This is a genomic window from Gemella taiwanensis, from assembly GCF_054054385.1.
In genome coordinates this window covers 1-57,671 of sequence record NZ_JBSMTL010000006.1, presented here as the reverse complement: position 1 = coordinate 57,671, position 57,671 = coordinate 1, and the positions used below count along the sequence as shown (strand labels likewise).

At 32.6% G+C, this 57,671-nt stretch carries 52 protein-coding genes and 1 riboswitch (1 of these 53 running past the window's edge); of the genes, 45 read left to right on the top strand and 7 right to left on the bottom strand.

The genetic code is table 11. The features are described 5' to 3' along the window. From ACWOA3_RS05880 to ACWOA3_RS05840, 9 genes are all read left to right on the top strand, one after another. Window positions 1-126, top strand: the 3' portion of a protein-coding gene (locus ACWOA3_RS05880; RefSeq protein WP_456884643.1) for a ribitol-5-phosphate dehydrogenase. The gene continues 897 nt to the left of window position 1, outside the view; 126 of the gene's 1,023 nt are visible here — the last part of the coding sequence; the start codon falls outside the window, past its left edge; its stop codon occupies window positions 124-126. Window positions 127-543: 417 nt separating this feature from the next. Then, the gene (locus ACWOA3_RS05875) at window positions 544-834 is read left to right on the top strand and encodes an acyltransferase family protein (RefSeq protein ID WP_456884641.1); all 291 of its coding nucleotides are present in this window, start codon (window positions 544-546) and stop codon (window positions 832-834) included. Between the two features lie 142 nt (window positions 835-976). Beyond that, the gene (locus tag ACWOA3_RS05870; RefSeq protein WP_456884694.1) at window positions 977-1,576 is read left to right on the top strand and encodes an acyltransferase family protein; all 600 of its coding nucleotides are present in this window, start codon (window positions 977-979) and stop codon (window positions 1,574-1,576) included. A gap of 145 nt (window positions 1,577-1,721) precedes the next feature. Next, window positions 1,722-2,591, top strand: coding sequence for a phosphotransferase family protein (locus ACWOA3_RS05865; RefSeq protein ID WP_003147757.1), 870 nt, complete (start codon window positions 1,722-1,724; stop codon window positions 2,589-2,591). Continuing rightward, a complete protein-coding gene (locus tag ACWOA3_RS05860) occupies window positions 2,581-3,459 on the top strand; it encodes a DMT family transporter (protein ID WP_003147758.1) in 879 nt (292 codons plus the stop codon). The genes ACWOA3_RS05865 and ACWOA3_RS05860 overlap by 11 nt, the downstream gene beginning before the upstream one ends. 7 nt (window positions 3,460-3,466) lie before the next feature. Further along, complete coding sequence (locus tag ACWOA3_RS05855) at window positions 3,467-4,162, top strand: sugar phosphate nucleotidyltransferase (protein ID WP_456884638.1); 696 nt, start codon at window positions 3,467-3,469, stop codon at window positions 4,160-4,162. Window positions 4,163-4,317: 155 nt separating this feature from the next. Next, window positions 4,318-6,252, top strand: coding sequence for a glucosaminidase domain-containing protein (locus ACWOA3_RS05850; protein WP_456884636.1), 1,935 nt, complete (start codon window positions 4,318-4,320; stop codon window positions 6,250-6,252). Window positions 6,253-6,309: 57 nt separating this feature from the next. Continuing rightward, entirely contained in the window at window positions 6,310-7,317 is a 1,008-nt protein-coding gene (locus tag ACWOA3_RS05845; protein WP_456884634.1) for a glycosyltransferase family 2 protein, read from the top strand. Window positions 7,318-7,487: 170 nt separating this feature from the next. Next, on the top strand, window positions 7,488-8,168 hold the full coding sequence (locus tag ACWOA3_RS05840; protein WP_456884632.1) for a C39 family peptidase: 681 nt from the start codon (window positions 7,488-7,490) through the stop codon (window positions 8,166-8,168). Window positions 8,169-8,232: 64 nt separating this feature from the next. Here the strand turns inward: ACWOA3_RS05840 and galE are convergent, their stop codons facing one another. Continuing rightward, on the bottom strand, window positions 8,233-9,255 hold the full coding sequence (gene galE, locus ACWOA3_RS05835) for a UDP-glucose 4-epimerase GalE (protein ID WP_456884630.1): 1,023 nt from the start codon (window positions 9,253-9,255) through the stop codon (window positions 8,233-8,235). A 199-nt stretch (window positions 9,256-9,454) separates the two neighbouring features. Here galE and ACWOA3_RS05830 point away from each other — a divergent pair, with 199 nt between their 5' ends. From ACWOA3_RS05830 to ACWOA3_RS05805, 6 genes are all read left to right on the top strand, one after another. Further along, window positions 9,455-10,933: an N-acetylmuramoyl-L-alanine amidase gene (locus ACWOA3_RS05830; protein ID WP_456884629.1), complete on the top strand. Its 1,479-nt coding sequence runs from the start codon at window positions 9,455-9,457 to the stop codon at window positions 10,931-10,933. A 122-nt stretch (window positions 10,934-11,055) separates the two neighbouring features. Beyond that, window positions 11,056-12,495: a C39 family peptidase gene (locus ACWOA3_RS05825; RefSeq protein ID WP_456884627.1), complete on the top strand. Its 1,440-nt coding sequence runs from the start codon at window positions 11,056-11,058 to the stop codon at window positions 12,493-12,495. 197 nt (window positions 12,496-12,692) lie between these two features. Further along, on the top strand, window positions 12,693-15,122 hold the full coding sequence (gene leuS, locus ACWOA3_RS05820; protein ID WP_456884625.1) for a leucine--tRNA ligase: 2,430 nt from the start codon (window positions 12,693-12,695) through the stop codon (window positions 15,120-15,122). Window positions 15,123-15,132: 10 nt separating this feature from the next. After that, entirely contained in the window at window positions 15,133-15,360 is a 228-nt protein-coding gene (locus ACWOA3_RS05815) for a KH domain-containing protein (RefSeq protein WP_003147770.1), read from the top strand. A 178-nt stretch (window positions 15,361-15,538) separates the two neighbouring features. Beyond that, the gene (gene pgeF, locus ACWOA3_RS05810; RefSeq protein ID WP_456884624.1) at window positions 15,539-16,240 is read left to right on the top strand and encodes a peptidoglycan editing factor PgeF; all 702 of its coding nucleotides are present in this window, start codon (window positions 15,539-15,541) and stop codon (window positions 16,238-16,240) included. A gap of 26 nt (window positions 16,241-16,266) precedes the next feature. Beyond that, on the top strand, window positions 16,267-16,800 hold the full coding sequence (locus tag ACWOA3_RS05805; protein WP_456884622.1) for a hypothetical protein: 534 nt from the start codon (window positions 16,267-16,269) through the stop codon (window positions 16,798-16,800). A gap of 95 nt (window positions 16,801-16,895) precedes the next feature. Here the strand turns inward: ACWOA3_RS05805 and ACWOA3_RS05800 are convergent, their stop codons facing one another. Beyond that, a complete protein-coding gene (locus tag ACWOA3_RS05800; protein ID WP_456884620.1) occupies window positions 16,896-17,417 on the bottom strand; it encodes a hypothetical protein in 522 nt (173 codons plus the stop codon). Window positions 17,418-18,112: 695 nt separating this feature from the next. Between ACWOA3_RS05800 and ACWOA3_RS05795 the strand changes: the two genes are divergently transcribed. The 3 genes from ACWOA3_RS05795 (at window position 18,113) to ACWOA3_RS05785 (ending at window position 20,994) form a co-directional block, all read left to right on the top strand. Then, window positions 18,113-19,480, top strand: a complete 1,368-nt coding sequence (locus ACWOA3_RS05795) for a S1C family serine protease (protein WP_456884618.1) — start codon at window positions 18,113-18,115, stop codon at window positions 19,478-19,480. A gap of 261 nt (window positions 19,481-19,741) precedes the next feature. Further along, window positions 19,742-20,617 (top strand): UTP--glucose-1-phosphate uridylyltransferase GalU, encoded by an 876-nt coding sequence (galU, locus tag ACWOA3_RS05790; protein WP_442566748.1) that lies wholly within the window; start codon window positions 19,742-19,744, stop codon window positions 20,615-20,617. Between the two features lie 245 nt (window positions 20,618-20,862). After that, a complete protein-coding gene (locus ACWOA3_RS05785; protein WP_456884616.1) occupies window positions 20,863-20,994 on the top strand; it encodes a hypothetical protein in 132 nt (43 codons plus the stop codon). Between the two features lie 203 nt (window positions 20,995-21,197). Here the strand turns inward: ACWOA3_RS05785 and ACWOA3_RS05780 are convergent, their stop codons facing one another. Further along, entirely contained in the window at window positions 21,198-22,604 is a 1,407-nt protein-coding gene (locus ACWOA3_RS05780; protein WP_456884614.1) for a rhodanese-like domain-containing protein, read from the bottom strand. A 393-nt stretch (window positions 22,605-22,997) separates the two neighbouring features. On the opposite strand from ACWOA3_RS05780, the gene prdC reads away from it, so the two are divergent. From prdC to ACWOA3_RS05740, 8 genes are all read left to right on the top strand, one after another. Then, on the top strand, window positions 22,998-24,317 hold the full coding sequence (prdC, locus tag ACWOA3_RS05775) for a proline reductase-associated electron transfer protein PrdC (RefSeq protein ID WP_442566783.1): 1,320 nt from the start codon (window positions 22,998-23,000) through the stop codon (window positions 24,315-24,317). A 20-nt stretch (window positions 24,318-24,337) separates the two neighbouring features. Then, window positions 24,338-26,269, top strand: a complete 1,932-nt coding sequence (gene prdA, locus ACWOA3_RS05770) for a D-proline reductase (dithiol) proprotein PrdA (RefSeq protein ID WP_003147782.1) — start codon at window positions 24,338-24,340, stop codon at window positions 26,267-26,269. Window positions 26,270-26,295: 26 nt separating this feature from the next. After that, window positions 26,296-26,583: a CBO2463/CBO2479 domain-containing protein gene (locus ACWOA3_RS05765; protein ID WP_003147783.1), complete on the top strand. Its 288-nt coding sequence runs from the start codon at window positions 26,296-26,298 to the stop codon at window positions 26,581-26,583. A gap of 18 nt (window positions 26,584-26,601) precedes the next feature. Beyond that, window positions 26,602-27,327 (top strand): D-proline reductase (dithiol) protein PrdB, encoded by a 726-nt coding sequence (gene prdB / locus ACWOA3_RS05760; protein WP_081459798.1) that lies wholly within the window; start codon window positions 26,602-26,604, stop codon window positions 27,325-27,327. A gap of 117 nt (window positions 27,328-27,444) precedes the next feature. Continuing rightward, entirely contained in the window at window positions 27,445-28,182 is a 738-nt protein-coding gene (gene prdD / locus ACWOA3_RS05755; protein WP_003147786.1) for a proline reductase cluster protein PrdD, read from the top strand. Between the two features lie 14 nt (window positions 28,183-28,196). Next, a complete protein-coding gene (locus ACWOA3_RS05750) occupies window positions 28,197-28,670 on the top strand; it encodes a glycine/sarcosine/betaine reductase component B subunit (protein ID WP_456884611.1) in 474 nt (157 codons plus the stop codon). Window positions 28,671-28,700: 30 nt separating this feature from the next. Then, a complete protein-coding gene (locus ACWOA3_RS05745; protein ID WP_316452257.1) occupies window positions 28,701-29,720 on the top strand; it encodes a proline racemase family protein in 1,020 nt (339 codons plus the stop codon). Between the two features lie 13 nt (window positions 29,721-29,733). After that, window positions 29,734-30,615: a sulfite exporter TauE/SafE family protein gene (locus ACWOA3_RS05740; protein WP_003147789.1), complete on the top strand. Its 882-nt coding sequence runs from the start codon at window positions 29,734-29,736 to the stop codon at window positions 30,613-30,615. A 60-nt stretch (window positions 30,616-30,675) separates the two neighbouring features. Here ACWOA3_RS05740 and rarD read toward each other — a convergent pair whose 3' ends face one another. After that, on the bottom strand, window positions 30,676-31,593 hold the full coding sequence (gene rarD, locus ACWOA3_RS05735; RefSeq protein WP_456884608.1) for an EamA family transporter RarD: 918 nt from the start codon (window positions 31,591-31,593) through the stop codon (window positions 30,676-30,678). A 394-nt stretch (window positions 31,594-31,987) separates the two neighbouring features. Further along, window positions 31,988-32,084: riboswitch (glycine riboswitch) on the top strand. 70 nt (window positions 32,085-32,154) lie between these two features. On the opposite strand from rarD, the gene ACWOA3_RS05730 reads away from it, so the two are divergent. From ACWOA3_RS05730 to ACWOA3_RS05690, 9 genes are all read left to right on the top strand, one after another. Then, window positions 32,155-32,523 carry a GrdX family protein gene (locus ACWOA3_RS05730; protein ID WP_456884606.1) on the top strand — a complete coding sequence of 123 codons (369 nt, stop codon included), beginning with the start codon at window positions 32,155-32,157 and terminating at the stop codon, window positions 32,521-32,523. Between the two features lie 24 nt (window positions 32,524-32,547). Continuing rightward, on the top strand, window positions 32,548-33,492 hold the full coding sequence (gene trxB, locus ACWOA3_RS05725; RefSeq protein WP_456884604.1) for a thioredoxin-disulfide reductase: 945 nt from the start codon (window positions 32,548-32,550) through the stop codon (window positions 33,490-33,492). Window positions 33,493-33,528: 36 nt separating this feature from the next. Next, a complete protein-coding gene (trxA, locus tag ACWOA3_RS05720) occupies window positions 33,529-33,846 on the top strand; it encodes a thioredoxin TrxA (protein ID WP_003147793.1) in 318 nt (105 codons plus the stop codon). Window positions 33,847-33,872: 26 nt separating this feature from the next. Beyond that, on the top strand, window positions 33,873-35,159 hold the full coding sequence (locus tag ACWOA3_RS05715) for a glycine/sarcosine/betaine reductase component B subunit (protein WP_003147794.1): 1,287 nt from the start codon (window positions 33,873-33,875) through the stop codon (window positions 35,157-35,159). Window positions 35,160-35,203: 44 nt separating this feature from the next. After that, entirely contained in the window at window positions 35,204-35,665 is a 462-nt protein-coding gene (grdA, locus tag ACWOA3_RS05710) for a glycine/sarcosine/betaine reductase complex selenoprotein A (RefSeq protein WP_081459799.1), read from the top strand. A 36-nt stretch (window positions 35,666-35,701) separates the two neighbouring features. Then, on the top strand, window positions 35,702-37,009 hold the full coding sequence (grdB, locus tag ACWOA3_RS05705; RefSeq protein ID WP_456884601.1) for a glycine reductase complex selenoprotein B: 1,308 nt from the start codon (window positions 35,702-35,704) through the stop codon (window positions 37,007-37,009). A 56-nt stretch (window positions 37,010-37,065) separates the two neighbouring features. Further along, a complete protein-coding gene (gene grdC / locus ACWOA3_RS05700; protein ID WP_456884599.1) occupies window positions 37,066-38,589 on the top strand; it encodes a glycine/sarcosine/betaine reductase complex component C subunit beta in 1,524 nt (507 codons plus the stop codon). Window positions 38,590-38,599: 10 nt separating this feature from the next. Beyond that, on the top strand, window positions 38,600-39,739 hold the full coding sequence (grdD, locus tag ACWOA3_RS05695) for a glycine/sarcosine/betaine reductase complex component C subunit alpha (protein ID WP_456884597.1): 1,140 nt from the start codon (window positions 38,600-38,602) through the stop codon (window positions 39,737-39,739). A gap of 358 nt (window positions 39,740-40,097) precedes the next feature. Continuing rightward, on the top strand, window positions 40,098-41,468 hold the full coding sequence (locus tag ACWOA3_RS05690; protein WP_456884595.1) for an APC family permease: 1,371 nt from the start codon (window positions 40,098-40,100) through the stop codon (window positions 41,466-41,468). Window positions 41,469-41,528: 60 nt separating this feature from the next. Here the strand turns inward: ACWOA3_RS05690 and ACWOA3_RS05685 are convergent, their stop codons facing one another. Continuing rightward, on the bottom strand, window positions 41,529-42,221 hold the full coding sequence (locus tag ACWOA3_RS05685) for a GTP pyrophosphokinase (RefSeq protein ID WP_003147803.1): 693 nt from the start codon (window positions 42,219-42,221) through the stop codon (window positions 41,529-41,531). 406 nt (window positions 42,222-42,627) lie between these two features. Between ACWOA3_RS05685 and nrdD the strand changes: the two genes are divergently transcribed. Both nrdD and ACWOA3_RS05675 read left to right on the top strand, forming a co-directional pair. Beyond that, entirely contained in the window at window positions 42,628-44,811 is a 2,184-nt protein-coding gene (gene nrdD, locus ACWOA3_RS05680; protein ID WP_003147804.1) for an anaerobic ribonucleoside-triphosphate reductase, read from the top strand. 171 nt (window positions 44,812-44,982) lie between these two features. Continuing rightward, complete coding sequence (locus ACWOA3_RS05675) at window positions 44,983-45,729, top strand: hypothetical protein (RefSeq protein ID WP_456884593.1); 747 nt, start codon at window positions 44,983-44,985, stop codon at window positions 45,727-45,729. A gap of 163 nt (window positions 45,730-45,892) precedes the next feature. Here ACWOA3_RS05675 and ACWOA3_RS05670 read toward each other — a convergent pair whose 3' ends face one another. Beyond that, window positions 45,893-46,318, bottom strand: a complete 426-nt coding sequence (locus tag ACWOA3_RS05670; RefSeq protein ID WP_456884592.1) for an HIT family protein — start codon at window positions 46,316-46,318, stop codon at window positions 45,893-45,895. A 13-nt stretch (window positions 46,319-46,331) separates the two neighbouring features. Further along, the gene (locus tag ACWOA3_RS05665) at window positions 46,332-47,156 is read right to left on the bottom strand and encodes a purine-nucleoside phosphorylase (protein WP_003147808.1); all 825 of its coding nucleotides are present in this window, start codon (window positions 47,154-47,156) and stop codon (window positions 46,332-46,334) included. Between the two features lie 343 nt (window positions 47,157-47,499). Here ACWOA3_RS05665 and ACWOA3_RS05660 point away from each other — a divergent pair, with 343 nt between their 5' ends. The 8 genes from ACWOA3_RS05660 to ACWOA3_RS05625 all read left to right on the top strand — a co-directional run. Continuing rightward, the gene (locus ACWOA3_RS05660) at window positions 47,500-48,615 is read left to right on the top strand and encodes a BMP family lipoprotein (protein ID WP_003147809.1); all 1,116 of its coding nucleotides are present in this window, start codon (window positions 47,500-47,502) and stop codon (window positions 48,613-48,615) included. Window positions 48,616-49,245: 630 nt separating this feature from the next. Beyond that, window positions 49,246-50,352, top strand: coding sequence for a BMP family lipoprotein (locus tag ACWOA3_RS05655; RefSeq protein ID WP_456884589.1), 1,107 nt, complete (start codon window positions 49,246-49,248; stop codon window positions 50,350-50,352). A gap of 295 nt (window positions 50,353-50,647) precedes the next feature. After that, on the top strand, window positions 50,648-52,159 hold the full coding sequence (locus ACWOA3_RS05650; RefSeq protein ID WP_456884587.1) for an ABC transporter ATP-binding protein: 1,512 nt from the start codon (window positions 50,648-50,650) through the stop codon (window positions 52,157-52,159). Window positions 52,160-52,171: 12 nt separating this feature from the next. Continuing rightward, the gene (locus tag ACWOA3_RS05645) at window positions 52,172-53,236 is read left to right on the top strand and encodes an ABC transporter permease (RefSeq protein WP_048801994.1); all 1,065 of its coding nucleotides are present in this window, start codon (window positions 52,172-52,174) and stop codon (window positions 53,234-53,236) included. Continuing rightward, window positions 53,237-54,157, top strand: coding sequence for an ABC transporter permease subunit (locus ACWOA3_RS05640; protein ID WP_442566809.1), 921 nt, complete (start codon window positions 53,237-53,239; stop codon window positions 54,155-54,157). Window positions 54,158-54,311: 154 nt separating this feature from the next. Further along, window positions 54,312-54,455: a hypothetical protein gene (locus ACWOA3_RS05635; protein ID WP_456884584.1), complete on the top strand. Its 144-nt coding sequence runs from the start codon at window positions 54,312-54,314 to the stop codon at window positions 54,453-54,455. A 45-nt stretch (window positions 54,456-54,500) separates the two neighbouring features. Beyond that, window positions 54,501-54,839 carry a hypothetical protein gene (locus ACWOA3_RS05630; RefSeq protein WP_003147818.1) on the top strand — a complete coding sequence of 113 codons (339 nt, stop codon included), beginning with the start codon at window positions 54,501-54,503 and terminating at the stop codon, window positions 54,837-54,839. A 646-nt stretch (window positions 54,840-55,485) separates the two neighbouring features. Then, window positions 55,486-57,671 (top strand): Spy0128 family protein (locus ACWOA3_RS05625; RefSeq protein ID WP_456884582.1); only part of this gene is annotated, 2,186 nt, incomplete at its 3' end.

The following is a 57,671-nucleotide window of genomic DNA, read 5'->3' as shown; positions in this document are numbered from 1 at the left end:
TTCGAAAGAAGATTTAAGAATATTATTGAACTTGAGCAACCTGTGAGAAATATTAAAGACATTCATAGGGTGTTCGCAACTGATTTGAATACAGCCTTTAAAACTGTGTTTAAGTGGGAGATATAGAAAAGATTATTTCTGCTATCAATCAACTAAAATAATAGAATAAAATTAATAGGGTGATTCATGAAAACTACTAAGAAAGATTTATGAGTCACCTTTAAATATTGTGATGTTTAAATTAAGTGATATTATTACTTTGAATTATTGAATTTTATGTTACAATGGTAAGTGCTGAAGAATTGAAAGAATATTGGGAATGACCCAAAAGACTAGATTTTTAAAAAAAGTTTACATGAAAACTCATAGACGTAGTGGTTTATTGATATCTAAAATCGCTTTATAAAAGCTTTTTAGATATCTAATAAACTGTGCGGGGGTGACTCTAAAAAAATCGATTTCTACGAAATCACGATTTTTGAGTCACTCCCATATAAATTTTAATTCAAATGATATTTTTAAGATTTTAAAAAGGAGAACATAGTGGATATTTTTATATTATTATTAATTTCATTATTTGTTTATCTTATACCGAAAACAGATGTTTATTATTTAAGTAATAAATCAACGAAATCCCTAAAAGGTCTTTTAGCTTTATTTATAATTTTTCATCATGTCTCTCAAAAAATTACTACTGGTGAAAATTTTTCGAATTTTGAATATATGGGAAGATATATTGTTGCTTTGTTTTTCTTTCTATCTGGTTATGGACTGTATTTTCAGTATAGTAACAATGTAAATAATAAGGAAAACTTTTTAAGAAAAAGATTGTAGAATATTTATACCGTTTACTGTTTTTATAGTTATTTATGTATTTTATAGAGCGACATTAGGAGAAGTTGTTAATGTAGATTTTTTCTTATCTTTTTGGAAAGACCACAGCAATATAATTTATAATGGTTGATTTGTCAATAGTATAATAGTTCTATATGTTATTTTCTATGTTTCTTTTAAAATGAAAGATTCAAAAAGTTCGTTTTATATGCTAACAGTTTTGACATTAGTTTATATTTTTTGGAAAGTGTATCAGAATCACGGGGATTGGGAATATGTTAGTATAATGGCATTCTTATTAGGTGTATTTTGGATGAAAAATAGGATTTCTATAGATAAATTTATTGAGAAAGATTATTTTGTTTTTCTAGTTACATTTAGTATACTGATGTACGCATTTCATCATTATGAAGCTATTATGAAAAATATTGGAATTACAAATAAGTATGTTTATTACGGAATAGTTGGGAATCTGTGTACAATGGTTTTCGTAGTGTATTTTTTATTGTTAACAAATAAATTTAACTTTTCGAATAAATATCTGGATTTTTTAGGAAATATATCATTTGAAATATATATGTTACATGGTTTAGTTATGCATTATCTTGGTAAGTTTTTTATTTCATCGCCAGTTAATGATGTAATCTATACGGTTGTTGTATTATTAGTTAGCATTATTTTTGCGTATCTTATAAAACAATTAATAATTGTTATTGAAAAGAAGCTTATAAAAGCTGTTTAATATATTTTAGAAATTGAGTTTAGGATAGAATGTTTATTTTATCCTAATTTTATTATATTGAAAAAATATAGTAAAAAGACTATGAGTTATCATATTTTATGTTATAATGATAAGTAATATTGTAATGTTGAAAAGAGGTTTTACATTGAAACAATTAATAAAAAGTAAGATAAAAAAATTACTTACTGAATCAGAAGAAATAGTAAAAGTAGAGCAACTAGGAGGTATGACTAATAGTAATTACCTAGTAGAAACAACAAATAATAAATATATAGTTAAATTCTTTGGTAAAGGGACGGATAAGTTAATCAACAGGATTGCGGAGAAAAATAATCTTGCAAATCTTGCGGATTTAGAACTAGATGTTAAAAATTATATTTTTGATATTGAATCTGGAATCAAAGTAAATGAATATATTGAAAATGCGACTACTTTTGATGCGCATTATTTAAAATCAAAAAAAGAGGATGTTGCTAATATTCTTAAAAAAGTGCACAGTTCTGGAAAAATTCTTGAAGGTGAATTTAAAATTTTTGATGAGATTAGAAAATATGAGGACTTGATAGAAGGTAATATTAATTATCCTTATTATGACAAGATAAGGGAGAAAATATTCTCTTTACAGAAACACCTAGAAGAAATTGGTGTGGACAAGAAATCATGTCATATTGATCTTGTTCCTGAGAATTTTATCGAAGATGAAAATGGTCGAGTGTATCTTATTGATTGGGAGTATTCTTCAATGAATGATCCAATGTGGGATTTAGCTGCGTTATTTTTAGAATCTAATTTCAGAAAGGCTGAAGAAGGTGAGTTTTTCAAATATTATTTTAGTGAAAATACTCCTGTTAGCGTAGCGAAGATTATGGTTTATAAAATACTTCAAGACTTCTTATGGAGTCTGTGGACGATTTATAAAGAAGAACAAGGTGCAGACTTTGGAACTTATGGAAAAGACAGATATTTAAGAGCATTAAAAAATTTGAAAGAGTATGTAGAAAGTTATGAAAAATAAAATAGGTGTATCAGCAGGTTTATTATCAGGGTTGTTTTGGGGATTAGGTCTTGCAATAAGTGCGTATATATTTTCATTGTATAATGTTTCGCCTTTTGCAGTCGCGGTAATCCATGATTTTATTAGTATTTTTGTCCTTTTGGCGATTATATTAGTTAAGTATAAACGAATCAATTTTAAAATTTTTACGAATATAAAAAGCATTAGTGTTATTATAGGTGCGCTTCTTGCCGGGCCTATTGGAATGCAATGTAACTTATATGCGGTGAAGTATATAGGAAGTGGTCTTACTTCTTCGATAACAGCTATCTATCCAGCGGTGTCGGTAATACTAGCTGTGATATTTTTAAAAAATAAAGTTTCATCAAAAACTATTATTGGTATAGCGCTAATTATTGTTGGTATTTTTATCCAAAGTTATAAGAGTGAACAGGTTGAATCATTCTACCTTGGATTTATGTTTGCGTTGATTTGTGCTATTGCATGGGGTAGCGAGAGTGTTCTAAGTTCATACGCGATGAAAAATAATTTAAATGAGCTTGAGACGTTATTAATTCGTCAGGTGACATCATTTTTAGCGTATTTAGTAATAATTTTATTTAACGGATTAGGAATTGAAACTAGTCTTGATGTTAAATTCGGAGGACTTATTGTTTTCTTCGTTGTGAGTAATATGGTATCTTATATTTTATATTACATGGCTATTAATAGATTAGAACCAGCGAAAGCAACTGGGCTAAATGTTAGTTATGTTGTTTGGACAATAATATTTTCTATGATTTTTGTAGGATTAGCAGTAAATGTGCAATTAGTAGTAACATCACTTATTATAATATTAGGGGTGTATGTTATCGTGAGAGAGGAGTAACAAAATAGTGAGAGCGATTATATTAGCCGCAGGTTTAGGAACGCGTCTTAGACCTATGACGGATAATACTCCAAAGGCTTTGATAAAAGTTAAAGATAAGCCTCTCGTGGAGTATCAAATAGAGTTTTTAAAAGAAAAAGGAATAGATGAGATAATCGTAGTTGTCGGTTATCTACATGAGCAATTCGATTATTTAAAAGAGAAGTACAATGTAAATCTTGTATTTAATGAAAAATATTCTGAGTACAATAATTTTTATTCGCTATACTTAGTAAAAGAGTACTTGGCAGATAGTTATGTAATCGACGCGGATAACTATTTATTTAAAAATATGTTTAGAGCGGATATAGATCGTTCAACATATTTCAGCGTGTATCGTGAAGATTGTGAAAACGAGTGGTTCTTAATCTATGGAGATGATTATAAAGTTCAAGATATTATTGTAGATAGTAAAGCAGGAAGAATCCTGAGTGGCGTGTCTTTCTGGGATGAGAAAACTGCAGAGAAAATTGTAAGTTTTATCGATAAAGCTTATGAGAGCAATGAATTTATGAACTTATACTGGGATAACATGGTTAAAGATAATATCGAAAAATTAGATGTTTATGTAGAAGAATTAGAACCTAATAGTATCTATGAAATTGATAGTGTTAAAGATTATAAAAAATTAGAAGAAATACTAAAAGAAGAATGTGAGAAATAATCTCCATTCTTTTTTATTATGGAGATTAAGTAATAATATTTCTTGCTATTTTGTAATATATATGTAATAAAAAATAACCGATTTGTAACCTTAAATATACTGGGAATATGGTATAATTATTAGTGCATAAATATGAGTACAGAGGAATATTAAGAATGAGAAGAAATAAACTTAAATTAGGATTAGGAGTGTTAACAGTACTAGCTACACCGATCGCAGTTAATACAGTAGCAAGTAATGACGCTCAAGCAGCACAAGGCTGGGTAAGAAGTGGTAATGCCTGGTATCTTTATAATCAAAATGGAACATTAGTAAGAAACGCATGGGCAGGAAACTACTGGCTAGGAGCCGACGGAAGAATGGCGACAAACGCTTGGGTAGACGGGGGTCGCTACTACGTAGGAAGTAACGGAGCGTGGGTAAAAGGAGCTCAACACCAAACAACAGCGAGTGAAACTAAACAAGGTTGGACAAAAGTTGGTAATGCTTGGTACTTCTATAACCATGGGAAGGTCGTAGCGAATGCTTGGATAGGAAACTACTGGCTAGGAGCCGATGGAAGAATGGCGACAAATGCTTGGGTAGATGGAGGTCGTTACTATGTAGGAACTGACGGAGCATGGGTGAAAGGAGCTCAACATACTACAACAGTGAAAAGTGGTTGGGTGAAAGAAGGCTATACATGGTACTACTATAAAAATGGATCAGTAGTGAGAAATGCATGGGCAGGAAACTACTGGCTAGGAGCCGATGGAAGAATGGCAACAAATAGCTGGGTAGACAATAATCGTTACTATGTAGGGACTGACGGAGCATGGGTGAAAGGAGCTCAAAACACTACAACAGTAAAAAGTGGTTGGGTGAAAGAAGGAAATGCATGGTACTACTATAAAAATGGATCAGTAGTGAGAAATGCATGGGTAGGAAACTACTGGCTAGGAGCCGATGGAAGAATGGCAACAAACAGCTGGGTAGATAACAATCGTTACTATGTAGGAACTGATGGAGTATGGATTAAAAACTATTCAAACAAGTCAGGATGGCAAAAAGAGAGCGGTTCTTGGTACTACTATAAAAATGGATCAGTAGTGAGAAATGCATGGGCAGGAAACTACTGGTTAGGAGCCGATGGAAGAATGGCAACAAATAGTTGGGTGGATAACAATCGCTATTATGTAGGAAACAATGGAGCATGGGTAAAAGGAGAAGACAGAACAGCTTCTAAATCTGAGAATGCGACTAACACTTCTTATTCTGGATACTACAAAGTAACTTCACTATATATTCCTGTATATGATGCTAATGGTAGAATCTTATCTCACGTTTCAAAAGATACAATCTTATTTAGAGATAACAGAGCTACTGCGAATGGAAGAATCCCTGTACAAGTAGCTGGAATTACAGGTTATGTAAATTCAGGACAAGTTGCAGCTGTTAACTCTAGTACAACATTCATCCCTGACTATATAAGTGATGGTAAATATGTATATCACAGATATTCAGCGTACAACAGGGTAATGGTAGCTTACCACAATCCAAATATGCAAGTAGGAAAATCTTATTATTCTGCTGATGGAATTAACTTTGGATCATTTAAATTAGATCATCCTTTCCAATTTTCTAATTTAAAATCAAGATCTAACTATACTGCTGCTGATATCAACAGATTGTATAGTTTGATGGGAGCTAATGATAGTAAGCTTGCTGGAAAAGGTGCTACATTTAAGGCTGCTGAACAAAGATATGGAGTTAATGCACTTTACTTAGTTGCTCATAGTGCCCTTGAGAGTGCATGGGGAAGAAGTAAAATAGCTAAAGATAAAAATAATTTCTTTGGAATTGCTGCTTACGATAGCACACCTTATACTTCTGCGACAAAATTTGATGATGTAGATAGCGGTATTCTAGGTGCAGCACGTTGGATTGACCGTAACTACTTAAGTAACACAGGATATCCAGCAAATGGTGCATACTTAGGAAATAAAGCACGAGGAATGAATGTTAACTATGCAACAGCTCCGTATTGGGGAGAATCTATTGCAAGTATAATGTTCAGTGCTAATGAAAAATTAGGAAGAAAAGATAGATAAAAAAAGGATGTGGCTAGGTTATTTTAATCTAGCTTCCTTTTTGGTAAGGAGAAAATTATGTTAGTTTCGGTTGTAATCGGACTTTTAAATGAAGAAAAATTTTTACCAAGATTAATTGAAGATTTTAAAAATCAAACATATAATCATGAGAATATCGAACTTATCTTTATTGATGGAATGTCGAAGGATAATAGCTGGGCTATTTTACAAGAATTTAAAGAGAGTAATCATGATTTCTTTAATGTAGTTTTACTGAAAAATCCTAAGGTTATTTTGTCAGCGGGTATGAATGTTGGGATTCGAGCTGCGAGGGGAGAATGTATACTTAAGGTAGATTGTCACTCACATATAACGGAGAATTTTATAGAAAATAATGTTAAAGTTATAGAAAGTGGAGAAGATGTTTGTGGTGGACCACGACCTAATATTATAGAAAATGAGGATGCTTTAAGTAAAACGCTGTTGCTAGTTGAAGAAAATATGTTTGGTAGTGGTATAGCTAATTATCGAAAAGAAACTTCTAAAAAATATGTAAGTTCTGTATTCCAAGGAATGTATCGAAAAGAAATTTTTGATAAGATAGGTTTATTAGACGAACAAGTTGGACGTGTAGAAGATAATGAATTGCATTACAGAATTAGAAAAAATGGTTATAAAATTCGATATAGTAATGATATATTATCATATCAATACACTAGACCTACTGTAAAAAGAATGTTAAAACAAAAGTATTCTAATGGGTATTGGATTGGTAAAGTGAGTCATGTATACCCTAAGGCTTTCTCAATTTTCCACTTTGTACCGTTTGTCTTTGTTTTAGGTATAATCTTTAGTTTGTTGATGTTACCATTAACGAAGATATTCGCAATACTTCTTGGAGTTTCCTATGGATTATTTACAGTTCTTGTTACAATTATGACTATAATTAATAACAAGTTTAATGCAACTTTATTATTAATTCCATTTTTACTATTCTTAGTTCATTTTAGCTATGGATGGGGAACTTTAGTAGGGCTAGTAAAAGGATTTAGTTGGAAGAAAGATTATTATAGTGTGAATAAGTAGAGAAATATTATTTCTTATTCTAAAATAGAATACAATAAAACATATAGGAGTGTTTTGAGCTGATTAAGTTCAAAAAATTATCAGTTTTGAGGTACTCCTATTTGTTTTTGTTAGTTAAAAATAGTATAATTATAAATAAATTTAGACGAAATGTAGGAGGTGACAGGTTTATGAAGAGAAGAATAAGTATGATTCTTGTAGGTAGTTTATTGTTGACTAGTTTTAGTGATGTTAAAGCAGATTTACTAAAAGAACAAAGGGACAAAGTGGAGTCTTTTACTTCAGAAGATAGCATAATGAATGATGCTACAGGTAAAGAATCTGTGAAACCTGTGAAACTTCCTCAATATTATCAAGCGGATGCTAGGTGGGGATCTAAGAGATATGGTATATCTAATATGAAAATATCAGGATGTGTTCCTACATCTTTATCTATGGTGTTATCAGTATTGAAAGAAGAGGTTACACCTGTGCAGGTTGCTGATTATATTTATAATACGTCTACAGAAATGAATACTATGTTTGTAGGAACTTCTAGTGATGGAGCAGCTGCAGCAATTGAGCACTGGGGATGTAATTATCGTGTGATTAATTCTAAGGAAGATTTAAAGGCGGAATTGAAAAAAGGTAATATTATTTTTGGTTCTGTTGGTCATGGACTTTTTGTAAAAGGAAATGGTACACATGCAATTATCTTAAGCGGATATCAAAACGGAAAAGTTCATGCGATAGATCCAGATAATCAAGAAAAAACTAATAAATGGTATAGTATCGATGAGATTTGGCAACAAAGAAGTTTTGAGCCAGAAGATAATTCTGTCGGTGGACCATTTATGGTGATTTCTAAATAAAAGAAACGAGTGTCTAAGTAATACTTAGGCACTCATTTTATATTAATTCATTTATTAAATTATATTATCCAGCAAAACCGTTTGGATGTTTACTTTGCCATCTCCAAGAATCTTTACACATGCGTTTTACATCGTATTGAGCTTCCCATCCAAGTTCTTCTTTTGCTTTTGTAGCATCAGCGTAACATGCTGCGATATCTCCAGCACGACGTGGAGCGATAACGTAAGGTAAGTCACGCCCAACGGCTGCTGAAGCGCTCTTAATGATGTCTAGTACAGAGTATCCGATTCCTGTTCCTAGGTTATATTTAGATAGTCCGCTACCTTTTTCTAATTTTTTAAGGGCTGCTACGTGACCACGAGCTAGGTCTACTACGTGGATATAATCACGTACTCCAGTACCATCGTGTGTATCGAAGTCATTACCAAAGACATTAACTTTTTCTAATTTCCCTACAGCTACTTGCATAACGTATGGAAGTAGGTTGTTTGGAATTCCTGTTGGATCTTCTCCAATATCTCCACATTCATGTGCCCCGATAGGGTTAAAGTAACGAAGTAATACTACGTTCCATTCGTTATCGGCTGCGTAAACATCTCCTAAGATTTCTTCTAAGATTAGTTTAGTACGTCCGTAAGGGTTAGTTACAGATAATGGGAAATCTTCTTTGATTGGTAATGCATGAGGATCTCCGTATACTGTAGCTGATGAACTGAATATTATATTCTTACAGTTATGTTTTTCCATAACACGACATAAAGTTGTAGTTCCAGCAACGTTGTTATCATAGTATTTTAAAGGTAATTGGCAAGATTCACCAACTGCTTTTAATCCAGCAAAGTGAATAACTCCATAGATATTTCCTTCTTTTTCGAATACTTCGTTTAATTTAGCTTCATCACGGATATCAACTTCATAGAAAGTTACTTTTTTACCAGTTACTCTTTCTACAACTTCTAAGCTTTTTTTATTTGCGTTATATAAGTTATCAACGACAACTACTTCATTTCCATTGTTTAATAATTCTATACAAGTGTGTGATCCGATAAATCCTGCTCCACCTGTAACAAGTATTTTTTTAGTCATAGTATAATTCTCTCGCAAAGCGATTCCTTCCTATAATTTTATATATTAATTTTATAAAAAGTAAGAGTAAGTGTCAATAAAAATGAGAGTAATATTAAGAATCTGTTACATTTATTATATTTCTTTGAAAAATAGTTGAAAATATAATACAATATATGGAATATATTTATTTTTAGAGTAGGAGTTAAAGGAATATTTTATGAGAAAAAATAAGGTTAAATTAGGATTAAGTTTATTGACTGTATTAGCTACGCCAATTGCGGTTAATGCTGTAGCTAGTAATGATGCTCAGGCTGCTCAAGGTTGGGTAAAAAGCGGGAATTCTTGGTCATTTTATAATCAAAACGGTACGCTAGTAAGAAATGCATGGGCAGGAAACTATTGGTTAGGTACCGATGGGAAAATGGTGACAAATGCTTGGGTAGATAACGGTCGTTACTATGTAGGAGCAAATGGAGCATGGGTAAAAGGTGCTCAAAATCAAGCATCAGCCAATACAGCTAAACAAGGTTGGGTGCAATCAGGAAATGCTTGGTATTACTATAATAAAAGCAGTCTAGTAGTAAATAAATGGGTAGGAAACTACTGGTTAGGAGCCGATGGAAGAATGGTGACGAATGCATGGGTAGATAATAATCGTTACTACGTAGGAGCAAACGGAGCATGGGTAAAAGATGCAAAACGCCAAGAAGAGAAGAGACAAGGTTGGGTAAAAGATTCTAACGTTTGGTACTACTACAACACAGACGGAACATTAGCGAGAAATAAATGGGCAGGAAACTACTGGCTAGGAGCTGACGGGAAAATGGCAACAAACAGCTGGGTAGATAACAATCGTTACTATGTAGGAACTGATGGAGCATGGGTAAAAGATGCTAGACACTCAGAAGAGAAGAAACAAGGTTGGGTAAAAGAATCAAACGCATGGTTCTACTACAACACAGACGGAACACTAGCGAGAAATAAATGGGCAGGAAACTACTGGCTAGGAGCTGATGGGAAAATGGCAACTAATAGTTGGGTAGATAATGGTCGTTATTATGTTGGACCAAATGGAGCATGGGTAAAAGATGCATCAAGAGATAAAAACACAAAACGAGCTATTTTCTTAGATCCCGGACACGGTGGAAGTGATTCAGGTGCAGTCGCTAATGGTGTAAGAGAAAAAGATTTAACTCTTAGCGTATATAATAAAGTAAGTAGTAGACTTGCCTCTTTAGGTTATTCAGTATTAACAAGTAGAAATACTGATAAAGATGTAGGTTTAGTAAGTCGTGCTGATCAAGCTAATAAATCTAATGCGGACATGTTTTTAAGTATTCATTTTAATGCTGGAGGTAGAGGAGCTTCTTATGGTATAGAAACATATTATTACAAACCTGAAGCTGGATATACTCCTGCGATAAATAAAGAAAATCACAACAACCCTGAAAGGTTAGAGAAAAGTAGAAAATTAGCTAATAAAGTTCAACAAAATCTACTTTACAAAACTGGAGCATACGACAGAGGTGTGAAACGTGCATCATTTGCTGTCCTTCGTGAAACATCTATTCCATCAATTCTAGTTGAATTAGGATTTATTGATAATCAAGAAGAAGTGAAGAAGATTAAAACTAATGAGTATCAAGATAAGCTTGCGGATGGAATTGTAGACGGAATTGTAGAATATTATAAGTAAAGATAAAAAAGGTTGTCTAAAGCTAGATAACCTTTTTTAAACGAAAAATATTTTTAAAATGATTTGAGATTTTAGTTAAAGTACTGAGAAAAAATAAGGATTAAGAGAAAGGATACATTATAATGAATAACAGAATGAAATTAGGATTAAGTTTATTGACTGTATTAGCTACACCAATTGCTGTCAATGCAGTAGCTAGCAATGATGCTCAAGCTGCACAAGGCTGGGTGAAAACTGGGAATGCATGGTATTTCTATAATCAAAAAGGAACACTTGTAAGAAATGCATGGGCAGGAAACTATTGGTTAGGTGCTGATGGAAAAATGGCGACAAATGCGTGGGTAGATAATGGTCGTTACTACGTAGGAGCAAACGGAGCATGGGTAAAAGGAGCTCAAAGTCAAGCTACAGCAACTCAAAACCAAGTGACATCGAACGCAACAAAACAAGGATGGGTGCAGTCAGGAAATGCTTGGTATTACTACAATAACGGAAGTCTAGTAGTAAATAAATGGGCAGGAAACTATTGGCTAGGAGCCGATGGAAGAATGGCAACAAACAGCTGGGTAGATAACAATCGTTACTATGTAGGGACTGACGGAGCATGGGTAAAAGATGCTAAGCGCCCAGAAGAGAAGAAACAAGGTTGGGTAAAAGAAGCGAACACATGGTACTACTACAACACAGATGGAACATTAGCGAGAAACAAATGGGCAGGAAACTACTGGCTAGGAGCCGATGGAAGAATGGCAACAAACAGATGGGTAGATAACAATCGTTACTATGTAGGAAATGATGGAGCATGGGTAAAAGATGCTAAACGCCAAGAAGAGAAGAAAACAGGTTGGGTAAAAGAATCCAACGTATGGTACTACTACAACACAGATGGAACACTAGCACGAAATAAATGGGCAGGAAACTACTGGCTAGGAGCTGATGGAAAAATGGCGACAAACAGCTGGGTAGATAATGGTCGTTATTATGTAGGAAGTAATGGAGCATGGATTCCTAATTATTCTAAAGGTGACAATAAAACTACGGCAGCTTTAAATATGCCGCAATACTATCAAGGAGACTACCGTTGGCGTAATAAAAGATTTGGTATTGGAACGATGGCACAAAGTGGATGTGCACCTACATCATTAGCAATGGTATTTAGTGGATTAGGGCAAAAAGTACTACCAACTTCAGTTGCTGAAACGATTTATAATCACACAAATGAAATGAACGTTAGAGAGTTAGGAACATCAGGTAAAGGGGTAGTATATGCTATCAATGCTTATGGATATAGTTATTCAGTTATTACTAGTAAAGAACAACTTATAGCTGCACTTCAAAGTGGAAAACCTGTATTCGCTGCTGTAGGAAATGGAATTTTTGCAAGAGGTGGATTGACTCATGCTATTGTTTTAAGTGGATATAGTAATGGTAAAACAAAAGCGATGGATCCAGATAATGTTAACACTACTGGAAGATGGTATGATGTTAATACTATTTGGAATCAAAGAAGTACAGACCCATATGATACTAGCATTGGTGGAGCATTTGTACAGATTGGTTAGTAAGGTGTAAATAATTATAAAAAGGGTATCTCAAAAATTTTGATTTGTAAAAATCATTTTCTATGAGGTATCCTTATTTTTATGTATTAAATAATACCAATAATTTCATATTAAATTCTTTCAGTTGTTGCTAAAAGTCTTTAAAATTGGTATACTATAACTTAGAGAACTTGAAAGCGAAGGAGTGTGCTTAAATTATGGTATATAACCACCGAGTTATAGAAAAAAAATGGCAAAAATATTGGGATGAAAATAAAACATTCAAAACATTAGATGATCATACAAAAGAGAAATTTTATGCATTAGATATGTTCCCTTATCCATCAGGAGCTGGACTTCACGTAGGTCACCCAGAAGGATATACGGCTACTGATATCTTAAGTAGATATAAAAGAGCTAATGGATACAATGTACTTCATCCAATGGGATGGGATGCATTCGGATTACCAGCTGAGCAATATGCATTAGATACTGGTAATGACCCAAGAGACTTTACAAAAACAAATATCGACACGTTCCGTCGCCAAATAAAAGAATTAGGATTTTCTTATGATTGGGATCGTGAAGTAAATACAACAGATCCTAAGTACTACAAATGGACACAATGGATTTTCAAAAAACTTTATGAAAAAGGACTTGCTTATGTTGATGAAGTACCTGTAAACTGGTGTCCAGCATTAGGAACAGTTCTTTCTAATGAAGAGGTTATTGATGGTAAATCTGAGCGTGGAGGACACCCTGTAGAGCGTCGTCCTATGCGTCAATGGGTACTGAAAATTACGGATTACGCTGAAAAACTTCTTGCTGATTTAGATATTCTTGATTGGCCAGAAAGTCTTAAAGCTATGCAACGTAACTGGATTGGTAAATCTGTAGGTGCTGAGATTGATTTCAAAATTGAAGGAACTGATAAAGTATTCACAGTATTTACTACACGTGCTGACACTGTATTTGGTGTATCTTACTGTGTACTTGCACCTGAACACAAACTTGTTGAAGAAATCGTTACAGAAGGACAAAGAGCTGCTGTTGAGGAGTACCTTGATATCGTTAAACGTAAGTCTGACCTTGAAAGAACAGACCTTAACAAAGATAAAACAGGAGTATTCACAGGAGCTTATGCGATTAACCCTGTAAATGGTGAAAAAGTAGAACTTTGGATTGCGGACTACGTTCTAGCAAGCTACGGAACTGGAGCTGTTATGGCTGTTCCTGCGCATGATGAGCGTGATTATGAGTTTGCGACTAAGTTCAACCTACCGATCAAAGCTGTTATCGAAGATAATGGAGAAGTTGTTGTACCATTCTACGGTGATGGTAAACACATCAACTCTGATTTTATCAATGGATTAAATAACGAAGAAGCTATCGCAAAAGTTATTGAATTCTTAGAAGGAAATAAAGTTGGACGTAGTAAAGTTACTTACAAACTACGTGACTGGTTATTCTCAAGACAACGTTACTGGGGAGAACCAATTCCAATCATCCACTGGGAAGATGGTACTATGACTACAGTACCTGATAGTGAACTTCCACTATTACTTCCAGAAACTGACAACATTAAACCATCAGGAACTGGGGAATCTCCACTTGCGAATATCGAAGAGTGGTTAAATGTAGTAGACCCTGAGACTGGTAAAAAAGGTAAACGTGAAACTAACACAATGCCTCAATGGGCTGGTTCTTGTTGGTACTACTTACGTTACATCGACCCACACAATGATGAAATGTTTGCTGATCCAGAGAAATTAAAATACTGGCTACCTGTAGATGTTTATATCGGTGGAGCAGAACACGCAGTACTTCACTTACTATACGCTCGTTTCTGGCACAAAGTACTTTACGATCTAGGTTTAGTGCCAAGTCGTGAGCCATTCCAAAAACTATTTAACCAAGGTATGATTCTTGCTGAAGGTAAAGATGGTCGTCCAGAAAAAATGTCTAAATCTAAAGGTAATGTAGTTAACCCTGATGATATTATCGTATCTCACGGTGCTGATACATTACGTGTGTATGAAATGTTCATGGGGCCATTAGATGCTTCAATCGCATGGAGTGAAAATGGTCTAGATGGATCTCGTCGTTTCCTAGATAGAGTATACCGTCTATTCGTAGATGAAGAAACTGGTAAAGTAAATGACAAAGTTCAAGATAAAGATAATGCAGAATTAGAAGTAAGCTATAATTACACTGTTAAGAAAGTATCTGAAGATATCGAAATTCTAGGATTTAATACAGCTATTTCTCAACTTATGGTATTTGTAAATGACTGTTACAAAGCTGAATATATTCCTCGTAAATATGCGTTAGGATTTATCCAACTTCTTGCTCCATTTGCACCTCACCTTGCTGAAGAAATGTGGGAAGTTTATGGTAACACTGAATCAATCTCATACGTACCATGGCCAACATTTGATGAAAGTAAACTTGTAAGTGATACTGTAGAAATCGTAGTTCAACTTATGGGTAAAGTTAAGGCAAAATTAGACGTTAAGAAAGATTTAACACCAGCTGAATTAGAGCAAATCGTTCTAGCTAATGAAGAAGTAAAAGAATTAATCGAAGGAAAACAAGTTATGAAAGTAATCGTTGTTCCTGGAAGATTAGTTAATATCGTAGCTAAATAAGGAGAGACACATGGAAGAATTAATTTATAGTATTGTTAGTGAAATCGTTGAGCATAAAGATGAAATCAAAATCGAAAAATTTGTTAAAAATGCACGCGAACACTACATTTTAACAGTTCACCCAGAAGATTGTGGGCGTATAATAGGGAAAAAAGGTACAGTGATTAACGCAATTCGTACTGTATTAAATTCAACAACATTTAGTAAAAAAGTTTACTTAGATTTAGTAGAAGAATAAGATAAATGTTAAGTAGGAGTCTGAAAGATAGATATCTTTCAGATTCCTATTTTTTAGTTGAATTTTGAATTAAGGACATGGAGAAGGTACAGATAATAACCGTTTTATAGAGTAGAGAAATGGGACATAGACTTATATTTTGTGTATAATAATATTAGCGTTAATTTAGGAGGTTATTATGATAGAGATAGTTGATGGATATTTAATTAATGATGACAATATAAAAATAGCATTTACCAATAGAAAGGTTGATGCGAAAAATAGTGAGGATATGAAAAGATTCTCTGATGAATATGGTTTTAATCATAAAAATATAGTCTTTAACACACAAGTTCACGGTGCGAATGTGCGTATTGTCGAATCGGATTCTGATATTAATGAAAATGGGAAGGAAGCTGATGGGTTAATTACTAATTTGGTTGCGACACCGTTATTGATTTTTACTGCTGATTGTGTACCTGTCGTTTTCTATGATAAAAAGCAAAGTGTTGCTGCTTTAGCTCATGCAGGATGGCGAGGAACATATGGTAATATTGTCGGGGAAATGGTGAATATTATGACAGGTAAATATAATTGTAAAGTAGAAGATATTAAGACTATTATAGGACCGTCGGTTAGTGTTGATAACTATGAAGTTTCTTATGATCTTATAGAAAAATTTGCTGCTTTAGAAGTGCCGAATTATTATAAAGAAAATGATGGTAAATATTATTTAAATTTATGGCAATTGAATAAAGAATTGTTGAAAAAATGTGGTATACTAGAAGATAACATCAAAATTGTTGATTTCTGTACGGTTAGAGATAATGATAAATTCTTCTCATATAGATTAGATAATGCTACTCCAAAACGTATTGGAACGATAATTCAAATAGATTAAATTCATATAGAATAGAGGAAATAATATTGGAAAAAGATATTAAATTAGTTGAACAAGTAGCTACATTTAAGAGATTGCCGAAGAGTGATAGTAGATGGCGTGTAGCATTTTATTATATAGCGAAAGAATTTTGGGATTTAGAAGAGGTTTTCGTAATAATAGATAAAGCTCTTTATGAAGAACAAGGATTAAAAATTCCAGTTTTTAGAGAGTATAAAGAAGCGGAAGGATTCCAAATTTTTTCTAGTCATATAAAAGCGAAGGAATTTGTAGAGAAACAAGGTGATTTATTCGTTACTGCTAGTGGAGAAAAACTTATTGGTAGAATACGTCAAGGTGCGTTTAGAGAAGTGTTCGTTCCATTTTTTGCTGAGCAGAATTTTAATTATCTATTAAATGAGGATGAAGCGTTATTCGCTGATACATTCAAACGACTTCTTGCGGTTATGGAAGCTAGTGAGAATTATATTGTAGATGAAGAACAAGAAGTTATGTTAAAAGCAGGTGATGTTCAAAGTTTCTTTGCGGATATTTGTAAAAAATATATAGTATTAGTATAAAAAAAATCTTCAAACATATTTTGAACTGTATGTTTGAAGATTTTTGTTTTGTAATTAATGAATTTATTTCATGCAAAAATTTTATAACTCTAATTTTATTTTCTTCTAAAATAATTTAATGTGTAAGCTATAGCTATAAAGAAAATTATCACGTAAAGAGTGTAGCTTGTGTATTGTGTAATTTCTTTAATATTTACTAAGTAGCTTTGAACACTAAATGGGATAAAGATTGCAGATATTAGGGGTGTAAGATTTTCTTTCCAAAAAGCAATAATAAGTAAGAAAAATATTACTATTGTTAGAATAAAATATACAACTCTAGGTATAGTAATGTAGAAACTTTCTGGATTTGGAAATGGATTATAGTAGAAGAATATAATCGCTAATAATACCAAGACTAAGGTGATTCCATTTCGCTCATTTTCTGTAATAGTAAAAATATCTTTAATTAATAATATATAACCAGATAATACCCATAAAATTAAAACAACTAGTATAATTGCTAAGTTAGCAAGGTTTAACTGTTTATTGAGATCAAAGTTTATATTAAATGTGTATAGAAAAGTGAAAATTAGAGCAAGTATGCTAGCTAATGTAATATATCTTTTAGTTTTCATATATCTCTCTTTCCAAGCAACAAATGTTGCATCCTTTTTATTTTTTTCATATAATTTATATATAGAATTATAACATTAAGATAAATTATAAACAAGGAGATAAATAATGAAGAGTATAAAGTATAAAAAATTATATTGTTTATTTGCATTTTTAGAAATCATATTATTAGTGATGATTTCTGGTTGGTATTATTTTTCGGAAAGAAAGATGGGGATGATAAGGCATATACTGTTTAGAAATGTATATAAGTTTCCGAAGTATTTTACAGATACAAATGTAAAGTTGTTGATAGCAATTTTTGTAGCATTTTTAATAATTCAATTGCTACTGTTAATTCGCACGCGAAAATATTTATTTAGCTTTATTTTAAATACACTATTTATTGGTTTATCGATATATTTTATTTTAAATAATAATTCTGATAAAGTTTTTATCTATTATTATCTAGTTATGTTTTTTGGGCTATTTAATTTAATAAGATTTTTACAATTTTTAACATTAAATCATAGAGTAGAGAAATAGAATCGAGATAATTATAGGTGTAAAAAAATATTAAGTACATTTAAACTTTTCTTTAAACTTTGTTTAAGTTGATGTTGGTAAGATAAAACTATGAGAAACGTAAATTAAAGATTTTTTTATATAATAAGTTGTGAAACACAACGGAAAATAAAAATCAAAAAGGAGGATTTTTATGCAAAATAGAAATAACAACCAAAATAATAGAAATTTACAGGATTTTAATAATCAAGAAAATTATAACGAACAAAACAATTATCAAGGTTATCAAAATTATGATAATGTTGATAATTCTCAATATAATAATTTTGAAAATTTACAGGGTATGAACAATGAACAGGTAATTGTACAACAAAAAAATAATTATGGAAAATTATTCTTAACTGTTTTTGCGGCATTTGCTCTTGGAGCTACTAGTGTTTTTGGAGCGCAAGCTGTAATGGGAACTGGAAAAGCGTTGAATTCTTCAGTGACTGCTACGAAAGAAGATAAAGATAATCAACAAATTACGGTAAATGCGATTTCAAAAGCTAAAGATGCTGTAGTTTCAATCGTAAACTACCAAAGTAACTCTAACAATAATCTTGAGTCAATCTTAGGTGGAAATTCAAGGAAATCAGGAAGTGATTCTAGTAATTCTAGTGAACTAAAACCAGCTTCTAGTGGAAGTGGTGTTATTTATAAAAAATCAGGGAATACTGCTTATGTTGTGACTAACAATCACGTGGTAAACGGAGCTAAAAAATTATCGGTAATTTTAAGTGATGGAACTAATGTGAATGCAGAAGTTGTTGGAACTGATGTATGGACAGACTTAGCTGTACTAAAAATTAAAGGTGATAATGTGACAACTACAATGGATTTTGCTGATAGTGATAAAATTGCAGTAGGAGAAACAGCGTTTGCTATCGGATCTCCTCTTGATGTTAACTTATCTAATACTGTTACAAAAGGTATAGTATCTGCCGTAAATAGACAAATTCCTATGGATGTTGACGGTGATGGTAAAAATGACTGGAATCAAACTGTAATTCAGACTGATGCGGCTATTAACCCAGGTAACTCTGGTGGAGCGCTGATTAATAATGAAGGTAAACTTATTGGAATTAATGAATCGAAAATAGCAAAAGCAACGGAGAATGTAAGTGCTGAAGGAATTGGTTTTGGAATACCATCTAATGAGGTTAAAATAATAACTGAACAATTAGAACAAGCGGGTAAAGTAATTCGTCCAGCTCTAGGTGTTCAATTAGTATCTGTAAATACAGTTGATAGCGATACGTTGAAATCACAATTGAACTTCGAAGGTAAGCAAGGTGTCGTAGTTAGATTTGTTGAGAATGGTACACCAGCTGCACAAGCAGGGATAGAAAAATATGATATCATCACAAAATTAAATGGTGAAGATGTTAAGGATGTTGCTGCAGTCAGAAAATATCTATTTGAAAAAACAAAAATAGGTGATACTGTTAAAGTAACTTACTATAGAAATGGTAAAGAAAATACAACAAGTGTTGTAGTTCAAGCGTTAAATACAAGATAAAATAATTAGAACTTGGAATAGAATTCTCTGTTTCAAGTTCTATTAAATACTTGTTTGTAAAATGTTCGAAAGATAACGTTATTTTTATTATGGAAGTTTTAAAATAACATAATATCAGTGTTTTGAATTAGAGATATATAGGGATGCTGAAATAAAAAATGTTATGTATATAGTTTGAAAAGTGAAGAAAAATTTGCTAAAATAATGAAAATATGTTATTATTAGTTTGTAAAATTAAAAGAAAAGAATATAGGTGAATACATGAAAAAAGTAAGAAAAGCGATTATTCCAGCTGCGGGATACGGTACACGATTCCTACCTGCAACTAAAGCATTACCAAAAGAAATGCTACCTATTATCGATACTCCTACTATTCAATATATAGTGGAAGAAGCGGTAAAAGCTGGAATTGAAGATATAATTATTGTTACAGGAAAACAAAAAAGAGCTATCGAGGACCACTTTGATAGAAATGTTGAACTAGAAGTAGAATTAGAGAATAAAGGTAAGTTAGCGATGTTGGAAAAGGTGAAATACCCAACTCAACTTGCTAATATTCACTACGTACGTCAAAAAGAAATGGCTGGTCTAGGAGATGCGATCTTAACAGCACGTAGTTTCATTGGAGACGAACCATTTGCGGTATTACTAGGAGATGACGTAGTAATTAACGACGAGTATCCAGCAATTAAACAACTTATTGATAAAGCTGAGGAAACTGGATGTTCTGTAATCGGGGTTCAAACTGTTCCAGAAGATCAAACTCATAGATATGGTGTAATTGCTCCAAAATCGCAGGATGGTCACTTATACGAAGTTGAAACATTCGTAGAAAAACCAGCACCAGGAACTGCGCCATCTAACCAAGCCATCATGGGAAGATACGTTCTTAACCCGGGGATTTTCAAACACTTAGCTAAGAAGCAAGTAGGTGTTGGTGGAGAAGTTCAATTAACTGATGCTATTCAAATGTTAAATGAAGAAGAAAATGTTTATGCGTATGATTTCCAAGGTAAACGTTACGATGTAGGTGAAACTATTGGATTTGTTAAGACAACAATTGACTTTGCCCTTAAGAGTGATCTTAAAGATGAGTTAGTACCGTATCTAAAACAAAAATTAGCAGAATTAGAATAATAAACAAGAAATGATGCAGATTTAAACAAGATTTGCATCATTTTTATTATATTTTTGGAGGTAATATGATTATTGATTATTTAGGCATCTATGGTGTATGTTTAAAAGATAATAAAGTATTGTGTATAAAAAAAGCAAGGGGACCTTATAAGAATAGATATGATTAACCAGGAGGTAGTCAAAAAACTAGTGAGGGATTTACGGAAACTTTAGTTATAGAATTTCTAGAAGAAACAGGGTATAAAGTGAGCTCCTACGATAATTGTAGAGCTTATGATGTATTTGTAGAAGAGGAAGAACGTACAGTACATCATATGATGATCTTTTATGATGTAAAAATAGAAAGTGATCAGTTGGAAGTGATACAAACAGTTTAAGATGATGAAATAAATGATTCAAATGGAATTTGTTGGTTGGAGGTTGATAAAATAAATATCGATAATGCTTCACCTCTTCTTCTAAAATTAAAACAGGAAATACTGAATGATAGTAGTATATTAGAAAAAATAGAATATAAATCTTGGAAAATATTATAAAGAACTTATCCATATATATATTTATGGGTAAGTTCTTTTAGTTACTATTTATAATCGTTTTTAGCGTCTGGTTTTTGACCTTTGTCTTTATTAATATCTACTGGCAATGTACCATCTAATTGCCAATCGTTCCATCCACCATCATAGAAATAAGTGTTGGCACGTCCTGTAAGTTGAGTCATAAACCATGGAACTGCATTTCTCCATCCAGTACCGCAATATAATGCGATTTTATCGTTTTCTTGTATTCCTTGTCCTTTCCACAAGTTATAAATTTCCTGTGGATTTCTAAGAGTTCCATCTGGATCATAGTAATCATTTACATCAGCTTTTGATTCACCAGAGAATCCAAAAATTGCTCCTTTAGGTTCACCAGCTTTTTCAATGTAATCATAACCACTAGTTTTTCCTGTGTATTCATCCCAAGATCTGATACTTACTAATTTAAGTCCTTCATTTTTAACTTTTTCAGCTACTTCTTTTGCTCTAGAAATATCATATTCTGGGTGAGCAGGAATATTAACACCAAAGTCAGTAGCTTCTTTTGGGGTATTTACAGTAGTTTCTGTTTCAAAACCAGCTTCTTTCCATGCTTTAAGTCCACCGTTCATTACACGAACGTCTTTTACACCAGCCCATTTAAGAGCCCAGTTTACTCTGAATCCTGCCGATGCATCATCTGAATAGATAATAACAGTTTTATTACTTGTTATCCCTTGTTTTAACAAGTTTTTCTTAATTTCTTCTGCTGAACGTAGATTCCATACAGGTCCATCTTCTATCCAGTCTGTATTAAAGTGATATGCGCCTTTGATGTGTTCTTTATAATTCACAGCTTTATCGCCTTCACCCCATGAAACTTCGAAAATAGCATAATCGTTATTTGTGTATGTTTCTGGTTTTTTACCATCTTTTATGTCCTTAACCCATTGAGGTGAGACTAGATTTTGATATTCTGGATAAGATACTAGATTTGTTTTATTTGAATCGTTATCAGCAAATTGCTTATAGTCTTCAAATTTATATACATCATACCCTAAAGAAGCCAGTTTATCTGCGACTTTAGATGAGTTTTCTTTGTTAGTATCGTAGACGATTGTTTTTTTCTTTTTATCTAAACCTTTATCACTAACAAATTTATCCTCTTTGTCTTTATTGACTTTACCGACAAATGATGCACTATATTGAATAGAATTTTTTAAATGACCTCCATTTTTAATGCCGTCAACTTTAAAACCATTATAGGCTTCGTCGTTACGAGTGTCTATATATTGATACTCGTTATTATTGATGTTTTTTGTGAAATCTTCTAAAGAAATAGTTTTAATCTCTTTTTTCACATTTGAGCTTGTATGTTCATCTTTTGTAGAACAGCCTGCTACAATTAAACTTGAGCTTAATAAGAGAACTCCTATTTTTTTAAAGTTTTTCATATTTAATTTATGCGACAACCTGCCGCTTTCCTCCTTATGTTTTTACATATTTATTATAATATAAAATGTTTAAAAAGAGAACAGTTTTAAATATTTTTTATAATTAATAAAGAAAATTTCCGATTGCAAATGTATACATTCTTACTAAATATAAGATTATGTAAATTGATAACAACTTTCAATTATACATAAATTGAATAAATAAAAATTTCAAAAAAATTAGAATGAAAATCCTTTTTTACTAACATTTTGTACAGAAAACGTAATAATTATATAAAAAAATTTAAATATATATTGATTTTTTAATAATTTTAATCTTTACAAAAAGTTATCAACTGTTATACAATAATTGTAGTAGAAGTTAGGAACTACTGCTTGTAAACAAATTTTAAAGAAAGGAGGAAAAATGAAATGTTAGAGTTTAATGTTGAAAAAATCAATATCCCACTTAAACAACACGTTGGTGGCCCTTGTCAACCAATTGTAAATGTTGGTGATCATGTTAAACGTGGTCAACTAGTTGCAACCCCAAATGGGTTAGGGGCAAATATTCACACTAGTTTATCAGGTGTAGTAGAAGAAGTTAATGACATGGAAATTGTTGTTAAATTGGATAAAGAACAAACTGATGACTATGTTAGATTAGAGAAAACTGATGATAAACTTCAAAAAATTAAAGATGCTGGTATCGTTGGAGTTGGTGGAGCTGGATTCCCAACCGGAATTAAGTTATCTGCACAAATCCCTGGAGGGTATGTTATTGCTAATGCAGCAGAATGTGAACCAATCTTAGGTCACAACGTAAAATTCATGGAAGAACATCCAGAAGTTTTAGTTAGAGGTTTAAAATACATAGTTGAATTAACTGGTGCGAAAGAAGGATACATTGCTATTAAAACAAAATATCGTAAAGCACTACTAGCATTAGGTAAAGCATGTAAAGATGAGCCTAATATTAGTATTAAAATTTTGCCTAATATGTATCCTGCTGGTGACGAAAGAGTTATCGTAAGAGAAACACTTGGTGTAATCTTAAAACCAGGTCAATTGCCACTAGAAGCAAATGCAATTATTTCAAATGTAGAAACTATCAAACGTATAGTTGAAGCAATTGAAGAAGACAAACCACTTATTGATAAAGATATTACTGTTGGTGGTCGTGTTCAAAATCCTGGTATTTTCTTAGATGTACCAATTGGATTACCAATAAGCGTATTTATAGAAAAAGCTGGTGGTTATATTAATCCACACGGAGAAATAGTACGTGGTGGACCATTTACTGGACGCCCTGCATTAGAAACAGACCCAATCAACAAAACAACAGGTGGGTTACTTGTAGCAATGCCATATCCACAAGAAAAAGAAAAAGTAGGAATACTTATTTGTGAATGTGGAGCGCAAGAAGAACGCTTGAGACAAATAGCTGACGGAATGGGTGCAGAAGTAGTATCTGTTCAAATGTGTAAACGTATGAAACCTGATAAAAATGGACGATTACGTTGTGAATTACCTGGTATTTGTCCAGGACAAGCGGAAAAAGTATTGAAAATGAAAAAAGATGGTGCGAAAGCAGTTATCACTGGTACTTGTCAAGATTGAACTAACACCGTGACAGGTGTAGCTCCTAGGTTAGGAGTAAAAGTTTATCATAGTACCGATCATGTACTTCGTGCCACTGACCATCATTTATACAGAAGCTATAAAAGTTTAGAATTACATAATAATAAATAATTAGTTGGAGGTTAGAAGTAATGTCAATTACAGTAGAAACTGCAAAAGAGCACTTAAATGATAAAGCGGTATTTTGTTGCAGAGCTGAGGAAGGTATCGTAATTAGTCCAGAAAACTTAGAAGATCCAGGATTATTCGATGATCTAGTAGATTCAGGATTATTATCATTCCCAGATGATGCATTAACAATCGGACAAGTATTAGGAGCTAAATTATTAAAAACAACAGACGCTCTAATACCTATTACACCAGGTATCATTGATGCCGTACAAGGTGGAGAAGAAAAAGCAGAAGAAAAAGAAGAAGTAGTAGAGGCTCCAGTAGCTGAAGTTAGCGCACCAGTTGCGCCTGTTGCTCCGGTTACGCCGGTAGCTCAAGTACAAGCTCCAGCAGGAGTATTAAAACTACAAATCGGAAAAGGTGAAAACATTAACCTTGAAATTCCATTAGCAGCTATCGGTGGACAAGCAGCTCCAGTAGCACAAGCTCCAGTTCAAGCAGTGGAAGCTAAAGCTGTTGAAGCAGCAAAAGCAGAAGCAGTAGCAGCAAAAGTGGAAGAAAAACATGAAGGAGAACCTAAATTTATTCGTTCTCTACACACTAAACACTACAAAATTGATAAAGTAGAATTTGGTGAAAAAACAGAAATTAAAGGAACTACTTTAGTTTTAAGAACAGCAGAAGATTTATGTAAAGAAGCTGCTGAATCAGAAGCTTTAGTAGAAAGTGTTAAATTAGAAATTATCACTCCTGAACAATATGACACTTACAGTGAAACAATCATGGACGTTCAACCAATCGCTGTTAAAGAAGAAGGAGAAATCGGACACGGTGTTACTCGTGAACTTAAAGGTGTAGTAATGGTTCTTACAGGAACTGATGCTAACGGAGTTCAAATCGGGGAATTCGGTTCTTCTGAAGGTGAATTAGAACGTAACATTATGTGGGGTCGTCCAGGAGCTCCAGATAAAGGTGAAATCTTCATTAAAGGTCAAGTTACAATTAAAGCAGGAGCTAACATGGAACGTCCAGGACCATTAGCAGCTCACAAAGCATTCGACCACATTACAGAAGAAATTCGTAAAGCTCTTAAAGAATTAGATGATGAAAGCCTAGTAGTTGGAAACATCAATATTGAACAATATCGTCACCCAGGAAATAAAAAAGTATTAATCGTTAAAGAAATCATGGGACAAGGTGCTATGCACGATAACTTAATCTTACCAGTAGAACCAGTTGGAACACTTGGTGCTAAACCAAACGTTGACCTTGGTAACCTACCAGTAATGCTTGCACCAACAGAAATCTTAGATGGTGGTATCCACGCATTAACTTGTATCGGACCAGCTTCTAAAGAAACTTCTCGTCACTACTACCGTGAACCATTAGTACTTGAAGCAATGGCTGATGAAGAAATCGACTTAGTAGGGGTATTATTAGTTGGATCACCTCAAGCTAACTCAGAAAAATTCTATGTATCTAAACGTGTAGGTATGACTATCGAAGCAATGGACATCGATGGTGCTATCGTAACAACTGAAGGATTTGGTAACAACCACATCGACTTCGCTTCTCACATTGAAGAAATCGGTAAACGTGGAGTATCAGTAGTTGGTATGACTTACTCAGCAGTACAAGGTGCCCTTGTAGTAGGTAACGAATACATGAAAGCTATGGTTGATAACAACAAATCTAAACAAGGTATTGAAAATGAAATTCTTTCAAACAATACATTATGTAAAGAAGATGCTATCCGTGCTTTAGCAATGCTTAAAACACAAATGGGTGGCGGAACAATTAAAAAAGCTGAAAGAAAATGGAATCCTAACGTTAAATTAAATAACATAGAAGTTATTGAAAAAACTACAGGACAAAAAGTAGAATTACTTGATAACGAACAAGTATTACCAAAATCTAAAAAACGTCAAGAAATCTACGAAAAAGAAGATTAATTTTTAAAGAGGATAGGAAATAAGTTATGATTGAAAAATTAAAATATGCATCTACAGAAAGAGTGTTCGAAGGGATTATAGTTGATCATAACGACGCCAGCGTTACGATAGACATTAAAGGACGCTTAGGGCAATTTAAAATTCCTATGAGAATGTTAATTTCTGATTATCCAGTAAAAATTGGCCAAGAGGTAGCATTTTTACTAAGTTATCCAGAAGTTATAAACGAAGAACCTGACGAACATTATGTAAATGCAATATTAAACACAAAAAAATTACAAGAAGAAGTAAAAAACAGACTAAATGAAGAATAGTAGGAAGGAGAAATTAGAATGTCATTAACGATATTTGAAGGTCTACAATCAGAAATTTTTGTACCTATTACACCAAAACCAGTTTGGGCTCCAGTAACTAAAGAGTTAAAAGATATGAAAGTAGCATTAGCTACAGCAGCAGGAGTTCACTTAAAAACAGATAAAAGATTTAACTTAGCAGGGGATACTACATTCCGTGAAATCCCAGATACTGCTCACAGTACAGATCTTATGGTATCACACGGTGGATATGATAACGCTGATGCTAACAAAGACATCAACTGTATGTTCCCAATCGATAGATTACACGAACTTGCAAAAGAAGGATTCATCGGTAGTGTAGCAGAATTCCACTATGGTTTCATGGGTGGTGGTGGAGACCAAGAGGCTTTCACAAACTCTACAGGACCAGCGATTGCTAAAAAATTAAAAGAAGAAAATGTTGATGCAGTTATTTTAACTGCTGGTTGAGGTACTTGTCACAGAACTGCCGTGATCGTGCAGAGAGCAATTGAGGAAGCAGGTATTCCAACAATCTTAATAGCAGCACTACCTCCAGTAGTGCGTCAAAACGGTACTCCTAGAGCTGTTGCACCACTTGTACCAATGGGTGCTAACGCTGGGGAACCAGGAAACGTTGAGCAACAAACACAAATTCTAAAAGCAACATTAGAGCAACTAATTAAAATACCAAGTTCAGGTAAAATAGTTCCTCTTCCATTTGAGTATATTGCTCACGTGTAGGAGAAATATCAGAAGAGGGACGGGTGTCCCTCTTCTTTTTTGATGAAATATCTGTACTAGTAAACAACTTACATACTGTATTAATACAGAAAATAAAATAGTAAGGGATTGATAGTTATGTCAAAAGAGAGATTGCAAATAAAAGCATTTCATATGAAAAATGTTGTTTTAGGGAAAAAAGTGAAAATTGAAAACAATGAACTTATTATTCCAACAGAGATTGAATATGATAAAAATATTTTTGAAAGTGTAGAGGTGAAAATAATTAAACCTCGTGAACATGATTTTTATGTGAATACTATAATGGATATAGTTCCTATATCTACAAAGGTTTTAGGAAGACTTGGTGAAGGGATTACGCATACTTTAACAGGGGTATATATGTTGTTAACAGGTGCGAATACTAAAGGGGAACAAATGCATGAATTTGGTTCTTCAGAAGGTATTCTTAAAGAACAACTTGTGCTAAATAAAGCGGGATCACCAGCTGACAGTGATTATTTAATACATATTGATGTTATTATTAAATCAGACGTGGATTTCGATAGAGCTTTAGCATTTTCTATTTTTGAATTATCAGATGTATATTTACAAAATATACGAGAAGTGATGAAAGTTCTTAGCGGACGTGATGCTGATGAAGTTCACGAATTTTATAATCCAAAAAATCCTGGAAAACCTAAAGTAGCTTTAGTTAAGGAAGTTGCAGGACAAGGGATGATGTATGATAATCAGTTATTCCCAATAGAACCTAGTGGAATAGATAAAGGTATTTCTATTATAGATATGAACAATATGCCAGTGCTACTAACAGCTAACGAATATCGTGATGGTGCTATAAGAGCAATGGTATAGAAAGAGGTGTTATTATGGGTATTGGACCATCTACAAAAGAAACAAGCTTACACCACTTTAGAGATCCATTATTAGATGTACTAGTGGAAGATCCTGATATCGACTTTCAAGGGGTAATTGTAGTAGGAACGCCGCAGGATAATCGATTAAAACATTTAGTTGGATGGCGAGCTGCAACATGGTTAGAAGCAATGAGAACTGATGGAGCTATTATCTCAGCGGATGGTTGGGGAAATAGTGATGTTGACTATGCTAATACTATGTTTGAAATAGGAGAGCGTGGAATTTCTATCGTAGGACTAAAATTTATGGGTAAACATAAATTTGTAGTTGAAAATCAATACACGAAGTTCGTTTTAGATTTTAATAAATCTGAAGAAGGTGTAGAAACAGAAATAGTTTGTCAAAATAATATTGATTATACTGATGCTAGAAAGGCATTGGCATTATTAAAACTTAAAATGAGACAAGATGCAAATAACAAATAACAAAAGGCAATAATTAAGGAGTGAATTATTATGAAACTAAATAAAATGATTTCAGTTATCGATACACATACAGCAGGAGAAGCTGCTCGTTTAGTTACAGCAGGAATTCCAAAAATTCCTGGTAAAGATATGGTTGAGAAAAAACAATATTTCATCGAACATCTTGATGATGTAAGAAAATCAGTAATGTTTGAACCGCGTGGACACCAAGATATGTTTGGGGCATTCTTATTACCACCAACAAAAGAAGAAGCTGATTTTGGACTAGTATTCATGGATACTGGTGGTTACTTAAACATGTGTGGACACAACACTATCGCAGCTGTTACAGCAGCTGTAGAAACAGGTATGGTAGATGTTGAAGAAGGTGCTACTGAAAAAGAAGTTGTTGTAGAAACACCTGCTGGATTAATTTATGCAACTGCTAAATTAAAAGACAATGGAACTAAAGTAAAAGAAGTTTCATTTAGAAACGTTGAGTCATTCTTATACAAACGTGATGTAGAACTTGATGTAGAAGGAGTAGGACACGTTAAATTTGATATCTCATTTGGTGGAAGTTTCTTCTGTATTATTTCTGCAGACCAACTTGGTTTAGAAGTTAAACCAGAAAATGCTTCTAAACTAAAAGAAGCTGGATTAAAAATTCGTGATGCTATTAATGCGAATATTGAAATTCAACACCCAACATTAGCTCACATTAAAACTGTAGACTTAGTTGAAATTTATGATAAACCATCTCACCCAGAAGCTACATTCAAAAATGTTGTAGTATTTGGTGATGGAAATATTGACCGTTCACCTTGTGGAACTGGTACTTCAGCTAAATTAGCTACATTATATGCAAAAGGTGAATTAAAACCAGGTGAACCTTTTGTTTACGAAAGTATTTTAGGTACATTATTCAAAGGTAGAATTGTTGAAGAACGTAAATTAGCAGACTTCGATGCTATTATCCCAGAAATTACAGGTTCTGGTTATATCTTAGGATTCAGTAACTATGTTTATGATCCAGATGATTCACTTACATACGGATTCTTATTAGGATAGGAGAGAAAATTATATGAACTTAGTAACGATATTATTAACATTACTAGGGCTGTCAGCACTATATTTCGTAGTGATGTGGGCGTTAGATATTATTAAAAATAAAGGTGAAGTAGGCGAAGATTCTAATCCAATCGTTGGATTTGTAATTGGTTTCGTTACAGACTTCATGGATACATTAGGTATTGGTAGTTTTGCACCAACAACATTATTAGCAAAAGTAACAGGATTTATTAAAAATGACAGATTATTACCAGGGACGTTAAATATCGGTCACACTATTCCAGTATTAATCGAAGCATTCTTATTCATTCAATCTGTAAAAGTTGATGCTGTTACTTTATTATCAATGATTGTTTCAGCTGTTGTTGGAGCTTTAATTGGTGGACGTATAGTAACGAAATTACCAGAGAAAAAAATTCAAGTTGTAATGGGATTTGCATTACTTATTACTGCAGGATTAATGTTTGCTAGTAAAATGGGATGGTTAGCTCTTCTTGGTGCTAATAATACTGCATTACACTTAACAGGAATTGCTCTTGTAGTAGGTGTTGTAGGTAACTTTATCTTTGGAGCATTGATGATGGCAGGAGTTGGTCTTTATGCACCATGTTTAGCTATGGTTTCATTATTAGGAATGGATCCAAAAGCAGCATTCCCAATTATGATGGGATCTTGTGCAGCTCTTATGGCGATTGGTTCACCTAAGTTTATTAAAGAAGGATTATACCCAAGAAAAGGTACTATAGGATTAACTATAGGGGGAATTATTGGGGTAATCGTTGGATACCAATTTATTACTTCTCTATCATTAAATAGCTTGTTATGGCTAATTATTGTAGTAGTAGTAATTACAGGATTCGACATGTTACGAAAAGGGCTTAAAAAAGCAGCTTAATATAAAAGTAAAAAGCGAGGTTTGAGAAATCAAACTTCGCTTTTTGTGTTTTAGAAATTTTTACTTTTTGTGACTTTCACTAACTAAATTTTGTTTTTTCATTGATACAACTGCAGAATAACAGAAGACTGCAACTGCCACCCAAATTATTGAGAATGATATTAATTTTTGAACACTTAATTCTTCCCCGTAAACAAAAATTCCTATAAAAAATTGCATTGTAGGTGGTAAATATTGTAAAATTCCTAACATATATAGAGGGATATCCGTTGCTCCTTTAGCAAATAACATTAGAGGCACAGCTGTAATGACACCAGATAATAATAGATAAATTAGTGTGTCTGTTCCAAAAGTATGGAATGTTACAGAATTATTTGATGCTAGATAACCCATATAGATTATTGCTATTGGAGATACTATTGCAGTTTCAATTAGTAAGCTTGCTTTAGGGCTAAGTATAATTTTCTTTTTACATAAACTATAAAGTCCAAATGTCAATGCAAGCATGATTGATATCCAAGGTAGAGACCCTAATGAGATAAATAAGTATAATAGTGAACCACTAACAAAAAGACAGGCTATAGTCTGTGTACGAGTTAGTTTTTCTTTTAAAAATACTACAGCTAAGATAATTGTAACGATTGGATTTAAGTAATATCCAAAACTTGCTTCTAATACGTGGTTAGTATTTACTGCGATTATGTATGTTAGCCAGTTTCCAGTAATTAAAAACGAAGCTAGAACTAGTAGTAAAAAACTTTTTTTGTTATCCCAGATTTTTTTTATTTCTTCAAAAATAGTTTTCTTATTTTTAGCAATTCCTACTACTAAAATCATAAAAATAAATGAACATAGAATTCGCATTGCTAAAACTTCATATGCACCTATGCTTTTTAGCAGTTTAAAATATATGGGGAAGAGTCCCCAGGAAAAGTAACAAATAAGGATAGCTACTAAACTTTTTTGAGTATTATTCATAATAATCCTCCTTTTAAAATAGATTTATTTACTTTATAGTAAATTAAGTATAACGAAAATAACAACATTTTTCAATGGAAACTTTCAATTACTTGAAAAACATTCGAATTATTTTCATAATTATATTATTTGTTATGTATTTATATAAATCATATATATTGTATTTGCAATACTATGATTCATTAACATTATAAAAATGGTACATCAAAAAAATTAATATATTTTTTATATTTTAAAATACAAAAGCTTAAAAAAAGAGGTTTCTTAAAAATTAATTATATTTTATGTAAATCTTTATGCTAAGATATTTTAGAGAACCAACTATAACGCTTAAGAAAACGTTTTAATTTATTTGAGAAATAGTATAAAATAAAAATATAAGGAAATATACTGTAAGAGTAGTGTGGGAGAGGACGCAAGACACCGAAGGTACAAGTTAGTATTTGGCAAATATTAATGAAATTCTCAGGTAAAAAGACCATACTAGGACAGAACTCTGAAGCAAGACAACAGGGAGAAAGCTAACTTTCTTTCTGTTTTTTATTTTTTAGGAGGAGTAACATGAAACTAATAACTAACAATCCAAAATTTATTGAGGAGAACTTAAAAGATATAGAAATTGAGTATTTAGATGTGAGTTATATAGATATCTTAAGAAAGGTAAGAGACTATGTTCATGAAAACTGGGAGATAGTAACACATCCTCTTTATGGTAGTGTGAAACCAAATGAAACAATTTATAGGACGATTGTCATAAAAGAAAATAATTCTTTGGATATAACGTCGGTTAATTTAATCTCAGATGCGGTATTAACATTTAAAAAATTTAGAAATAATAGAGAAGTGCCTCAGTGGACTGATAGAGTAAAAGATGATTTTAGTATCATCGATCACGATTTAATAATAAATGCGATAAATAGAATTTTATAAATAATAAATAAAAGGAGAATAATTATGAGTAGACATTATGATGTAATTATTATAGGTTCAGGACCAGCTGGTTTATCTGCTGCTTTGTATGCTTCACGTGCGAAATTAAGTACCTTGGTTCTTGAAAAATCTAAAAATGGGGGACAAGCTGCGATTACGCACTTAATTGAAAACTACCCTGGAGCGGTGGAAGATCCAACAGGACCTCGTGTAACAGCGAGAATGGTTGAACAAGCTAAGAGTTTCGGAGCTGAAATAAAACAAGATGAAGTTCTTAATGTTGAACTTGAGGGAGATGAAAAAGTAGTTACTTGTGTGAGTGGTGATTATACTGCTAAAACAGTAATTATTGCTACAGGAGCGTCTCCAAGAAAATTAGATGCACCAGGAATAAAAGAGTTAGAAAGTAAAGGTATTTCTTACTGTGCAACTTGTGATGGTGACTTTTTCGAAGGGCTTGATGTTTATGTAGTTGGTGGAGCTAATAGTGCTGTAGAAGAAGCTTTATTCTTAACTAAATTTGCTCGTAAAGTAACAATTGTATACCGTAGAGAAAATGTTCGTTGTGAAAAAGTTACTGCAGAAAAAGCTAAAAACAATCCAAAAATTGAAATTTTAGGAAATACTGTAGTTACTGAAGCAATCGGAGATGGAATCTTAGAAGCTATTAGATTGAAAAATTTAGTAACTGGTGAAGAATATGTAATTGAAGCTGACGAAGAGGATGGAACAATGGGATTATTCTTCTTCATCGGATATATTCCTCAAACAAAACTATTTGAAGGAAAAGTAGAAATGACAGAAGATGGATACATTAAAGCAGGAGAAGATACTAAAACAAATGTAGATGGTGTATTCGTAGCTGGTGACTGTCGTGTTAAAGATATCCGTCAAGTAGTTACTGCGGTATCAGATGGAGCTGTAGCAGCGATTCGTGCTGAAAAATATATTGCTGAGAAATTTGAATAAAATTTAAAAATAAAATAACAAAAGGAGAAAAAGAAAATGTTAGAACTTAATAAAGAAAACTTTGAACAAGAAGTATTGGAAGCAGAAGGATATGTGTTTGTAGACTTCTGGAGCCAAGGTTGTGAACCGTGTAAAGCTCTTATGCCTGATGTACACAAATTGGCAGAAACATATGGAGATAAAATCAAATTTACATCTCTAGATACAACAAAAGCAAGAAGACTTGCTATTAAACAAAAAGTTTTAGGGTTACCAACATTAGCGATATATAAAGATGGTAGCAAAGTCGAAGAAGTAACTAAAGACGATGCAACTATTCCTAATATTGAAGCTATGATTAAAAAATATTATTAAAATTAACTCAAAGGGAGGTATTAGGTATGCGTCTTGAATTAGGAAAGATTCATATTAAAGATATACAATTTGCTGCAGAATCAAAAATTGAGGCAAATGTATTATATGTAAATAAAGAAGAGCTTGTAAAAGCTGTTTTTGAGGATGATGCAATTGAATCTGTTGATTTAGAAATTGCTCGTCCTGGTGAAAGTGTTCGTATTACTCCGGTTAAGGATGTAATTGAACCTCGTGTAAAAGTTGAAGGACGTGGTGGAATATTCCCTGGTATACTTTCAAAAGTAGATACTGTAGGAGAAGGACGCACTATCGCCCTTAAAGGTATGGCTGTTGTAACTACTGGTAAAATAGTAGGATTCCAAGAAGGTATCATCGATATGACAGGTGTTGGAGCTGAATATACTCCATTTTCAAAAACAAATAACCTAATCGTTATAGCTGAACCAAAAGAAGGAATTAAACAACATGAACATGAAAAAGCAGTTCGTTATATCGGATTTAAAGCTGCAAGATATATTGCAGAATTAGCTCGTACATTAGAACCCGAAGAAGTAGAAGTGTATGAAACAAAACCGCTATTAGAACAAATTGCTGAATATCCAGATCTTCCAAAAGTAGGATATGTATACATGCTTCAAACTCAAGGACTATTACATGATACTTATGTATACGGTGTTGATGCAAAACAAATAGTACCAACTATCCTATATCCAACAGAAGTCATGGATGGTGCTATTGTAAGTGGTAACTGTGTATCGGCATGTGATAAAAACCCAACTTATGTACACTTAAACAATGGAGTTATTGAAGACCTATATAAAAAACATGGTAAAGAAATTAACTTCTTAGGTGTAATAATTACTAATGAAAATGTTTATTTAATGGATAAAGAACGTTCGTCTAACTGGACAGCAAAACTTTGTCGTTACTTAAACTTAGATGCGGTAATCGTATCTCAAGAAGGATTTGGTAATCCAGATACTGACTTAATTATGAACTGTAAAAAAATTGAAGCGGAACAAGTTAAAACTGTTATCGTAACAGATGAATATGCAGGTCGTGACGGAGCTAGCCAAAGTTTAGCTGACGCTGATGTAGCGGCTAATGCTGTAGTTACAGGTGGAAATGCTAACCAAGTAGTAGTATTACCAAAACTAGATAAAATTATAGGACACATTGATGTAGTAAACGTAATTGCTGGTGGTAACCAAGATTCATTAAGAGAAGATGGAACTATCGAAGTAGAAATCCAAGCTATTACAGGTGCTACTAACGAAACTGGATTTGGTTACTTAAGTGCCAAAACTTTCTAATTAAAAAATAAATGTTATAGATTTGAACAAGGAGGAATAAGATAATGGTAAATCTTATTAATAAAAAAGTAGTTATCATTGGTGACCGTGATGGGATTCCAGGATTAGCTATAGAAGAATGTGTAAAACCAATTGAGGGATTAGAAGTAGTATTTTCATCTACTGAGTGTTTTGTCTGAACGGCTGCAGGGGCTATGGACTTAGAAAACCAAAAACGTATTAAAGAAGCTGCCGAAAAATTCGGTAACGAAAACGTTGTGGTTTTACTAGGTGCTGCAGAAGCCGAAGCTGCTGGTCTAGCAGCTGAAACTGTAACAGTGGGAGATCCAACATTCGCAGGACCACTTGCTGGAGTAGAACTTAATCTAGCTGTATATCACATTGTAGAAGAAGAAATTAAATCACAAATAGATGAAGCAATCTATGAAGATCAAGTAGGAATGATGGAAATGGTATTAGACGTAGATGAAATCGCAAGCGAAATGAAAGACGTTCGTGGAGAGTAGTTTATTGTCTGAATAACAATATAGGGGGAAATAAAAATGTCTAAAATAAGAGTAGTACATTATATAAACCAATTCTTCGCCGGAGTAGGTGGAGAAGAAAAAGCCCACATTGCACCAGAATTAAGAACTGAATTACCACCTATTAGTGTTCAGTTACAAGGCAAGTTGGGAGAAGAATTCGAAGTAGTAGCTACAGTAGTTTGTGGAGATAGCTACTTCAATGAAAATTTAGAAAAAGTTCAAGTAGAACTTATTGATATGATTAAAGGATATGATCCTCAACTATTTATCGCAGGGCCAGCTTTTAATGCGGGACGTTATGGAGTTGCAGCAGGAACTATTACTAAAGCTGTTCAAGACGAACTTCATATTCCAGCGGTAACAGCTATGTATGTAGAAAACCCTGGTACAGATATGTTTAGAAAAGAAGTTTATATTCTTGAAACATCTGATAGTGCTGCAGGAATGAGAAAAGCTTTACCAAAATTAGCTAAATTCGCAGCGAAATTAGCTAAAGGAGAAGAAATATTATCTCCAAAAGAAGAAGGATACCACGAAAGAGGAGTTCGTGTAAACTTCTTTAGTGAAAAACGTGGTTCTGAACGTGCTGTTGAAATGCTTGTTAAGAAAATTAAAGGTGAAGAATTTGAAACAGAATATCCAATGCCTAACTTCGATAGAGTAGAACCAAATCCAGCGGTTAAAGATTTAACTAAAGCTAAAATCGCCTTAGTAACTTCTGGAGGAATCGTGCCAAAAGGCAACCCAGATCACATTGAATCATCTTCAGCTTCTAAATATGGGGAATACTCATTAGAAGGATTTAACGATTTAACTGCCGAAACTCATGAAACAGCTCACGGTGGATATGACCCAGTGTATGCTAATGAAGATTCAGATAGAGTATTACCAGTTGATGTAATGAGAGATTTCGTCAAAGAAGGTAAAATTGGAAGTTTACATGAAAAATTCTATACAACTGTAGGTAATGGTACAGCCGTTGCTAGTGCAGTAGGATTTGCAAAAGAATATGCACAAAAATTAGTAGTTGATGGAGTAGATGCTGTAATTTTAACTTCTACTTGAGGTACTTGTACTCGTTGCGGTGCAACGATGGTAAAAGAAATAGAGAGAGCGGGTATACCTGTGGTTCACATGTGTACAGTAGTACCGATTTCTCTAACAGTAGGAGCGAACAGAATCGTACCTACTATAGCAATTCCTCACCCATTAGGAAATCCTAAATTAGATGCGGATGAAGAGAAAAAACTAAGAAGAGGTCTTGTAGAAAAAGCATTACATGCTTTAACTGTTGAAGTAGATAGTCAAACAGTATTCGAATAAAAAATAAAAGAAAGGGGAGCTGAGGGTAGGTATCTTACCCTCAGCACACAATAGCTATGAATTATCCAGTATTTAAGGGAGCAGGATACATTCTTGTTCACACACCAGATATGATAGTAAGAAATGGATCTACTTGCTCAATAGAAAGAGTAACGAATCCAGATTCTGAGTTTTTAAAAGAAGTATCGAATCATATTCGTTCATATGAAGAAGTAGTTAACTACTTACCTAACCAAGTGTATATCGGGAATAAAACTCCTGATGAGTTAAAAGCTTACCCAATGCCTTGGTATGATATTAAAGACGAGCAAGGTCAACGTCACGGAAAATTTGGACAAATTGTTCCTCAAGATGAGTTCTTAGCTTTGATGAAAATCTGTGATGCTTTTGATTTAGTAAAACTATCAGAAGAGTTTGTAGCCAGTGTTCGTCCGAAAATAGAGGAAAACTTCAAAGAGCTAGCTCCTTTATTCGATAAATTAGAAGGAACTGATATAAACGATAAAGAAGATGATTTTGAAGCATTGGTTCACGAAGGAAAAGTAGTTGGTTATGTCAAAAAAGCTCATGATGTCGATGTGAACTTGAATGCTCATGTTATATTTGAAAATCTAGTAGTTAAGGCTTCTGGAGTTATTTCAGCATTAGAATTACTGCGTAGTTACAAAATAAATCCAGAAGATATTGATTATGTAGTTGAATGTTCTGAAGAAGCTTGTGGAGATATTAACCAACGTGGTGGTGGTAACTTCGCTAAATCTATAGCTGAGGTTGTAGGATTGGTTAATGCTACTGGTTCTGACCTAAGAGGTTTCTGTGCAGCACCAACTCATGCTTTAATAAGTGCATCAGCGTTAGTAAAATCTGGTGTTTACAAAAATGTTTTAGTGGTTGCGGGTGGAGCCAGTGCTAAACTTGGAATGAATGGTAAAGATCACGTTAAAAAAGGTCTACCAGTTCTTGAAGATGTACTAGGTGGATTCGCTGTTCTTATCGGTGAAAATGATGGAGTAAATCCAATAATAAGAACTGATCTAGTAGGAAAACATAATGTAGGAACAGGATCTTCACCACAGGCTGTAATGGGAGCTTTAGTAGCTAATCCATTAGATAAAGCTAATCTAAAAATTACAGATGTTGATGTATTTTCTGTAGAAATGCAAAATCCAGACATTACTAAGTCTGCAGGAGCAGGAAATGTTCCTGAAGCTAACTACAAAATGATTGCGGCTTTAGCAGCAATGCGCGGAGACATTGAGAAAAAAGAATTGAAATCATTTATCGAAGCAAAAGGATTACCTGGCTGGGCTCCAACTCAAGGACACATTCCTTCAGGTGTGCCATATGTAGGATTCTTAATTGATGATCTTACAAAAGGAGATAAAAACCGTGCTATGATAGTAGGTAAAGGAAGTTTATTCCTAGGAAGAATGACTAACTTATTCGATGGGGTATCTATTGTAATTGAAAGAAATAATGGAGCTGTAGAAGGAGAAACTACAGAAACTTCTAAAGATGAAATAAGAAAAATTATAGCAGAATCAATGAGAAAAATTTCCCAAGAAATGTTAGAAGAATAGGGGTGATACTATGAGTAAAAAAATTATATCAGAAGTATTGCTAGAAGTAGCTAATGCCATAGAAACAGGAAACTTTGGCAAAAAATTAAAAGTTGGTTTAACAACTTTAGGTAGTGAACATGGCTTTGAAAATTTAGTTCAAGGTGCGATATTAGCTAAAAATCCTATATTCGATATAGTTTTAATAGGTAAAGGGCATAAGGACTTCGAATCATATGAAGCAAAAGATGAAGAAGAAGCTCATAAAATAATGGAAGACCTATTAGATAAAGGGGAAATAGCATCTTGTGTTACAATGCACTATAACTTTCCTATTGGAGTTTCTACAGTAGGTAGGGTTATTACACCTGCTAGAGGGCGTGAAATGCTTCTTGCAACAACTACAGGTACTTCTGCTACTAATAGAGTAGAAGCTATGGTGAGAAATACATTATACGGTATTGCAACTGCGAAATCACTAGGAATAGAAAATCCTACAGTAGGAATTGCAAATGTAGAAGGTGCAAGACAAGTTGAAAAAATATTATTAGACCTTAAAGGTAATGGGTACAATTTTGAATTTGCAACATCACAAAGAGCAGATGGTGGATCGGTAATGAGAGGGAATGATTTGCTAATGGCTACACCAGATGTTATGGTTGTTGATTCATTGACTGGGAATTTGTTTATGAAGGTATTTTCAGCGTTTAATACTGGTGGAGATTATGAGGCTAGTGGCTATGGTTATGGTCCTGGTGTTGGTGAAGATTATGATAGAAAAATATTAATCTTGTCAAGAGCATCAGGTTCACCAGTCGTAGCAAATGCATTGAAATATGCTTATGAGATAGCTAAAGGTAAAGTTAATGAAATAGCTAAACTAGAATACAAAAAAGCAAATAATGCCAAATTAGGGGAACTAATTTCAAAATTAAAAGTTAAAAAAGAAGGGTCAAATACTGAGGAAGTGAAAGTGCCTGAGAAAGAAGTAGTAACTTCACAAATATCAGGAGTAGACATATTGGATCTTGAAGATGCTACTAAATTATTATGGAAACATGGTATCTATGCAGAAAGTGGAATGGGATGCACAGGACCAATAGTTCTAGTAAATTCTTCTAAAAAACCAAATGCAAAAGAAATTCTAAAAGAAGCGGGATATATTTCTTAAAATATAAAAAAGGGTAAAATTATTATTAATTAAACATTAGAAATAAGAAGATAATATAAGTTAAATATTAATTTAAGTGGGAATAACTTTTAAATGATGTTTATTAGAGAGGTTAGGGTTGTTAAATAATTATAATATTAGTAAATATAGTTTTGGATAGTTTATTGATACTAAAATAGAGTATCACTAACTCTCTAGAGAGCTATGTGAAGTAATTTAGTGATGGAACAATTATAAGTTTATGGTGTTCTAGTTTCTTTAATATTGGAAAGGTTATTCCTACTTTTTAGTTTATTGAAGTATGAGTTTAAAGAAGAGATGAAAAAGTAATTTGAATGAATAATGGGAGGGGAGATTGATGAGAATTTTTAGAAAAAAAACATTGGAAACAATACTTCATGGAAGTGATAAAAAAACTTTGAAGCCTACTATGAGAACTTTTGACTTAGTGTTATTAGGAGTAGGATCTGTAATTGGTTCAGGAATTCTTGTTCTTACAGGAGAAGCGTCTTCTAAAGCTGGTCCATCTGTAGTGTTTTCGTTTTTAATTGCGGGATTAGCCTGTGGTCTAACTGCCTTATGTTATGCGGAACTATCATCGACAATACCATCAAGCGGTAGCGTTTATACGTATAGCTATATAACCTTAGGTGAAGTAGTAGCACACTTGATGGGGTGGCTTCTTGGAGGAAGTTATATAATCGCAGGGGCAGCAATTGCGAATGGTTGGTCCAGCTATTTTAAAAATTTATTAGAAGGCTTTGGAGTCAAAATACCTAGAGAATTTACTAGTTTGCCTTCTGAGGGTGGCTATGGAAATATCTTGGCTATAGTCGTTGTTTTACTGATTATGTTAGTGTTATTTAGAGGGACGAGTAGCAGTAAGCTAGTTAATAATTTTATGGTGTCTATTAAAATTATAGTAATTATTCTATTTGTTCTGGTGGGAGTCTTTTATGTGAAGCCTAATAACTGGACTGATAGCTTCGCTCCGCAAGGTTTATCAGGAGTTATGATAGGAGCCACAACAGTGTTCTTCGCTTATCTTGGATTCGATACTATTTCAACTTCAGCAGAAGAAGCTATAAATCCACAAAAATCATTACCGAGATCTATTATAATAACGTTGCTAATCTGCACAGCTTTTTATATTGTTGTTTGTCTAATTTTAACAGGTATGGTTCCATATTCACAATTAGGAAAAGGAGATGCACTTGCGTATGTATTGGAAGTAGTTGGGCAAGGTAAAATTGCAGGAATAGTTTCCTTAGGAGCTGTATTAGGACTTTTAGCAGGACCATTAGCTACTATGTATGCTTCAATTAGAATATTATATACTATGAGTAGAGATGGATTATTACCGAAAAAACTAAGTGAATTGAATAAGAATGATGTACCAGGTTCAACGACAATAGGTGCAGGTATTTTAATGGCTGTGTTGACAGGATTTTTACCGCTAGGTCAACTAGCTGACCTTGCTAATGTAGCATGGATTATAGCATTTGCGTTGGTTAGTTATTCAACTATCATAATAAGGAAACAATATCCTGATGCCAAACGTGGTTTTACTATGCCAGGGATGCCGTATTTACCAATTATCTCAATACTACTATTTGTAATATTATTATATGGTATACAGTTATCTACATGGTTAATATTCGGTAGCTGGATTTTAATTGGTTTAGTGATTTACTTTAGTTATTCTATGAAACATAGTTTAGAAAAATAGGTTATATGAACAAAATAAACCTCTAATATAGGATTTTTACCTAATATTAGAGGTTTATTCTTATAGAAATTGTGAATCATCTTCTATAATTTCTTTAACCTTTTGCATTTGATTGTCTAGTTTAGCACTTATTTCAGCACAGAGTAGTAGGCGTCGTTCGATTTCTTTCTCTTTTTCCTCACTAAGATTTTTCTTGTATCGAAGTTTGTGTTCTAAACTTGCCCAGAAATCCATAGCTATAGTTCTAAATTGAACTTCGACAGCAACATGTTCGACTTTATCTGATAAAAAGATAGGTACTTTTACAATAAGGTGGTAGCTTCTATATCCATTTTCTTTATAATTTTTAATATAGTCTTTTTCAGCTATTACAGTTAAATCGTCCTGTTGTTTCAAGGCATCTACAAGTTTATATACATCGTTTTTAAATGAACATATAACACGGACACCAGCAACATCATAAATATTGTCTTTTATTGTGTCTATGTCAAAGGGCAAATTTAACCTTTTTAGTTTATTCATTAAACTGATTGGTGTTTTTAATCTAGTAGAGACTGATTCGATAGGATTACTTTCTCCATGTAGAGAGAATTCTTTATCAAATACATTAAGTTTTGTTTCAATCTCAAGCATAGCACATTCATAGTGCATAAATAATTCAACATAAGGCTCTAGTTCGTTTATTAATAATGAGTTGTCATTTTCCATAGAAAATAATTGATCTGTTAGTTTCTCTATTTGTGTTTTTTTCATATGTCTTTTCTCACTTTATTCTTTAATACAATTTTATCATAAATTACATTATTAAAACATAGTTTAAGTAATAAAATAATAATTTTTTTGGTTATAGGTGAACTTTTTAAGTGTCATTTTTAATTATTATTATGTTGGGGATAAAGAATCTGTATTATAAATAAAAATAAAAAGAAAATAATACAGAAGCTTATGTAAACCATGATAATTGCTGATATTATAGGATTTTCAAGATATCTTTTTAAAAACAGTAAGGCTATAAAAATTCACAATTGACCTCAAAGGCTACGCTATAGGATTTCTAGATTTCCGGGAAATATTTATCGTAGACAGAGGAAATATTTTGAGATAAGATAGTATTATAACGTTTTTATTAAACTAAGATTATATAGGAATGAGGGATAACATGCGTAATAATAATTTATATTCATACACACAAGCGAAGGTGGATAGTTTAATGAATAATCTATTAGTTATAAAAAGAGATGGTAGAATAGTTAAATTTGATGCTGAAAAAATTTATAAAGCGATAGAAAAAGCGATTCATTCTGTATTTGGAAAAAATCATAGCGTTAATATTGATGGAATTGTTGATAATGTCATTATTGAAATAGGGAACAGATTTAAAGATAATATTAAAATTTATGAACTTCAAAATATTGTTGAACATACGCTACTTACTTTGGGAGAAGAAGCAATATATGAAGAGTATGTTAGCTATAGAAGTATGAGGGATATTGAACGTGAACGTAGTCTTGATATTAATGTAGCTATTGAAAAACTAGTTAATCGTGATGAAAATGTAGTTAATGAGAATGCCAATAAAGACAGTTTAGTATTTAATACTCATAGAGACCTAACAAGTGGTATTGTGGCTAAAGCTATAGGTCTTAAAATGTTACCGAAACATGTAGCTAACGCTCATCAAAAAGGAGATATTCACTATCATGATTTAGATTATTCTCCGTATCAACCTTTAACAAACTGCTGTTTAATTGATTTCAAAGAAATGTTAACAAAAGGATTCAAAATAGGAAATGCAGACGTAGATAGTCCGAAGAGTATTCAAACAGCAACAGCTCAAATGGCTCAAATAATAGCTAATGTTGCATCAAGTCAATATGGTGGATGTAGTGCTGATAGAATAGATGAGGTGCTTGCTCCTTTTGCTAAGTTAAATTATGAGAAGAATTTAAAAATGGCACAAGAGTGGATAGATGATGAGGAAAAACAAAAAGCTTTTGCAGATAAAAAAACAAAAAAAGATATTTTTGATGCGATGCAGTCTTTAGAATATGAAATAAACACTTTATATTCATCACAAGGGCAAACACCATTCACTTCTTTAGGTTTTGGTCTAGGTGAGGGATATTTTGAAAAAGAAATACAAAAAGCAATTCTGCAAGTTAGAATAGATGGTTTAGGAAAAGAAAAAAGAACAGCGATTTTTCCTAAGTTGATTTTTGTTATTAAAGATGGTTTGAACTTAAAACCAACAGATCCAAACTACGATGTAAAAGAACTAGCATTATCATGTGCAACTCAAAGAATGTATCCAGATGTTTTGATGTATGATACAATTACGAAGATAACAGGAAGTTGTAAAACTCCTATGGGATGTAGATCATTTTTACCTGCATGGAGAAATGAACAAGGTGAGCTTGTGGAAAGTGGTCGTATGAACCTTGGTGTAGTAACTTTAAATCTTCCTAGAATAGCACTAGAATCTAAGGGTAGTAAAGATGAATTTTGGGAAATCTTTAAAGAAAGATTAGCTATTTGTAAAGATGCACTAGATTACAGAGCGAAACGTTGTGGTGAAGCAAAACCTCAAAATGCACCAATTCTTTATATGCACGGAGCATTTGGAAAACGTCTAAAACCTGAGGATAGGGTTAAACAACTTTTTGATAATAAACGTTCTACATTATCACTAGGTTATATTGGATTATATGAGGTTGCGAGTGTATTTTATGGTGGTGACTGGGAGAAAAATCCTGAAGCGAAGGAATTTACATTAGACATTATGCGTTATATGAAAGAATGCGTTGATAAGTGGACTGAAGAAGGTGATTATTGGTATAGTATTTATTCAACACCTAGTGAGTCTCTAACTGATAGATTCTGTCGCATGGATACTGAGAAGTTCGGTATTGTAGAGAATATTACAGATAAAGAATATTATACTAATTCATATCACTACGATGTTAGAAAAAATCCAACACCTTTTGAGAAACTAGATTTCGAAAAAGATTATCCTTATTACGCTAGTGGTGGATTTATCCATTACTGTGAATATCCGGTGCTAAAACAAAATCCTAAGGCACTAGAAGCGGTTTGGGATTTTGCATATGACAAAGTGGGATACCTTGGAACGAATACACCTATCGATCGTTGCTATAAATGTGGTTATGAAGGAGAATTTGAACCAACTAAAAAAGGATTTAAATGCCCTGAGTGTGGAAATAGAGATCCGAAGAGTTGCGATGTAGTAAAAAGAACATGTGGCTACCTAGGTAATCCACAAGCTAGACCGATGATTAAAGGTCGTCATAAAGAAATAGTAGCAAGGGTTAAACACTTAAAATAAAAATAATTAGCAATAAGAAGCAATATTCTAATAATTGATTATTGCTTCTATTTTTTTTCAAAACAAACAGAACAAAAAATAATCTATAAAAATAAAAACCTTTAAATTCTTTACATTATTTGATTTTTTTGATAAAATCAATACTGATAAGAAATTAGGAGGAATTCAAACATGGGTAAAATTTTTAAGGGTGCTTTATTAGGAGCAGTGAGTGCATTAGGAGCTTATTATTATAAAAATCCGAAAGAGTTAGAAAAACACAAAGAATTACTAAAAGAAAATACTAAAAATGGTATTGAGAAATTAACTGCTATTATTAACGAAAAAACTCAAGAATTAGAAGCTCAAGCACAAGAAGAAAAAGATGTTGCTAAAGAAAAATTAGAAGAACTAACAGCAACTGAAGAAGCTGAAAAAGTGAAAGAAAACTTTGTTCAACTTGGCGCTAAAGCAGAAGAAGTAAAAGAAGATATAGTAGCAGAAACTACTGAGAAAGTAGAAGAAGTAAAAGAAGCAGCAGAGCCTGTAGTGGAAAAAGCACAAGAAGTAGCAGAACTAGTAGTGGAAAAAGCACAAGAAGTAGCAGAACCAGTAGTAGAAGCAACACAAGAAGTAATAGAACCTGTTGTAGAAAAAACACAAGATGCGGTTGAAGAAGTGAAAGAATATTTTTCACACGTTACTGAGCCTACTTTTACGAAAGTAGAAGGGTTCGCAGAAGAAGCTAAAGAAACAGCTGAAACTCACTATGAAGAAAAAGTAGAACCTACATTTGAACAAATTCACGAAACAGTAGCTCCTGTAATTGAAAAAGCAGAAGAAGTAAAAGAAGAAGCTGAAGAATTTGTTGAAGAAAAACCAAAAACTACTTTAGATTCAATCGTTTCTTTATTTGCATCAAAAGAAGGAAGAAAATAATAGAATAATATAAAAATACGAGAACTGAGGATTTATCTCAGACTCGTATTTTTTATGTTAAGAATAAAAAACTAGGTAAATTCATTATTGCTTACCATTCAAAAAGTTAGACGCTTTGGTCTAATTTTATGGTTACACATAAATCACCTAGTTTTTCTTGTTATTATAGTTTGTTAGCTATAGCTTTTCTAATTTCTTCGAATTCTGCTGGTTCAACTTTTTGTGGTGGCCATTTAACTTCTAAGTTATCGAAGTTTGTATCTTTGTCTTTGTATCTTGGTACAATGTGGAAGTGTAGGTGGAATACACTTTGTCCTGCATATTCTTCATTGTTTTGGAAGATATTAACACCATCGCACCCATATGCGTCTTTCACAGCATTAGCGATTTTTGGAAGAACTCGTCCGATATTAGCGGCTGTTTCTGGATCGCAGTCGAAGATATTTCTACTATGTTTTTTAGGTATTACTAATGTATGTCCTTTTGTTATAGGAAATACATCTAAAAAGCTGTATACATGTTCATCTTCATATACTTTGTAACTTGGGATTTCTCCATCGATAATTTTTTCGAAAATAGTTTTCTCCATAATTTTACTCCTTCTATTTTAAGTTTTCTAATGTTTCTATTAAAAGATTTTTCAGGTTTATACTAATTTTTTGTGCAGTTTTTAATACATGCTCATGGTCGTGTTTTTTCTCTTGTATACCTGTTGCCATATTAGTAGCACAAGCTAAAACAGCAACTGGAAGTGATGCGTGGTTTGCAGCGATTACTTCTGGAACTGTAGACATTCCTACAAGATCACATCCCATTGTTTTGAATGCACGAATTTCAGCACGTGTTTCAAAGTAAGGACCTTGGAAGAATCCATAAACACCTGTGTGTAAAGTAATATCTAGTTTTTTAGCAGAATTGTGTAAGTTTTCTACTAGATATGGGTTGAATGGTGTAGTCATATCAACGAATCTTTCACCTAGACGGGGATCGTTTTCTCCCATTAGAGGGTTTTTACTCACTAGTGAAATAAAGTCGTCAAGACATACAATATCACCTTCACTGAAGTTAGTATTAATAGCACCACATGCGTTAGTGATGAATAATCCTTTTACTCCTAAAAATTTAACAACATATGTCATAAAAGCAACATCTTTCATGCTATATCCTTCATAGAAGTGAAGGCGACCGTTTAATACTAGAACGTTTTTACCAGAGATTTTACCAAAAGTTAGTTTGTTAGCATGACCTTTAACTCGATTAGCGTGTTTATTTCCTGGGAAAAGTGGAATAGCCTCATAACCAAGTTCTTGTTGATCTTCAAGTTCAAGTGTAATACCACTTCCTAAAACTACTGCATAGTCAATAGGTTCCCCAAAATATTTCTTTATGTAGTTTGCAGTTTCTACAATATTTTCATAATATGTCATAATACAAATCCTCCTGAAAATGCTTTATCAAAAATATTATAGCATAAAACATTCAGAAAATATATAATTTCTAACCTATTTATTATTAACGTTTACAATTTTAGAGATTAATTTCAAAACAAAGTAATAGTTGATAGGATGAATTATATAGATTATATATAATAAAATTAGTATTCTAGTCTAATTGAAAAATAGAAAGTACTAAATCATTAGGAATCATAGTATTTTTTTAGAAGTATATTTTATGTTATTTATATTTTTTAAAATCTTAAAAAAATATCTTGCAAACGATTCAAAAAAGTAGTATTATGGTCTTAGTACATAAATTTTTAAGGAGGATATTATGAAAAAATTACGTACTATATTTGCAATTTTAGTTGCATTATCATTAATAGTTGTTGGTTGTTCTTCAAAAAATGCTAAGAACGACACTAAATCTGGCGATAAGAGTGGATATAAAATTGGTGTCGTAACTGGTGAAGGTGGAGCAAAAGATAAGAGTTTTAACCAAGCTAACGTAGAGGCAATTCAAGCATGGACGAAAGCTAATGGTGCAAAAGAGCCAGTTGTTTTAGAAACAAAAACTCAATCAGATTTAACTTCTAATTTACAAAATGCGGCAAAAGTGTCTGATATTATTTCTTTAGCTGGTTATGAATTTGAAAAAGAAATTCCAAAAGTAGCGGAACAATATAAAGATAAAAAATTCATGTATGTTGATACTTTTGTTGATGCGCCTAATATTGCTTCATTAATCTTTAAAGAACAAGAAGCTGGTTATTTAGCTGGATATATTGCAGCTTTACAATCTAAAACAGGAAAAGTTGGATATATTGGAGGAACTAAAATTCCACCAGTAGAAAGATTTGGTATTGGATTTGTACAAGGTGCTAAAGCAGCTAAAAGTGATATTAAAGTAATGTACAATTACAGTGGAACTTTTTCAGATACAAATAAAGGGAAAACATTAGCGGCTACTATGTATGACTCAGGAGCAGATGTAATTTTTGTTGCTGCAGGTAATACTGGTAATGGTGTAATATCAGAAGCTAAAGAACGTGGTATTATCGATATGTCTAAGAGCGGAGAGATTAAACACTGGGTTGTTGGTGTAGATAAAGATCAATATGAAGAAGGTATTTTTAAAGGGAAGGATAAAGACGGAAAAGAATACCAAAAATCTGCAGTCCTAACATCAGCTGTAAAAAATATTGAAGTAGCAGTCACTAAAATATTAAATGAAATCAAAGAAGGTAAATTTACAAAAGGTGAACATATCTTTGGTATTAAAGAAAATGGTGTAGGAATTCCAAAAGAAAATCCTAACTTAAGTGATGAAGTTAAAACAAAAGTTGCTAGTGCTATTGAAGAACTAAAATCAGGTAAAGTCGAAGTAGTAGCTACTGGAGATGAATTAAAAGCAAAAGGTTCAGTTACTAATATAGAAGGTGAACTATAATTAAAGAATATAGGAGCTGTTTGAAGCGAAATTTCTAAGAGATTTTGATTTCGGACACTCCTATTTTTTCTAAATAAGATATAGGAAATATCTAATATGTGATAATTTATTAAAGTAAAGCATGTAAAATTATCGCATCTAGAGGAAATAGGATAATAGCTGAATATAATCTATTTTTGCTAATGTTGATTTTAAATATTTATCAAAATCTGTAGTTTTATATAAATTGTTTTATCTTAAGAATAAGTATTAGTATACATTATTATCTAATGATTAGAGTGTGATATTTTAAAGTTCGTAAAATAAAAAATGTAATTAGTTCAATAAAATAAAGTGTTTATCCGAGGAATATAATTAATGTGTAATAATATTATAAAATGTAAAATTCGTATAAAAATGTAAACGTTCTTAATGTTTTGGAAATACTTTATTATTCTAAAATAATCTTATATGAATATAGAAGAATAGATATAATAACGCCTGTAAACACTACTTTTATAGGTTTTTATAGTTAGAAAACGAACATTATGAAAAAATGTTAATATTTTTTTAATAAATTATTGAAGTTTCAAAGATAATGTGGTATTATTTAGATATAAACAATATACAAATAAAGGAGACTTTTTATTTATGAAAAAGGTATTTTCGTTAATAGCAGTTGTTTTATCAGCAGCATTAATTATTGTTGGATGTTCTTCTAAATCATCTAACGGAAATTCATCTTCTAACAACTCTGGATTAAAAATCGGTGTTGTAACTGACGAAGGTGGAGCAAAAGATAAAAGTTTCAACCAAAGTAACGTTGAGACAGTAAAAGCTTGGGCTGAAAAAAATGGTGGAAAAGCACTAAACCCAATCGAAACTAAAAACCAAAGTGATATTGCAGCAAACTTACAAAACGCAGCAAAAGCTTCTGACGTAATTTCATTAGCTGGTTTCTACTTTGAAAAAGAATTACCAAAAGTTGCAGATTCATTTGCAGATAAAAAATTCATCTTCATCGATGGTGTAGTTCAAAACAAAAACGTAGAATCAGTTACATTCTCAGAACACGAAGCAGGATACTTAGCAGGATATGCAGCAGCTTTACAATCAAAAACTGGTAAAGTTGGATACATTGGTGGAGCTAAAATCCCAGCAGTAGTTAAATTTGGTGTTGGGTTCGTTCAAGGTGCTAAAGCAGCTAAAAAAGATATCAAAGTTGTTTACAACTACAGTGGTTCATTCAACGACACTAACAAAGGTAAAACTTTAGCGGCAACTATGTTTGATGCTGGAGCTGACGTAATCTTCGTAGCAGCTGGTGGTACTGGAAGTGGATCTATCAAAGAAGCTCAAGAAAGAGCAACTAAAGATCTTAAAGAAAGCGGAGAAGTTAAACACTGGATCGTTGGTGTAGATAAAGACCAATATTCTGAAGGTGTATTCAAAGCTAAAGATAAAGACGGAAAAGATGTTGAAAAATCAGTTATCTTAACTTCAGCTGTTAAACGTATCGACGTTGCAGTATCTAACATCTTAGACGCTATCAAAGCTGGAAAATTTGAAGGTGGAAAAGCTAAAGTCTTCACTATTAAAGAAGATGGTGTTGGACTTCCAGCAGAAAACCCTAACTTAAGCGATGATATCAAAGCTAAAATTAAAACAGTTGTTGAAGATTTAAAATCTGGTAAAGCAACAGTTGCAGCTGATGCTGCTGGCGTAGCTGATAAAGCTAATATCGACGGAGAACTTTAATTTTAAGAAGTTTATATTATATAAGACCTAGCGATTGCTAGGTCTTTTTTTAGGAAATTATTATTATATTTCTTAAATAGTATTAAAAAATTTATATTATAATTAAAATTATAAAAGTTACAAAACTAGTAGTATATTATAAAATTATAAAACGAATACACCTTGATAATTAATAATTTTATAATAACTGAAATAATGGTAAATATATGAAAAAAATGTATTAAAAAGCTATACTAGTTTGTCAAAATATATTATAATATATGTATGTAAGAATTTATAAAAGAGAGGTAAAGATATGTACGCTATAGAAATGCTAAACATAACTAAAAAGTTTGGCGACTTCTACGCAAATAAAGATATCACTATTCAGGTAAAGAACAATGAAATTCATGCTTTACTTGGTGAAAATGGTGCAGGGAAATCTACGTTGATGTCGGTTCTTTTTGGTATGTACCATCAAGAAGCCGGTGTTATTAAATTGAATGGTAAAGAAGTTGATATTAAAGACCCTAAGCATGCTAACCAACTTGGGATAGGGATGGTGCATCAGCACTTCAAACTTATTAAAAACTTCACTGTTGCTGAAAATATTATTTTAGGTATGGAAGAAGTTAAAGGTGGAAAAATTGATTTAGAAAGTGCTGCAGTAAAAATTAAAGATTTATCTAAAAAATATGGTTTAGAAGTTGATCCTAAAGCATTAGTTGGAGATATTAGTGTTGGGATGCAACAAAGGGTTGAAATTTTAAAAATGTTATATAGAGATGCTAACATTTTAATTTTTGACGAACCTACTGCGGTTTTAACTCCTGCTGAGATTAAAGAATTTTTAGCTATTCTTAAAAATCTACAAGCAGAGGGAAAAACTATTTTATTAATTACTCACAAACTTAACGAGATTATGGCTGTAGCTAACCGTTGTAGTATTATTCGTCGTGGTGAGTACTATGGAACAGTTGAAATAGCAGAAACAACAAAAGAAAAACTAGCTAGTCTTATGATTGGTAAAGACTTAGAAATAATTAAATATGAGCGTTCAAGAGATGGTAAGAAAAATATTCTTGAAGTTTCAGGTGTTTATGCTGACACTGCTGAGAAGAAAGATATTCTACATGACTTCAGCTTAAATGTACGTGAACGTGAAATTCTTGGTATTGCGGGAGTTGACGGGAATGGTCAACAACAATTTGTAGAAGTACTAAATGCTTTACTTAAAGAAACAAAAGGAAAAATTATTTTTGAAGGAAAAGAGATTAATTCATTATCAACAGCAAAACGTAAAGAGCTTGGACTTGAAATTATTGCGGAAGATAGACATAAAGATGGTCTTGTATTAGATTTCAGTGTTGAAGAAAACTCAGTTCTAGAAAACTATTATACAGAAAAATTCTCTAAACGTGGATTCTTGAAAAAGAATATTATTTCAAAATTTGCTAAAGAAATTTGTGAAAAATATGATGTTCGTAAAGCTGGTGATGAAAAAATTTCTGCACGTAGTATGAGTGGTGGTAACCAACAAAAACTTATTATTGGGCGTGCTTTAGAATTAGATCCAAAATTATTAGTAACAACTCAACCTACACGTGGTCTTGATGTTGGAGCTATTAACGGTATCCACAAAATGTTAATTAATTATCGTGATAAAGGTAATGGAGTTCTTCTAATCTCATTTGACTTAGATGAAATCTTAACTTTATCTGATAGAATTGCAGTTATTCACAATGGTAATATCATTGATATTGTGGATAATGATGAAAATGTAACAAAAGAACAACTTGGTCTGCTTATGGCAGGGGTTAAGAAGTAGAGAGGAGAACGTATGTTAAAGAAAGTTTTAACTAATGCGGTGCTACCGATATTAGCTTCATTTATTATTGGAGCAATTCTTATTTCAGCGATAGGGGCAGCACCAGGAGATGTGTTTGGAGTAATCGGAGATATTTTTTCAGACTCAAACAGTATAGCTGAAATTTTTGTATCAACAATTCCGCTTATTTGTACTGGATTATCTGTTGCATTTGCATTTAGAACAGGTTTATTCAACATTGGGGCAGAAGGTCAATTCATTATGGGTGGTCTTTTCGCTGGACTTGTTGCGATTAAAATGGAAGGTATGAACTTCTATTTAGTGTTAATTACTAGTATTTTAGTTGGTGTTGTAGTAGGTGGTCTTTGGGCAGCTATTGCAGGTTACTTAAAAGCTAGATTTAATATTAGTGAAGTAGTTGTAACAATCATGTTAAACTACACAGCTTTATATTTCGTACAATTTGCTGTACCTAAATATATTAAAGGGACTAACGATATTATTTCTAAACCTATCGTTTCAGCTGATGGAACAGGATACTTACAAAATAGTTTAGTTGAAGGTATTTTCAACAACTATCGTTTAGGAACTGATTTATTCTTAGCTATTTTTAGTGTTATTATTTTCTATATCGTTATGGAAAAAACAGTATTCGGTTATGAATTACGTTCTGTAGGATTTAACCCGAATGCATCAAAATTTGTAGGTATGAAAGTTAATAGAAACACAGTGTTATCTATGGCTATTTCAGGAGCTTTCGCTGGTCTAGGTGGTGCTCTTTACAATATGGGACCTGTAGGACAAGTAGTAGCAGGTTCAACATTCCAAGGATTTGGATACATGGGAATCGCGGTTGCATTAATTGGTGCAAACACAGCTGTTGGATCACTATTAGGTGCATTATTATTCGGATTCCTAGGAGTATTAACTCCACAATTGTCATTCATCGGTATTCCAAAAGATATCGCGAATATTTTAATTGGTTTAATCGTATTATTCGTTGCAGCTAAAGCTATCTTTGATAACAAGTTGCTTGATAAATTATTTAGTAGTAAGAAACAGAAAGGAGATAAATAGATGGATACAGTATTATCACTATTAGACTCAATGTTACAATATACTGCACCAATTCTTATAGCTGCCATCGGTGGTTTCTATTCAGAAAAAAGTGGGGTTGTCAACATTGCCCTTGATGGTTTCGTAATCTTTGGATCGTTTGTTGCATCGCTATTAGCATTATCAGTGTTCGATGGATCTCCAACATTATTCCAATTAGTAATTTGTTTAGTTGTTGCAACACTTGCAGGTGGTTTAATGTCATTAATCCACGCATATATCAGTATCAACTTAAAAGCTGACCAAGTTATCTCAGGTACTGCGATTAACTTAATTACACCAGCTATAGCATTATTCTTAGTTAACCACTTTAATGGTACATATGAATTGTTATTAGCAAGTGGTTTCCCAAGATATACAGTATTTGGTAAATTCACTATTTATCCAACAGTATTTATAGCTGTAATCTTAGTAATTGTAACATATTATGTAATTTATAAACGTCCATTCGGATTACGTTTACGTTCTGTTGGGGAAAACCCACAAGCCAGTGATTCACTTGGATTAAACGTATTTAAATATCGTTACATTGGGGTATTTATTTCAGGATGTCTAGCAGGATTAGCTGGAGCTATAATTGCAACTACATTCTCTCAAGGTTTCAATGCAGCAATCACGGTATACGGATTCGGATACTTAGCATTAGCAGCATTAATCTTCGGTAAATATAACCCAATTACAATAACATTAGCTTCGTTATTCTTCGGAGGAACTAAAGTATTCGCTGAGAAAGTTTCTATCTTAGCACCAGATTTACCAATTCCAGTATCATTCTGGAACATGTTCCCATTCGTAGCTACAATCATTGCACTTATCGTATTTTCTAAGAAAACTTCTACTCCAGAAGCACTTGGTATTCCATACGATAAAGGTATGAGATAAGGTTGTATTAAAAAATAATTATATAATAACACTCAGAAATTAAGTTACACTGAGTGTTATTTTTTTATTTAGAGAAAATGTGGTATAATGGTGACAAAGAAACAAGAATAGTCAATAGAAAGTATTATTTTATTGTATAAAGGAGAACTTAGATATGAACAAGAAATTACTTATGGTTCTTGTAGCAGGTGCATTGGTTATAACAGGATGTGCAGCAAAAGAAGCCAATAAAGAAAAAAATGAAAAAAATAACTCAGAACAAAAAGATGTTCCAAAAGAAGAAAAGAAACAAGAATAAAAAGTTGTTCATGATTTAGCAGAAGTAGAAAAATTAATAAATAAAGTGGCAGTTTCAGGCAATGATTTATCAAGATTAAAAGAACAAACTAATTTATTAGCTTGGATTACTCAAGACAGAGTTAGAAAATCAAAATCATCTAATGGAGATGAACTGTTTACTATTTCGAAAGAAGATTATCTAGATGTTATCAATGAATATTCAGATAAAACTTATACTATGAATGAGGCGTTAGGTTTATTAAAAGGACCAAATTTTAACGAATATGAAGTTGAAGCAGCAAAATCGCCATTATATCCAACAAAAAATGAAATACATTATTATAAAGGTGATGATAAAATTGTCTTTGTTGGAATGCCTTTAACAAATAAATATCCACTGTAGTAAAAGAAGGAACTAAAGTAGTAGGAACAGCTAAAAACAAAGCAGATGGAACAGTTACTTTCAATATAGAATATATAGAGGGAAAGTCAAAGTACAGTCGTACGCTTGGTTGTCTTGTTGCGTTCAAAATATGAAAACAATAGCACTAAGAGAGGTGTAATCCTCCCTTAATACTACTGATACTCGGCCATATGGCTTATTTTTTTTGAAAAACGACCAAAACATCAATATGTCCATTGATATTTTGGCCGTTTTGGCAACAATCTGTGAAAAAAGAGAGAATTCTTATTCTCTCTTTTTTATGTTTATTAGGTAAATAATACTTTTTAAAAAAATATGTGATTATTAGAGTAATAGTGACGAATGTGGTTACTAAAATGAAAAATATATTTTAATTATTATTTAGCAGAAAATTGGAGAAAAATTAGTAAAAAATGAGATATTTTTTTAAAAATTAAATAATAATTTCTTTGTTGATTTATACTACAAGAATAAGTTTTTTGTTAAGTTATAATTAAGATAATGATATATATTTTTTATATCATAAAAAAGTGAAAAATCGAAATTAAACTTTTGCAAAATTATAAAAGAATATATATAATATAAAGTAGGGATTTATGCCTAAATATTTAAGGAGGATAATATAGTGAAAAATATTACAAAAAAATATGTTCATGTATTTATGGCAGTTTTGTTAGTATTATCAGTATTTGTACCATTTTTAAAAACTGGTAATACCGTAAAAGCAGCAGAATTACCAGCAAATAAATATAACATGACAGCGACTGTGAAAATCAATAATAATCCAGTTGTAAATAATGCAAAATATGGGGAAGGAAAATTCTATATATCACCAACATATACTTTCCCAAATGATGTAGTATTACAAAATGGAGATTATATGGTTTACCAAGTTCCAAACGAATTTAAAATCGAACAAGATTCAACAACTGATTTGAGAGCAGCAGATGGAACAGTAATCGCGAAATTAACAACAAATAAAGCAGCTAATACGGCAACAGTTACAGTAACAAATCAAGAATACTTTGCTAACTTGCCAGAAGATAAAACAATTACAGCTTTATTTACTGTTGTATGGGCAGATAGTGTTAAGTTAGATACTCCATATAACATTACTTTCCCTGGAGCTGGAAACTATACTCTAACTCGTATTGTTCCAGATGATGACCCAACAGGATTTACGAAATGGGGAGTTCAAGACTCAAGTGATCCTAACTATGTAAACTGGCGTATCCGTATAAACCGTTATGCAAAACACTTTACAAATGTTAATATAGCAGATACCATCCCAGAAGGACAAGTATTAGCTAGTGATATTACAGGATACTATTTCACTGAATGGAATAAAGCAGAAACACGTCCACCATTAGCAAAAACGGATGTAACTATAACAGATCCAAATCATTTTAGCATTAGACCAAACGGAGGTACGTTAGATAACAAAGGTTTATATGTAATGTACAAAACACGTTTAACAGCGCCTGTTGATAATGCTACTAAAAAAGCATTCAACAATGCTACAGCTACAACAGATCAAGGGAATTTTGATATACCAGGTTTTGCGCCACTAACTACAACAGAAGGTATTGGAGCAGGTGGTAAATCAGATGAAGTTGTATTTGAGGTAACTAAAAAACTTGAAGGTAAAGCTCTAGAATCAGATGCTTTCACTTTCCAATTAATTGCACCAGATGGAACTGTACAAGAAGCGAAAAACGATGCTAAAGGAAAAGTAAAATTCCCAGCTGTTAAGTTCTCAAGTACTGGAACATTTAATTACCAAATCAAAGAAGTAGATGGTAAAAAAGGTGGATACACTTATGACACTAAAACTATCAACGCAACAGTTACTGTAGAAGATGTTTACGGTGTTAAAATGGCAAGTGTAAAATATGATAATAAAGAATTCAAAAATACTTATAAAGCAGCTGAAACAACAGTTCAACTAGAAGGAACAAAAGTACTGAAAAACAAAGTACTAGAAGCAGAGAAGTATGAATTCGAATTAAAAGAAAATGGTGCGCTTGTTAGCACAGCTAAGAATGATGCAGCAGGAAAAATTACATTCCCAGTAATTACATATAAAGAAGCAGGGAAACACACTTACACTATTACAGAAAAAGCAGGATCAGGGGATGATGGAGTAGCATATGACCCTAATGCTTATGAAGTTACAGTAGATGTAAAAGATAATGGTGAAGGTAAATTAGTAGCAACAGTGACAGGGTTAGATAACCTAACTTTTGTAAACGTTTATACAGCAAAACCAACAAAAGCAACTATTACGGCGACAAAAGCACTAAACGGAAGCACACTAAAAGATGATCAATTTGAATTTGAACTAAAAGAGGGTGCTAAAGTAGTAGGAACAGCTAAAAACAAAGCAGACGGAACAATTACTTTCGAAGATATTACATATACAGAAGCAGGAGTGCATACATATACTCTAACAGAGAAAGAAGGAACAGAAGGTGGGGTTACGTACGATAAAACTTCTCACGAAGTAAAAGTAGAAGTTACTGACAATGGACAAGGTAAATTAGTAGTGGCAGTAACAGGAAATAACCCAGCATTCACAAATACCTATAAAGCAGCTGAAACAAAAGCAACTATTACGGCGACAAAAGCACTAAACGGAAGCACACTAAAAGATGATCAATTTGAATTTGAACTAAAAGAGGGTGCTAAAGTAGTAGGAACAGCTAAAAACAAAGCAGACGGAACAATTACTTTCGAAGATATTACATATACAGAAGCAGGAGTGCATACATATACTCTAACAGAGAAAGAAGGAACAGAAGGTGGGGTTAC

Excerpts from the sequence above, each read along its gene's own strand:
- ACWOA3_RS05670 (WP_456884592.1), bottom strand. The coding sequence starts at position 46,318 with ATGGAGAAAACTATTTTCGAAAAAATTATCGATGGAGAAATCCCAAGT.
- grdD (WP_456884597.1), top strand. The coding sequence starts at position 38,600 with ATGAGTAAAAAAATTATATCAGAAGTATTGCTAGAAGTAGCTAATGCC.
- ACWOA3_RS05830 (WP_456884629.1), top strand. The coding sequence starts at position 9,455 with ATGAGAAAAAATAAGGTTAAATTAGGATTAAGTTTATTGACTGTATTA.
- ACWOA3_RS05800 (WP_456884620.1), bottom strand. The coding sequence starts at position 17,417 with ATGAAAACTAAAAGATATATTACATTAGCTAGCATACTTGCTCTAATT.
- galE (WP_456884630.1), bottom strand. The coding sequence starts at position 9,255 with ATGACTAAAAAAATACTTGTTACAGGTGGAGCAGGATTTATCGGATCA.
- ACWOA3_RS05840 (WP_456884632.1), top strand. The coding sequence starts at position 7,488 with ATGAAGAGAAGAATAAGTATGATTCTTGTAGGTAGTTTATTGTTGACT.
- ACWOA3_RS05825 (WP_456884627.1), top strand. The coding sequence starts at position 11,056 with ATGAATAACAGAATGAAATTAGGATTAAGTTTATTGACTGTATTAGCT.
- ACWOA3_RS05650 (WP_456884587.1), top strand. The coding sequence starts at position 50,648 with ATGTACGCTATAGAAATGCTAAACATAACTAAAAAGTTTGGCGACTTC.
- ACWOA3_RS05730 (WP_456884606.1), top strand. The coding sequence starts at position 32,155 with ATGAAACTAATAACTAACAATCCAAAATTTATTGAGGAGAACTTAAAA.
- ACWOA3_RS05665 (WP_003147808.1), bottom strand. The coding sequence starts at position 47,156 with ATGACATATTATGAAAATATTGTAGAAACTGCAAACTACATAAAGAAA.
- ACWOA3_RS05750 (WP_456884611.1), top strand. The coding sequence starts at position 28,197 with ATGGGTATTGGACCATCTACAAAAGAAACAAGCTTACACCACTTTAGA.
- nrdD (WP_003147804.1), top strand. The coding sequence starts at position 42,628 with ATGCGTAATAATAATTTATATTCATACACACAAGCGAAGGTGGATAGT.
- ACWOA3_RS05815 (WP_003147770.1), top strand. The coding sequence starts at position 15,133 with ATGGAAGAATTAATTTATAGTATTGTTAGTGAAATCGTTGAGCATAAA.
- ACWOA3_RS05765 (WP_003147783.1), top strand. The coding sequence starts at position 26,296 with ATGATTGAAAAATTAAAATATGCATCTACAGAAAGAGTGTTCGAAGGG.
- ACWOA3_RS05645 (WP_048801994.1), top strand. The coding sequence starts at position 52,172 with ATGTTAAAGAAAGTTTTAACTAATGCGGTGCTACCGATATTAGCTTCA.
- ACWOA3_RS05690 (WP_456884595.1), top strand. The coding sequence starts at position 40,098 with ATGAGAATTTTTAGAAAAAAAACATTGGAAACAATACTTCATGGAAGT.
- ACWOA3_RS05660 (WP_003147809.1), top strand. The coding sequence starts at position 47,500 with ATGAAAAAATTACGTACTATATTTGCAATTTTAGTTGCATTATCATTA.
- prdA (WP_003147782.1), top strand. The coding sequence starts at position 24,338 with ATGTCAATTACAGTAGAAACTGCAAAAGAGCACTTAAATGATAAAGCG.
- ACWOA3_RS05675 (WP_456884593.1), top strand. The coding sequence starts at position 44,983 with ATGGGTAAAATTTTTAAGGGTGCTTTATTAGGAGCAGTGAGTGCATTA.
- ACWOA3_RS05715 (WP_003147794.1), top strand. The coding sequence starts at position 33,873 with ATGCGTCTTGAATTAGGAAAGATTCATATTAAAGATATACAATTTGCT.
- ACWOA3_RS05860 (WP_003147758.1), top strand. The coding sequence starts at position 2,581 with ATGAAAAATAAAATAGGTGTATCAGCAGGTTTATTATCAGGGTTGTTT.
- leuS (WP_456884625.1), top strand. The coding sequence starts at position 12,693 with ATGGTATATAACCACCGAGTTATAGAAAAAAAATGGCAAAAATATTGG.
- ACWOA3_RS05640 (WP_442566809.1), top strand. The coding sequence starts at position 53,237 with ATGGATACAGTATTATCACTATTAGACTCAATGTTACAATATACTGCA.
- grdC (WP_456884599.1), top strand. The coding sequence starts at position 37,066 with ATGAATTATCCAGTATTTAAGGGAGCAGGATACATTCTTGTTCACACA.
- pgeF (WP_456884624.1), top strand. The coding sequence starts at position 15,539 with ATGATAGAGATAGTTGATGGATATTTAATTAATGATGACAATATAAAA.
- trxA (WP_003147793.1), top strand. The coding sequence starts at position 33,529 with ATGTTAGAACTTAATAAAGAAAACTTTGAACAAGAAGTATTGGAAGCA.
- rarD (WP_456884608.1), bottom strand. The coding sequence starts at position 31,593 with ATGAATAATACTCAAAAAAGTTTAGTAGCTATCCTTATTTGTTACTTT.
- ACWOA3_RS05745 (WP_316452257.1), top strand. The coding sequence starts at position 28,701 with ATGAAACTAAATAAAATGATTTCAGTTATCGATACACATACAGCAGGA.
- ACWOA3_RS05635 (WP_456884584.1), top strand. The coding sequence starts at position 54,312 with ATGAACAAGAAATTACTTATGGTTCTTGTAGCAGGTGCATTGGTTATA.
- ACWOA3_RS05795 (WP_456884618.1), top strand. The coding sequence starts at position 18,113 with ATGCAAAATAGAAATAACAACCAAAATAATAGAAATTTACAGGATTTT.
- ACWOA3_RS05850 (WP_456884636.1), top strand. The coding sequence starts at position 4,318 with ATGAGAAGAAATAAACTTAAATTAGGATTAGGAGTGTTAACAGTACTA.
- ACWOA3_RS05655 (WP_456884589.1), top strand. The coding sequence starts at position 49,246 with ATGAAAAAGGTATTTTCGTTAATAGCAGTTGTTTTATCAGCAGCATTA.
- prdD (WP_003147786.1), top strand. The coding sequence starts at position 27,445 with ATGTCAAAAGAGAGATTGCAAATAAAAGCATTTCATATGAAAAATGTT.
- ACWOA3_RS05845 (WP_456884634.1), top strand. The coding sequence starts at position 6,310 with ATGTTAGTTTCGGTTGTAATCGGACTTTTAAATGAAGAAAAATTTTTA.
- ACWOA3_RS05685 (WP_003147803.1), bottom strand. The coding sequence starts at position 42,221 with ATGAAAAAAACACAAATAGAGAAACTAACAGATCAATTATTTTCTATG.
- ACWOA3_RS05740 (WP_003147789.1), top strand. The coding sequence starts at position 29,734 with ATGAACTTAGTAACGATATTATTAACATTACTAGGGCTGTCAGCACTA.
- trxB (WP_456884604.1), top strand. The coding sequence starts at position 32,548 with ATGAGTAGACATTATGATGTAATTATTATAGGTTCAGGACCAGCTGGT.
- galU (WP_442566748.1), top strand. The coding sequence starts at position 19,742 with ATGAAAAAAGTAAGAAAAGCGATTATTCCAGCTGCGGGATACGGTACA.